Source organism: Streptomyces sp. 8K308, from assembly GCF_004348315.1.
Lineage (GTDB): Bacteria > Actinomycetota > Actinomycetes > Streptomycetales > Streptomycetaceae > Streptomyces.
Genome location: NZ_SMKC01000023.1, coordinates 1 through 40,742, shown reverse-complemented (window position 1 = coordinate 40,742; position 40,742 = coordinate 1). Strand labels below are relative to the sequence as shown.

Sequence of the window (40,742 nt, the reverse complement as noted above, 5' to 3'; positions counted from 1 at the left end):
GGTCAGTGGCGGGGCGGCGTGCGGTGGCTGCGCGGGGCCGTAGCCCGGGGCCGCAGGCCGGTATCCCGGCGGCACCGGGTCGAATGTCGGCGGCCCGGGCGGCAGCATGCGGGATACGTGGGCGCTGGGCGGCGCGGCGAGCAGCGGCGCGGTGACGCGCTCCCGGATGGTGGCGGCCACCGGGGCGGGGAGCCAGCCCGTCGCGTCCGGGCCGGCCGTCGGCGGCAGGCCGTCGCCGGTCAGCCGCCGCAGGATCTCCGCGGTCGACGGCCGCTCCCGCGGCTCCTTGGCCAGGCACGGCTCGACGATCGCGGACCGCAACGGCTCGGGGACGCCCGCGAGGTCGGGCTCTTCGTAGACGGTCCTGAAGTTCACCGCCTGCGGGCCGCCTTCTCCGAAGGGCGGGCTGCCCGACGCGACGAATGCCAGCAGCACGCCCAGGGAGAAGACGTCGCAGGCCGGGCCCACCTCCCGTCCCGTCAGCTGCTCGGGCGCCATGAAACCGGCGGTGCCGACGATCACCCCGGTGCCGGTCAGGCGGCTGCTGTCGGTGACCACCGAGATGCCGAAGTCGATGACCCGGGGGCCGTCCGCGCCGAGCAGCACGTTCGACGGTTTCAGGTCGCGGTGGACCACCCCCGAGCCGTGGATGGCCTCCAGCGCCTCGGTGACGCCCAGGCCCAGCACCCGGGCCGCGTGCTGCGGCCAGGGGCCGTGCGCGGTGACCGCCTCGTCGAGGGCGACGCCCGGCACGTAGGCCGTGGCCAGCCATGGCGGGTCGCCATCGGGGTCGGCGTCCACCACGGCGGCGGTGAAGGTGCCGCCGACGCGCCGGGCGGTCGTCACCTCCCGCGCGAACCGCCGCCGAAACCCCGGGTCTTCGGCCAGTTCCGGCCTGACGACCTTGACCGCGACCCACCGGCCGCCCACAGACCGTGCCAGGTAGACCTGGCCCATGCCGCCGGCGCCGAGCCGGGCGACGACCCGGTACCGGGCGACCTCCCGTGGGTCTCTCGGCCCCAGTTCCCGCACCCCGAACCTCCCGGTAGCGTTCACAGGGCCGCGCCACGGCCATTCGGGTGGGAGATGATCGCACAGGCGGACGATCGAGTGGGTGGCCGGTTCGGTCTCAGGGCGACACCCGGTGTCCGCGACGCCGCCCGCGGCGGGCGCCGCCCCGGCCCGCCGGTCAATGGCCGTAGGACTCGAAGATGTCTTCGAGTTCTTCCATGTCCTGCATCCATTGGTCGTAGTCGAACTCGGCCATGCCGTCGGTCGGTTCCGGCTCGGTGGTGCGCTCCTCGCCGAAGGCCGTGGTCGGCTCGTAGGCCTCCGTGGTGCCGGACGCCCAGGTGAGGTACAGGACGTCGCCGTCCAGCAGGAGGGTGGCCTCGGTGTCCATCTCCTCCTCCGCGTCCTGCGTCGAGCAGTTGCCGACCCGCATGGCGCCCTCCTCGGTCACCGAGCCGTCGCAGGTGCCCTCGACCCCGCCCGGGAGGGTGTAGGTGTAGATCACGTAGCCGCCCATGAACAGCAGGGCTCGCCTCGTGTCCCCCTCGCCGGTCGCCCAGTCGCCGTCGAGCGCGGCCGGGTCCGGCACCTCGCCAGCCGGCACCACCTCGGCGCCGCCCTCCCCGGCCCCCTGGCCGCTCTCGGCCTCCCGCGACGCCGACGGCGACACAGCTCCTCCGGCATTCGTCTCGCCGCCATCGCCGCCGCCGCACCCGGCGACCGCGAGAGCCGTCAGCACAGGCAGGAAGAACCACTTACACGTTCGCATGAGTCCCCCGTTGGTATGGCATGTCCGTGGGCACCAAACCTTAATGGTTTCGGAGGAGTTGTGGAGCCGCAGGCATCGCCGTCCCCGACAGCGGACTGAGGGGCACGTGGCGCACGAAACGGCGCGGCGGCGGCTCCCACCCGCCACTCCAGCGGAGGACTCGACCTGCGCGTCGAACCGCCCACCACTGTCGCGAGGTGGTCACGCCACCGTCTTGGCCTGGAAGACGGAGCCTGCGTTGGACAGCTCACGGAAGCCCCGGACGCCGTGGTAGCGGCCGTAACCGTTGGAGTTCACCCCGCCGAAGGGCAGGTTCTCAGCCCGGTGCGGCGTGACCGTTGACGGTGACGCCACCGGAGGTGGTGTTGTCCAGGACGTGGTCGATGAACCGCTGGTCGGAGCAGTGGATGACGAAGCCCGGGGGGCCTGCCGAGCGATTCGGAGTGACCTCGGCCTGTTCCCGCGCGCCACCTGGCGCTGCCTGGTCGCCGGCGAGCTGCGCGCCTCGACGATCCGAACCACCGCCGGCTACACCGACCCGGCAGGGCACGCCGGCCTGCGCGAGGCCGTCGCCCGGTACGTCGGCGTCTCCCGGTCCGTCCGTGCCTCGGCCGAGGATGTGTTGATCCACTCAGGGTGCCCAGCAGGCGCTGACCTCATCAGCCTGATCGAGCCGGGCGACCTGGTCGCCGTCGAGGAGCCCGGCTCTCCGGCGGCGCGGTCGCTCTTCCGCTCGCTGGGCGCCAGGGTCGTGGCGGTCCCCGTGGACGACGAGGGCCTGCTCGTGGACGCGCTCCCGGCCCCCGCCTGGTGTACGACCCCTTCGCACCAATTCCCGCTGGGCATGCCGATCACCGGCCCGGCGCACAGCGCTGCTGGCGTGGGCCGCGCGTCGCGGCGCCCTGATCGAGGACGACTACGACAGCGAGTTCCGCTACGCCGACCGCCCGCTGGCCCCTTTGCAGAGCCTCGACCGCACCGGCCGGGTGCTCTACGTGGGTACCTTCTCCAATACGCTGCTGCCAATGCTGCGGCTCGGCTTCCTCATCGCACCGGCCTCGCTGCGGCCGGCTATGCGCGCGGCCAAGCAGCTCACCGACTGGCATGGCGAACACGTCGGGCAGGCGGCCCTCACTCGCTTCATCGACTCCGGCGAACTGTCGCGGCACGTCCGGCGGGCCATCACGATGGCGCCCTGCTGAAAGGGGTCCCGCGACTGCTGGTCAGGGGTGTCACGGCGTCGGAGCCGCCCCGGGTCGCTCCGCTCACCGCGCTGAGCCCGCGGCGGTTCGGCGATGTCAACGGCGATCGCCAAGAGGGACTGTCGAGTAAGGTCGTTGGGGGTTCTGGCAGGGCCTCCCAACGCAGGCGATCCGAGTCTACTGTGGAGCCATGGGGACGAAGGACGAGTTACGGGAGTTCCTGTTCTCCCGCCGGGCGAATGTCGCACCGCGCCGGTGTGTACCAGGCGGCGCGCCGCCCGGGCGGCGCGGACCTCGGTGTGGCGGGTGCTGGGCCGCATGAGCTTACCGGCGGTCGTGCACGACGCGAGGCAGGATGTCGTCGCGGCCAACCTCATGGGTTGGGCTCTGGACAGGCCGTTGTCCGACACCGGGAAAGTCGGAGCCGTCGCCTGCCTGCTGGTCAGGCGCGCGTCGCGCCCGCGGGGGGCACAGGGCCCGGGCCGCGCGGCCGCCGTCTCGTCGAGTGTGGAGAGCGCGGCGTGAACTTACGACGACTCCTGGTTGCCGCACTCCTGTCGGTCTGCACGCTCACGCTCACCGGATGCTCGACATCCACGAGCGACACCGACCGTGACCAGCAGCCCGCGCCTTCGACGCCCGCCGAGACCTCCGAGTCCGCGACCGCTGGATCCGGGGTCGGCGACCAGCCGACCGAGGCGCCCACGACCCCGGCCGAGGATTCGGCCCAACACCCGTCGCTCACGGACTACTTCGACGAGGTGCCCGATGCCTCACCGATCCAGCTCGGAAGAGTCCGCGAGCAGACAGCGGCCTACACCTCCTACGACGTCAGCTACCGCAGTGACGGGCTCCGCATCACCGGCGTGCTCAACATTCCCACCGGTAGCGGCCCGTTCCCCGCAGTCGTGCTCGCCCATGGGTGGATCGACCGCGACGCCTACGTCACCGGGCAGGGCATGACCCGCGAGCGCGGTCACCTGTCCGAGAACGGATACGTCGCGCTGCACGTCGACTACCGCGCACACGCCGGTTCAGACGACGATCCTGAGCTGTTGGGCCAGCTGTACCGCGGGTACGCCGTCGACGTACTCGGCGGCGTCTCCGCGCTCCGGGCGTCCGATCTGCCCGTCGACGACGAGCAGATCGGCCTGATGGGGCGTTCCATGGGCGGCAGCGTGGTGCTCCAAGCACTCGAGATGGCGCCCGGACTTGTCGACGCCGGCATCGTCTACTCGGCACAGTCCTCGCTCGAGTCGGACAACTACCGGCAATGGGGCGAGCGTCCGGTCGACGGCTATGGCGCGGAGTACGCGAGCCGCCACGGCACACCCGACGAGAACCCGGCGGCCTGGCAGGACATGTCAACCCGCCCCTATTTCGACCGCATCACCGAACCCGTCCTGATGATCCACGGCACCCGCGACGAGCAGTGCCCGCCCGAGTGGGCTCGTGCGACGCACACCGCGCTCGCTCAGGCAGACGTCGACGTCCAGCTCAACTGGTACGACGACTATCACGCCTTCGGACCCCAATTCACCCAGTCCATGGAGGACACCGTCGCATTCCTCCAACGTCACCTGACCTGAACCCGCCTTCCTGACAGGCCCGTCGTCTCGTGACGACCCCAACCCGAGGTGCCGACACCATGTGGACACGACACATACGCCCCGCACCGCCGCCCGTCGCGCCGCGTCCGCGCAACCGGACCACGCTCCTCATCGCCGGGCTGACCACGCTGCTCGCCGTCAGCGGATGCACGTCGAGCAGCCCCGAGGCACCTCCCGCGCCGGAAGACCGACAGGGCGCCAGCGAGGTCTCCGACCAGACGCCGGCTCCCAGCCAGGACCCGAGCCCCGAGCAGGAACCGCCCCTCACCAGCGACGGCCGCCCGCAGGTCGCCTACCTGACCATCCCGGAACTTGACATCCGGAACCTGCGCGTCGAGCCCTATCAGGGACAGACCGACGACGCCCCAGGGACGGAGATCCAGGACCGCGGCATCGCGGCCAGCCCACACGGCCCGTCCGGAGGAGTCGGCCCCGGAGGCATCGGGAACTACCAGGTGACAGCGCACCGAAACTCAGCGGGCGGCCCGTTCCTCGCGATCCCCGACCTCCGGAACGGCGCGAGGATCGAAGTGGCCACCGACCAACGCACCTACGTCTACCAGGTGATCGAGACCAGGGAGACGTCGTTTCGTTCGGAGCGATCCCTGGCAGAGCAACGAGCCGCCGTTCCCGGACATCCGGGTCGCACGCCCAGCCAGGCAATGATCACCCTGTCGACGTGCGCCACCCAGGAGGACCACGCCGCCGGGAACTACTGGGCCGATGACCAGGGCAATCCAGAACACCGAATCGACAAGATCGGGATACTGATCAGCTCGCACCCAGCCTGAGCTTGGCGTTTAATGTCGCAGGTCACTTGACCTGCTGGGATCCCCGGGAATCAGCGTCACGTGACGCGGCCGTTCTCCACGCTTCGAGATGTCGAGTCATGAAGCACGTAAGGAACGGCCGCTGCGTGTGAGTCTGCCCGCCGATGTGCCCGGAAGTCAGGTGCTGGGCCTGTTGTCCCGTTTCCGGGTCGACTTCTACGACTGCCTGTACAGCCGTGCCGATGCGCTGTTCGAACTCACCGACGCGGTCTTGTGCACCGTTGGACCGGTGAAGACCCTGGTCGAGCTCTGTCTGGCGGTCGAGCACCGGCGGGGCACGGAGCGCTGTATGCCGCGTTGGACCGGGGCTGGCTGGAGCCGGCGCGGTTGCGCCGCGCGCTGGCCGGCCTGCCGCTGCCCAGGGCGGCTGATGGGCGGATCGTGCTGGCCGTGGATGTCAGCAACTGGCTGCGCCCGGATGCCCCGACCAGCGACCAGAGGCTGTTCTGCCACATCTACGGGCGTGGGGATCGCAAGACGGACCAACTCATGCCGGCTGGCCGTACTCTTCGTCGCAGCCCTGGAGACCGGCCGGACCTCGTGGGTCGCGCTGCTGGATGCCGTGCGCCTGGGGCCGGCGGACGACGCCATGTTCGTGACCGCCACCCACTACGCGAGATGTCGAGCGGTTGATGCAGGCCAGCAGTGGCGGGCGGGTGATCCGCGAATCCGGATCGTCATGGACTCAGGTTACGACGTCGCCTACCTCTCCCACGCACTGGCGGACCTGCCTGTCGTCCTGGTCGGACGCCTGCGCTCGGACCGCGTCATGCTCCGCGATCCCGGCCCCGCCCGCTGTGGCCGAGTCGATCAAGGAGCACCAAGCCCGCCGAGGATAAACGTCAAGCCGAGATGACGTTCGACGTTCTTGGACATGGGTGTGGTGGCCTTCGGGCTCGGGGGTGCGGGCGTAGGGTTTGACGGTGTTCAGGGCCAGGTTCAGGCGGCGGGCGCATTCGAGCAGGCCGACGCCTTTGCCGAGCAGGTCGTGGACGGCGTGCCAGCGTTCGCGGGTGGCCTGGGCGCGCTGGCCGTCGGGGCGGGGCGGGTTGACGGTGGCCCAGCAGGCGGAGTGGGCCCTGACCTCCTTGAGGGTGGCTTGGCACAGGTTGTTTCGGATGTGCCACCGGTCGCCGACCTGAGCCGCGTCGGGCAGCGCGCGGCGGACGGCCTCGCCGTAGGAGCCGGAACCATCCCGGCACACCACCTGAACACCGGGGTGCTCGCGCAACCACGTCTCCAGGGCGTCGGCCCTCCGGCCGGGGAGTACGTCGACGCGTTCGCCGGTCTCTGCGTCGATCAGGATGGTCGCGTAGCGGTGACGGCGGCGCAGGGCGAAGTCGTCCACGCCCAGGACGCGCGGCACCCGCCGCAGGGGCAGTGGCATGCGCGGCAGCGCCCGCAGGGCGGTGGAGCGGGAGGCCGGCGTGGCCAGGACGCGTAGCAGCCGGGACGCGGCCCGACCTGCTGACTCCTTGACGACAACACCGAGTTGGGCGGTGAGCTCCTTGATCCTCGCCACGCCCGCGTCGCCGCGCTTCTCGACGATGTCGGTGGTGTCGTAGAAGTGGGCCAGCTTCTGCCGCTCGGGGTGACGGGACATCGCGATGATTCGCTCCGCGCCCAGTCGTTTGGCGGCCAGAACGGCATCAGGTCGACTGTGCCGCCCCCGATGACCGCGACCGTCTTGCCGGGGCCGCCTCGGCGGCGACCGCCCCGTACCAGCCGGTGCCGAGAACGTCGGACGCGGCCAGCAGCGAGGGGATCAGCTCCGGGGCCGGCTGCCCGGGTGTGGCGACGAGGGCGCCGTCGGCGTGGGGGATGCGGGCCTTCTCGGCCTGAGTGCCGATCGTCTGCGCCACGAACTGTCGGTGCACCGCAGCCGGACTGTCCGGAGCGGCGGATCTCGCAGGTGTTGTCGGAGATGACGAACGACCCGACGACGAAGTCTCCTGGCTTGACGCTCCTCACCTCGGAGCTGACCTCCTCGACCAGTCCCACGTACTCGTGGCCCATGACCTGGTGGTCGGCGGGCTCGATCCCGCGGCGGGCCGTCCGTCCGCCTGGGGCACCTCGCGGCCGACCAGCTCCGCCTCCGTCGAACGGGTGCGCCGCCTCCCCGCTCAACCCCGTCCGGTGCGCGCTGCTCGCCAGGGTGTTGGCCGCCGACGACGACCTGCGCGCCCGGGTGACCGCGCGGGTCGTCCGACGACACTACGAGGGCCGGGCCGCCGTCGAGCCGCCGGGATGCCGCGCTGACGTGGCACAGGACCCACCGCACGTTCCAGGAGGGGCGGTTGGTCGACGAGCGGCGGGTCAGCTACCTCTGGCACCTGCTCCCCGAGGCCTGGCTGCTCGAGGAGTTGGCCGACGCCGGCCTGACCGCGCCCGCTGACCCCCCACCGGGCTGGGGGGTGTACGTCGTGACACGCGAGAACTCCGGATAGCCGGACGAACCGGCCGGGCCGGCTCGGCGCCTACCGCTCCTCCCGGAAGACCACGTGCCGGCGCGCCACCGGGTCGTACTTCCGCAGCTCCAGGCGGTCGGGGTCGTTCCTGCGGTTCTTGCGGGTCACGTAGGTGTAGCCGGTGCCTGCGGTCGAACGCAGCTTGATGATCGGGCGGATGTCATCGCGAGCCATAGGGGCTAGTATACGGAAACGAAAATCGATTTCATTAGGAGGGGGTCTCATGGCTGGAGCCGACTGCGGGCCGGGCGGTGGACGATGACCGCCGAGACGACCGACGGCAGGCTCCCCGTCACCGTCCTGTCCGGCTTTCTCGGCGCGGGCAAGACGACCCTGCTCAACCACGTGCTCGCCAACCGGGACGGTCTGCGGGTGGCCGTGATCGTCAACGACATGAGCGAGGTCAACATCGACGCCGCCCTGGTCCGGGACGGCGGCTCGCTCTCCCGCACCGACGAGCGGCTCGTGGAGATGACCAACGGCTGCATCTGCTGCACCCTGCGGGACGACCTCCTGGAGGAGGTGGACCGCCTGGCGCGCGCCGGACGCTTCGACTACCTGCTGATCGAGTCGAGCGGCATCTCCGAACCCATGCCCGTCGCGGCGACGTTCGCCTTCCCCAGGGACGATGGCGCGACCCTCGGTGACATCGCGCGTCTCGACACCATGGTCACCGTGGTGGACGCGGCGAACTTCCTGCCCGAGCTCGACCGCGGCGACCTGCTCGCCGAGCGGGGGCTCGACCAGTACGCGGACGACGAGCGGACCGTCAGCGATCTCCTGGTGGACCAGATCGAGTTCGCCGACGTCATCGTGGTCAACAAGGCCGACCTCGTCGCGCCGGACGAGGTGGCCAGGCTGGAGGCCGCGCTCCGGCGGCTCAACCCGCCGGCCCGCGTGCTGCGCTCGTTTCACGGCCGTCTTTCGCCCCGGGAGATCCTCGGTACGGGCAGCTTCAGCCTGGCCAGGGCGCAGGAGGCCCCGGGTTGGCTCGCCGAGCTCAACGGTGACCATGTCCCCGAGACCGAGGAGTACGGCATCTCCAGCCTGCTCTTCCGGGCTGGCCGTCCCTTCCACCCGCGCCGGCTGTGGCGCCTCGTGACCGAGGAGCTCGACAGCGGCCGGTTCGGCACCGTGCTCAGGTCCAAGGGCTTCTACTGGACGGCGACCCGGCCCGCCGTCACGGGGCTGTGGTCCCAGGCCGGTTCGGTCGCCAGGTTCGAACCCTCGGGCGTCCGCTCGCCGGGAGACTCCGGCGCGACCCAGGGCCAGGAACTCGTCTTCATCGGCACCGACCTGCGGAAGGACGAACTCCGCGCGGCGCTACGCGACTGCCTCCTTGACGACACCGAGTGGCGCGCCGGCCCGAACGCCTGGCATGCCTACGAGGACCCGTTCCCCGAGTGGGACGGCACCGACCTTCACCACGGTCACGGCTACCCGGGCGACCATCCGCCCGCGCCGGCGTCCGCCGGGAGCCGCCGTGTCCCCACCCTCCACCCCTGACCACCGTCCCACGAGAGGAAGACACCATGGCCGTACCGAAGCGACGCATGTCCCGCAGCAACACCCGGCACCGGCGCGCGCAGTGGAAGGCGAGCACGCCCGATCTGGTGCCCGTCACCATCGACGGCCGTCAGCACCTCGTGCCGCGCAACCTCGTCCGCGCGTACGAGCGCGGTCTCCTCACCCCGTAGCGATCGCCGGCCGACAGCAAGGAGGAACCATGTCCGCACACTGCCAACTCACCGGCCGATCACCGGGATTCGGCAACCACGTCTCGCACTCCCACCGCCGTACCAAACGCCGGTTCAACCCCAACATCCAGAGCAGGCGCTACTGGCTGCCCAGCGAGCACCGGTACGTCCGGCTGAGGTTGAGCGCCCAGGCCATCAAGACCGTGGACCGGATCGGGATCGAGGCCGCCGTCGCCCGTGTCCGCGGGGGACAGATCTGACAGGTCTGACGAGGAACGGAGAAGAGCACAGGCATGGCCAAGAAGAGCAAGATCGCCAAGAACGAGCAGCGCAAGGTCGTGGTCGCCCGGTACGCGGCTCGCCGAGCCGAGCTGAAGGAGATCGTCCGCCGTCCCGGCACCACGGCCGAGGAGCGGGAGGCCGCCCAACGGGAACTGCGGCGGCAACCGCGTGACGCCAGCGCCACACGCGTCCGCAACCGCGACAGCGTCGACGGACGGCCCCGCGGCCACCTGCGGGCCTTCGGGCTCTCGCGCATCAACCTGCGCACCATGGCGCACGCTGGACAGCTACCCGGAGTGACCAAGTCCAGCTGGTGATACAGGACAGGAGAAGGGACACCACCCCATGCCCAAGCAGCCCCGACGTGACAGGCCTCAACGCCCTCGCCCCAACCCGTTGATCGCGGCAGGTGTCACCTATATCGACTACAAGGACACCGATCTGCTGCGCAGGTTCATCTCCGACCGGGGCAAGATCCGCAGCCGCCGGGTCACCCGGCTGACCGTCCAGCAGCAGCGGGAGATGGCCACGGCCATCAAGAACGCCCGGGAGATGGCCCTGTTGCCCTACCCATCGGCGAGCAGCGCCCGCTGACGCGGACGCCGGAGCGGCCCTACCCGGTCGAGCCCGGCCCCGTCTGGTGCCCGTCCGGAAGACGTCGCCGGGTGGCGACCGGGATCTCGTCGTCACCCGGCTTGGCGCGCGTGCGCGCAACCGCCGCCTCCGACGCGTCGACACCACGCGGATGGCCCCTGTGCTCCACCCGCGCGGTACGCGCAGCCGGAGGTCGCCGGGGACCTGTCCGACGCGCTGTTCGCCCGGATGGTGCCGGCCTGCTCGCCCCGGGCGGGCGGCTGCGGGCCCTGGTCTCGGGGATGTGAGCCTTCCCGTCCTCGATGGCCCAGGCGTCGCTGAACGCCGACGAGCCGCTCGATGGTGCCGCTTCGTTACTGCGGCGTGCACACAGGAGGGTGACCCATGGTCGACCACCGCGTGATCGAGGAGCCGCCCGGCCTACCGCCCCCTCGTCGAAGGGCGACGCCTCAGCGCGTCGCCGTGGAGGGGGCTCTGCGCGCGTTGGACTCCTTCGTGTCGGCGCAGCGGCTGCGCGCCGAGGTGGTGGCCCGGGGCGCGCGCGTGGGGTTGACGACGGTCTACCGGGTCCTTCGGGAGCTGGAGGGATCGGGCCGTGTGGACGTGGTGAGGGACGAGGTGGGGGAGCGCCTGTACAGGCTCCGTCCCGCCGACGGTCACCGCCACTATCTGATCTGCCGCGGCTGTGATGTCAGTCGGCCGGTGGAATCCGAGGTGGTCGAGGCCTGGGCCGAGCGCGTCGGTGCGGACGCCGGATTCGCCGCGCTGGCGCACACCGTCCAGCTGACCGGTCTCTGCGGGCGCTGTCACGAGCCGCCCGGCCATGGCGGGCCGGCACGCGAACGGTGACCGGCCTGCGGGGAAAATCCCGCCGGCCACCAGGGCGCTGGCGCCGCTGGTGGCCGATCGGGGGTGGGTCAACGCCGACCGATGACGAGGAGCGCCGGGTGGACCAGGTAGTAGCCGGGCTCGTCGAGGATGTGGTCACGACCTCCCGGGGTGAGGAGGGCCTCCGCCCGCGCGATGTCGTCGTCGCTCATCCCCGCCTCGGTCCCCCGGGCACGTGCCGCCGCGAGCAACTCCGGCCACACGACCCCTTCCAGGTACGCCCGTGCCGCCGGATCCTCTTTTACGGGGGAGCTGATCCGTGGCAGGACGTGGAGCCGCACGTCCCGCAGCCCCGTGGCGAGCATCCAGTGCACGTGCCGCTCGTAGTGCGTCGGGCCGTCGCCCGGCAGACCCCAGTTGAGCTCCGACGCGGTGCGTAGCATACGCTCCAGGCGGGAGTGGCCGGGCAGGAACATCGACTGGTAGTAGTTGCTCGTGAAGAGCCCCAGCACGCCTTCGCGGGCCAGGGCTCCGGCCATTCGGGCGACGGCGTCGGCGGGGTCCTCGAAGTTGCCGGGCCACACCACGTCGCTGGCCCAGATCGCGTCGAAGGGTTCATCGGCGGGCTGCCGCGAGAGCAGGTCGAGCAGGTCGGCGGACCTGGTGCTCACCTGGGCGCCGACGCCCTCCTCCTCCGCGTGCCGCATCGCCAGCCCGAGTACGTTTGGGTCGCGGTCCACGCCGAGGACGCGGGCCTCCGGGCCGGCCGCGCGGGCGAGTGCGACCAGGCCGCCACCTCCTCCGGTGCCTGCGTCGAGGATCCGGGTCCGGCCTCGCAGGTCGAGCAGGCCGACCGCCTGCTCGACCACCGGGGCGAAGAAGGCGCGGTTGCTCTTCAGGTATGTGATCAGTCGTGCTTCATCGATGTCCACCATGCGAGCCATCCTCAATGGAACCGTTTTCGTTAGCTGGTCAGGCGGTTGTCAGAAGCTCGTCGAACCCTGACCTCTGGGTCACCCACGCCATGGGGCCCGCCACGTACTCCGTGTCGGTCAGCAGGCAGGATTCGAGCAGGGCGGGGAGCGCGTCGGTGTCGAGTCCAAGGGAGACGAACACCAGATGCTGTCCCCGGTCGCCGTGCTCGGGATGCCAGTCGACCAGGGCCGCCAGCTGCCGGTTCGCCGGGAGGGAGGCCCAGGCGTCCTCGGGAAGGGCCGCGGCCCAGGGGCCCAGGCCGTCGACGCACAGCGCCCCTCCGGCCGCCTCCCAGGACAGCATGGTGTCGGGTCGGTCGGCGAGCCAGAACCTGCCCCGGCTGCGGATGGCCGCGCAGGCCAGGTCCGGAAGCGCTGCGTACAGCCTGCCCGGGTGGAAGGGGCGTCGACTTCGCCAGACGAGAGTCGTCACGCCGTCGTGATCGCTCTCCTGGGGCAACAGGGCGGTGGCGGGATGGACCCGGGCGGCGGCGGCCGCGATGTCGAAGCCCGCGGTGACCACGCGGAGGAGGTCAGGGTCCATGGGGGTGATGAGCCGGGCTGTGCCGTGGAGTTGGGTGAGCAGCGCGTGGTCGGTCGGGTCCGCCGCCGCCTCTCCCTCCACCAAGGCCAGGACCGGCGGGTACTCGAGCTGTCGGGCGAAGGTGTCGCCCACCGTGCGCTGGTCGGCTCGTGCGGCGGCGAGGCCGACGTCGGCGAGGTCGTCGCCGTTGGCCAGGTAGGGCACGATCAACGCCGGATCGACGGCGGTGACGACGCCTACCAGGGACAGCCGGTCCGCGCCCCGCGTGCCGATCAGTTCCGCCATGGACTGCGGTTCGACCGAGTCCCACAGCTCGACGATGGCCAGGGCACACAACTCGCCGCTGTCCGCGAGCCGTTCCAACTCAGGCAGGAGGTCCTCGCGGAGGGCGCAGCAGGCGCAGTCGTTGACCAGGGGTGTCTCGCCGGTCTCGACGACGTGGGCCGGATCCCGGAGGACGCGCCTGACCGTGCCGTCGGTGGCGGTGGTCAGGTCGTGGTGTAGCGCGACGCTCCTGGGGACGGCGCGCAGCAGGGAGTCGACCACCGTTCGTCGGGCGTCCGCGTGGAGGCCGGCGACGATGACGACAGGGAGCATCAGCGCGCTCCTCGATCCTCGTAACGGCGCCTGAACCGCTCCACGCGGCCTGCCGTGTCCAGCACCCGAACCTTGCCGGTGTAGAAGGGGTGGCTCGCCGAGGAGATCTCGACGTCGATCACCGGGTAGACGTTGCCGTCCTCCCATTCGACGGTGGGGGCGTCCGCCCTGGAGACGAGGGTGGACCGGGTGAGGAAGGCGAAACCCGCGGCCTGGTCACGGAAGACCACGGGTCCGTAAGGGGGATGGATGTCCGATTTCACGTCAGGGCCCTTCTTTGTCTGCCAACGCCGCGCTGGTGGTGGCCGCTTACGCGTGTCGAGGTCGAGGCGGCGGGTGGTGCGATACTACAGCCAAATGGGAATCATTTTCATCTAGGGTGTCATGTCGTGAGGGTTCATGGGCGCCCTCGATGCTCGGCGACGTGGCCGCGTTGCTGGCGGACGTGCGCCGCCCGCGGCCCCGCATGGGTCGACCTCGCCTACAACGCCATGCAGCTCATCGCCGCCGGCCGCCCGTAGAGGTGCGGTCGCGGTACGCGCGGGTCGCCGCTTCCGGCAGGCGCTCGAGCGGGTCTTCTCGTTCTTGGGGCGGTCGGGCGCGCCTTCTTGGTGGATGCTGGGCGGGTCGGCGCAGTAGGCACGAAGGCTCGGGAGGAGGTTTTGCTCGAACCGAGGCACACGCGCGACCGCCCAGGGGACGCTGGCGCGTCCTGGGTCCGAATCGTCGAGACCCAGGACGCCTTGGAGTCAACCTGCGATCACTACGGCGTCTTCTTGGTCGGTCACGCGCAGGGCACGGGTAGCCATGACCGTCATGAGCAGGCCGCACGTGGTCAAGCCCGCGGCGACGAGGTAGATGGGCCGGGGACCAGCAGTCGAGTCGGCGATCAGGCCGCCGAACAGGCCGGCGCAGGCGGCCGCGACCTGGTATCCGGAGGCGTTGACGGCCATGGCCAGCGTCGGAGCTTCGGCGGCGGTCATCATCACGCGTGCTTGCATGCCAGGGATGATCGCGAAGCCGAGGAGGCCAATCGCCACGACTGCCACCACGGTGAGTGTCGTGGAGGTCGCGACGAACCAGCTGCCCACCAGGATTACGGCCAACAGACCGAGGAGGGCCGGTTGGAACAGCTGCGAGTCGCGGTCATAGAGCGCCCCGCCGACGAGGTTGCCGATCGTCGCGCCGATGCCATAGGCGAGGAGCAGGATCGGCAGCCGGGTGGTGGGATGTCCGCCCAGATCCGTGAGCAGCGGGGCAAGGTAGCTGAACACCATGAGCACCCCGACGTTGCCGACCGCGGTGATGGCCAGTGCCACCAGGACCGTGGCCCGTCGTAGCACCCGCAATTCCGAGACCGCCGAGGTCCGACTCTCCTCGCTTGGGGAGGTGAGCTGCCAGAACACCAGACCGAGGCCGATCAGGCACGCCACGGAAATCGCAGCGAACGTCGCGCGCCAGCCCCACTGACTGCCGATCTGGGTGCCGATGGGCGCACCGAGGATCACGGCCAGGTTCATCCCGAACGCCAGCCGGGCAACCATGGTCCCGGCTCGCTCGGGTGGCGCGGACTGCACCGCGATCACGATTGCTTGGGCGAAGAAGGTCGAGGTCACCAGCGCGGTGACCACCCGAGCCGCCAGAAGCAGGGAGAATCCGGGAGCCAGGGCGGAGACCGCGTTCCCAACCACCGCGACGGCCAGCAGGACCAGCATCAGCCGCTTCCGGTCGATCCCGGCAGTCACCGCGGTGAGCAGCGGGCCACCGATGACCATGCCGGCGGCGTACGCGGTGACCAGTAGCCCTGCGGTACCGACGGTGACCTCGAGGTCGGAGGCGACCTCGGGCAGGATTCCGGCCACCACGAACTCACCGGTGGTGATGCTGAAGACGCAGAACATGAGGATGACGAGCCGAGGCATGCCCCGAACGCTAAACTCTCACGTCGACGTGAGAGTCAAGTCGAACAGCGAAGGAACTCAGGTGAAGATCGGAGAGCTGGCAGACCGGACCGGAGTCAGCGTGCGAGCGCTGCGCTACTACGAGGAAAAGGGTGTCCTGCGGCCGGACCGAACCCCCAGCGGGTACAGGATCTTCGCCGACTCAGACATCCGCAGAGTGGCCCACATCCAGACCCTCCTCGCAGCGGGCCTCGGCATGGCCCTCATCGGCGAGATCCTGTCCTGCCTGTCCGGCGAGTCCCTACTACTAGACGACTGCCGCGAACGACTCGAAGCAGAGCGCCGCCGGATCACCGGCGACATCGACCAACTCGTCCACACCCGGTCACTGCTCGACGACCTGCTCGCGTCCACGCGAGCCCCGGCCGAACACCACCACGCCGTGTCATCCATCGCATACGACCGCCCCCGCCTGTCACGAACCTCCTAACCCGCAACAGCTAGAGGCCGCGGCACTGGCCCGACTTCGGGCCGCTCACCGTGTTGGTCGATCCGTTGTTCACCGGTGGCTGAGCGTTGTCGCCGCACGTCAGTGGGCCGCCGATCGTGTTTCCCGCGATCACGTGCCACCAGTGCGTCCCGGTCACCGCCACCGGGCCGGTGATCGTGTTCGGCGCGCAGCCCAGTACGGGGTTGCCGATGGTCACCGACGAGGTCCCGGACGACGTGACCGGGCCGGAGATCCGGCTGTCGCAGCTCACCACCGCCGCGGCGCCGTCGGCGCGCAGCGGACCGGCGATCACGGCACCGTCCACCTGGAGGGAGGCGCCGGCACCCACCGACACCGGGCCGGACACCGTCGTTCCGTCCAGGCAGGTCACGCCCTCGGTCACCGTCAGCGGCCCGGCGTGTCGGCCGGTGATCACCCGGTCGCATTCCGCGCCGGCGTACGTGTCGACCACGTCGACCATGGCCGTCACCGGACCGTGCTCGGTCGAGCCGTGGACCGTGAGCCGGCCGGCCGTGTCGGTGGCGTCGTCCGGTACCTGGTCCCATTCCACCGGGGCCGGCTCGGTCGACCCGTCGGCCGTGGTCAGCACGTCCACCGAGTCCGGCAGCGCCACCTCGTCGCCGACCTGGGTGGCCGTGTACACGGTGTCCTCGACCACGTGGGACGCGCGGCTCTCGGAGAAGACGTCGATCGACGCGTTCGGCTCCCAGGTGTGCGGCATGCCCGGTACGGGGGTGAACATGGACTGCCATCGCGCGGGCTCCCATGCCAGCACGCCCGCGCCCCGGTTGTCCGGGATGTCGTTGGCGAGCCGGAACACGCGCTGGAGGGCGTCCGCCTGCCCCTGAACGGTGCGCGGGTAGGTCGAGTTGGGCATTGGGGCACCGCCGCCACCCGACGCCGGGTACGAGGTCTCCGCGACCTCGATCCGGTACCCCGGGTGCGCCGCCGCCACCGCGTTGACGTTGCGCTCGTGGTGTTCCGGCGACCCGTGCCACTCCGGGTAGTACGAGTGGGCGAGCACGTCCGGGTCAGCGCCCTTGGCGTTGACCCGGTTCAGGTACTGGTCCCAGAACTCGAGCGCCTTGTCCCGCATGCCGTTGCCGATGGTGATGTGGGTCTCGACGTCGATGTCCTCGCCGTGGTCGGCCGAGACGTCGCGGACCGCGCGGATGCCCGCCGCGGACAGCGTCGTGAACCGGTCCCACGCCTCGTCGTAGAGCCGCTGCTCCTCCGGGTCCTCGGAGTTCCAGTACTCCCAGAGCAGGCCACCGCCGGGTTGCGACTGGTAGAGCTCCGGCTGGTCCCGGAAGTACGGGGGATCGGTGGTGCCGATCAACGCCGCCTCGCTGCCGTACAGGAAGCCGTTGGTGATCTCGTTGCCGATCGCCACCTTGTCCGGCGTGGTGCCCTGCTCGATCAACTGCTCGACGTAGTCGTAGGTGTAGTCGTACACCGCCTGGGTCAGGTCGTCGAACTCCAACTGGGCCCAGGCTCGCGGCTTCGGCTGCTTGGCGGGGTCGGCCCACGAGTCCGCGTAGTGGAAGTCGATCCCCAGGCCCATGTCCCGCTCGGCCTTGATCCACCGGGCGACCTCGAGTGACCGGTCCGGGCCCTGGTACGGGACGGGCAGTACGTCGCCCGACGACTCGTAGCGGGGTTCGTTGAAGACCCGCAGCCGGGTGTACTCGAAGCCCCGGTCCTGGAGGACGTCGAGCAGGTGGGGCCCCGCGCCCGGGTCCTCCTCCGTCGGGCTCACCCAGTACTCGCGCCCCTCGGCGACATCGTTGTCCACCCAGGAGGCGTCGGCGCCGAGGACCAGGTCGTCGCGCAGGTAGTTGTAGACGCTGAGTTCGCTGATCCCCGGCGTCGCGCCGGGCGAGGCTCCCGTGAACGTCACGCGCACGAACCGTGTCCCCGGCTGGGTGAAGAGGTCGACCGATCCGCGCGAGGGTTCGTGGTTGGTCGAGTGATCGGCGATGACGTTCCACCTGTCGCCGTCCGGGGAGGACTCGACCCGGTACTGGTAGACCGCCCCGGCGTCCGGGAGGACGACTTCGACCTTCCTGACGTTGTCGTAGGCGCCGCCCAGATCGAGCGTCAGCCACTGGGTGGCGGACGTGCCGTCCGCCACCCAGGCGGTCTGCTCGTCCTGGTCGATCGCCAGATCAGCGGTGGACGCCCCGCTGCTGACGTCGACGCCGGCCCAGGGCTTCTCGCTGATGTCGCTCTCGATCGGCGAGATCTCGGCCTCGCCGACGTACGCGGCGGCCGGGGCGGCCGGCCCGAGTGCCGCCATGCCGCACGCCGCCACGACCGCGGTGACGGCGCCGAGTGCCGTGCGGACGGGATGTCCTCGCGTCATTGCTCGCTCCTCGTCTCTGTGCCCCACCGTGCGCCCGCCGCGCGTCGGAACGGCGAACGAAACCGGCGATGGGATGCGCTCATGACAAAGCTCGACCTCGAAGGGCGGCCCGAGCCGCGCCGCCAGGCGGGGCGTGCGGCGAGTTTTCGGGACTGGCGTGTCGAACCGGTGGAGGGCGAACTCCCCGGGCGGCTGATGCGGCTCGTGTTGTCGCGTTGGAGAGCGGTGTCACTCCTTTGGTTTCCGTTGATTTTCGGGGACGGTACTGAGCTGTCCGGGCAGGCGGCTAGCCGTCAACTTCGCCAGGATCTCGCGGGCTTGAGGTAGTCCTGACCAGCGTCACGTTGCCGACCAGGGGGCATCACCGCAGGTGGCGACCGGCTGTCGTGGTGGCCTGAATCCATCGATCCAGGGCCGATCGGACCTCCCCAGGCGACGGGATCCAACGTGATCAAACGAATCGCCACACAAAGTCGGCGCACAGGTATTGCCGCCCCGACTGACCCGCCCCTAGCCTGCGTTGGCAGCAGCCCGCAGAACTCGGAGGCCGTCATCCGGCCCCTGGCCGCGGCCGGCTTCATCGTCCCCGGCCCTCACTTCCAGCACAACTTCAACGACATCTATAGCGGCAACACCTCCCGGGACGTCTCCGAGATCCTCACCCAGACCCTCGCGCCGAACCAGGGCGGCGGCCCGCTGGCCGGCCACATCAACACCCAGGCCGGCCTCGGCGTGTCCGGCCACTCCCTGGGTGGGATGACCACCCACGGCCTGGCCCGACAGCTGGAGCACCACCGCGATCCCCATGTCCTGCGTCGACATGGGAAACCCCAGCGGCATGGTCTCCGCCAAGTCCCTGTTCATGCACGGCGACCGCGACGAGACCACCGCCTACTCCTCCGCCCGTCAGGCGTACTCCGAGATGCCGGCGCCCAAGCCGTTCCTCACCTTCCGTGGCATCGGCCACTCCTCCTACTTCGGTGACTCCCGGACCGTCAACACCTTCGTGGACTGGATGCGCCGGGGCCTCTACGGCGACACCGCCGCACGCGACCGCCTCCCCGCCGACGCCCAGGGCTCCAACACCACCTGGGAGTTCGTCGGCGAGTCGACGGCCCGGCCGCCTACCGCCTGATCGCCCAGCACAGTGGCAAGGCGGCGGACATCAGCGAGATGTCCACCGCGGCCGGGGCGCGACTCATCCAGTGGACGGCAGGCAGCGGACTCAACCAGCGGTTCGAGTTCCTCGACTCGGGCGACGGCCACGTCCGCGTCAAAGCCCGCCACTCGGGCCTCGTGCTGCAGGCCGCCGGCGACCAGGGCGGCGCCGACATCACCCAGCAGCCCGACACCGGTGCCGCCAACCAGCAGTGGCGGATCGTCGACCAGGGCGACGGCACGGTCAGCCTGATCAACCGCGCCAGCGGCCTGGCCATGGACGTCTGGGAGTACTCCACCACCGACGGAGCCCGCGTCTCCCAGTGGACATACACCGGCGAGGCCAACCAACGCTTCACACGCCAACGCGTCTGACCGGCCGCGGTACTCGGCGCGGCGGATCGACACCCCGACTCCACCAAACCCGGGGCACATCAGCCAGCTGGGGCAAGCGTTCGTAGTCGCGGACGTTGCGGCGGGCGTGCATCAGCCAGCCGATGGTGCGCTCGACGCGCCAGCGCCGGGGCAGGACGACGAAGCCCTTCGTCCTGCGGGGGCGGGCGACGGTTCGCAGGGTGATCCAGAGACGGTCCTCGGCCCACGCGGTGAGCTGGCCGGCGTAGAAGCCTTTGTTCTATCGATCGTGGTGATCACCGGTTCGAGTGCGGCAACTCGGTTGGATGATCTCCAGCCGAAGCAGGCATGAGAACAGGGCCTCCTGCTCAGCTCGGGATTGCTGAAGTCCTTCGAGCGTCAGGAGGCCCTGTGCCGCAGTCTCGCGTTCCGTTGTCCTCGTCGTCCAACTCGGTTGTCCGGTCGTGTGATTGCCTCGCGCACGAGTACGGCAGTGCGGGGGATCGTGCGGACAGACGGCCGAGGTATCCGTCGGACATGACGGATGCGGAGTGGGCCTGGGGGCGGGGCTGTTGCCGGTGCCGGGATGGCTGGAGGGCAGGGGCGGGCAGCCGGAGGGCTACTGCCACCGGCAGATGATCGACGCGGTCGGCTACCTCGTGGCCGGAGGCAATCACGTGGCGGGCGATGCCGACCGATTTCCCAGCATGGGACCGCGTCTACGCCTTCTGGCGGCGATGGCGGGACAAGGGCTGGGCCCGCGAACTGCACGACCGACTTCGCGACCGGGTTCGCGACCGGGTCCGCGACCGGGTCCGCGAGGCCGGGGGACGGGACGCGGAGCCGACAGCCGGGGTCATCGATGCGCAGTCGGTGAAAGCGGCCGCGTCGGTGCCGGCCGCCACCCGGGGCTTCGACGCCGGCAAGAAGGTCGACGGCCGCAAGCGGCACATCGTCGTCGATACCCTCGGGCTATTGCTGACCGTGATGGTCACGGCAGCGTCGGCGTACTCGCCCTGGTCGGCGACGGTAGTCCAGGCCGTAGATCATCTGACAGGCTGGTATGGGCAGTTCCCGGCTTCGCCTGCGGCCCGGCCCACCACGTCCCACGATCTGAAGCAGGAACATCACGCCACGGCGATCGGGGAGGAGCCCGGAGTGTTGGAGAGGATCACCGCCCGCCGCGCCGCACTGGACGCGCTGGCCGACGAGCCCGCCGAGCTTGCGGGAAGTGATCGCAACCTGCAGGCTGCTATAGGAAGGTGGCAATGGTTTCGGACAGGAGCGAGCGGGTGGTGGTGCTGCGGCACCCCATCGAGCGGGTGTGGGCCACGCTGACCACCGCCGAAGGGCTGTCAGGATGGTTCGGCTCGGTGGCTGAGATTGATCTGCGCCCCGGTGGGCGGGCGTTCGATCACAGTCGTTGACCCGCCCTACCGCTTCGCCTTCAGATGGGCAATGGAGGGCTTGCCGCAAGACAGCGCACCCCAGACGTTTGTGGAGTTCACCCTGGAGCCTGTGACCGAGGGCACCCGGCTACGCCTGGTGGAGAGCGGGTTCGCCCAAGCCGCCGTCGAGATGGCTCGATCCGCACACAAGACCAACAGCCAGGGGTGGGACGCCGAACTCGCCGACCTTGGGACCTACCTCGATGCGGCCGCCTGACCCCGACCGGCAGGCCGTTGCGGTGTTCGCGGCGCTGACCGATCCGATCCGGAGAGCGCTGCTGGACGAGCTGGCTCGTGCTGGGCCGGCCACGGTGACCGAGTTGGCGCGGCGGCTGCCCATTAGTCGGCAGGCGGTGGCCAAGCACCTCGGCCAGCTCGCCGAAGCGGGCTTGATCAGCCCCGGCGAACCAACCGGCCGCCGTCACCCTTACCGGCTGGAACCTGCCTTGTCGGTGATGGTGGAGATGGTCTGCTTGGACACCTCCGCCCCGTACACCTCGGCAAGATGAGCCGATACCTCCCCGTGTGTGAGGCCCCTCACGGACAGGGAGAGCACCATCTCATCCGCGCGCCACTCAGGCGGCGCTGCCGCTTATTGACGATCTGCGGCTCGAAGCTGCCGGCGGTGTCGCGGGGCACCCTCACCTCCACCGGGCCGACGTCGGTCAGCACGGTCTTGGCCCGGGTGCCGTTGCGCTGTTGCCGTTGTTCTTCCCGACCGGATCGTGCTTCTCGTAGCCCACGTGTTCGGTGATCTCGCCCTCCAGTGCGGACTCCAGTACCCGCTTGGTCAGCTGCTGCAACAGCCCGCCCTCGCTCGTCAGCCGCAGCCCCTCGCTACGAGCGCGGTACCAGCGTCGCGACGAGCTGCTCGTCCGTCGTCGCGCTGGACACCACCTCGGTCGACTCCTGGAGGGGCGTCGACTCCACGGCGGTCTCAGTCATCACCAACCTCTTCCCTGATCATCAGATCCGCCGTTGATTAGACACTCCCGCTGCTCGCGTGTCGCCGTCCACCTCGACGTCGGCTCCGTCGACGCGAACGAGGGCCTGCTGGGCCTCGGCAAGGTCGCGGGTGGTCTCACCGGCATCCAGGGCAACCGCATCGCCCACGACGGCCCGGGGCCGCTCCGGAGACGGGTGGCCGCCGCCTGTTTCACCGCGGCGACGGCCGTGGGCCCCGTGCTCAGTCGGGCTGCGCTGCGCCCCGCCAGACCGTGAGGTCGACGGTCACATACGAGCTGGGTGAGTCGGCGGGCGCGTATCCCCGGACGGTGACCAAGCCGATGTCACCGGCTTCGGTGAGCACGCAGATCTCCGAGCCGCCAGGAGCGTTGTTCCTGGGGATGTTGCCTGTGAAACGAGTTACCGAACGGCACGTGTCGAGTGTGGCGGACTCCCCCTCTTCCAGGAGGACCATGCTCGTGCCCTCCACTCCGGCTCCCAGTCTGCCGTCGTGGCTGAAGCCGAAGTCGCCCTCGTAGTGGACGCCCTCCACCGCGTCCTCCGGCCTCGGCGGATCGTCGTGGAGCCAGACGAAGTGGCCGCCGGGAATGTCGACGCCCTCGTAGACGGCCGGGCCCGGGGCGCCCTCCGGCTCGGTGGTGGATTCGGCGGTGGGCTCGGGCGCTGTGGGTGACGGCGTCGCTTCCCCGGTCGCCTCACCGTCATCGCTCTGCTCCGTCGTGGCCCCATCCCCGTTCAGCAGCGTGACGCCGATGACGCCCCCGACCAGCGCCACGCACAGCGCGGCGACGGACGCCAGCAGCACCGCCTGTCGTCCACCCCTGCGGCGCCGCGGCTCGGTGGTCGGCACCGTGGTGGGCGCGGGCCCGCTCGTGGGGTACGGCCCCGGAGGGTACGGGGTCGGCGCGGGCTGTGCCGCCGGGGCGGTGTCCCGCGCCGTGCGGTGGTTGTCGATCTCGGCGGCCACGGCGGGCGGCAGCCACTCGCCGGTGGGTGGCGGGTGATCGGCGGCCAGCCGCTGGCAGCTGGCTATGACCTCGGCGGGGGAGGGCCGTTGGGTCGGGTCCTTGGCCAGGCAACGGAGCGTCAGCTCCCGCAGGCCGTCCGGGAGGCCCGACAGGTCCGGCTCCTCGTGCACGACCCGGTACAGCACGGCCGGGGACGAGCCTTCCCCGAACGGTGGGCCGCCGCCGGTGACGTAGGCCGCGATGAGGCCAAGCGCGAAGACATCCAAGGCGGGCGTGCTCGGCATGCTCATCGCCTGCTCCGGCGCCATGAACGCGGGGGTTCCCGCGGTGACGCCGCTACGGGTCAGCGACGTGGCGTCGGCGGCCCGGGCGATACCGAAGTCGATCACCCGCGGACCGTCCGCGGCCAACAGCACGTTGGACGGCTTGAGATCCCGGTGAATCACGCCCGCTCGATGGATCGCCTGCAACGCCTCCGCGATGCCGGCCAGCACCCACGCCGTCGTCGGCACCGGCAACGGACCGTGGGACCTGACGACGGTGTGCAGCGAGGGACCGGCCACATAGGCGGTGGCGAGCCAGGGCCGCGGTCCCTCCGTGTCGCTGTCCACCACCGGAGCGGTGTACAGGCCCTGCACCCGCTCCGCGGCCCGCACCTCCTGCTGGAACCGCCGCCGAAACTCGGGGTCGGCGGCCAGTTCAGGACGGATCGCCTTGATGGCGACCGCCCGGCCACCGGGTGTGCGCGCCAGGTACACCTTCCCCATACCGCCCTCGCCGAGCCGATGGGTGAGCCGGTAACGGGCGATCGTGGACGGGTCGTCAACCGCCAGAGGAACAAGCACGACTTCAGCCTAGCGACCGGCGTGTCCGTCGAGGACGTCGTCCATACAGCCGGTGCGGCGGTGTGATGGTCGTATCCGTGGGTGTGCGATTCCGTGACCGTTGTTCCGGGGGCGGTTCAGCGCGACCGCTGGCACATAGGCCTGCTCGCCCGCGAAGCCGCCCGCAACGTGTTCGGCCCAGGCGCCCTGGAGCCGCATCTGACAGGGGTGGGCGCGGTGTTCCTGGTCTGGCCCACGCTCGACGATCTGGACGCCGCGCGGGAGGCCGTGGGGGTCATCGCCAGGCACGCGCGCCGGCTGGTGTTCCTGTCCTCCGCGGCCGTGCGGGACGGGGCAGCCGAGCAGGGTGACGTCATTGGCCGTGCCCACGCCGAGATCGAGCGGGCCATCGAGCGGTCCGGCATGGCGTGGACCTTCGTGCGGCCACACGCGTTCGCCGCGAACGTGCTCCACTGGGCACCTGCCATCCGCTCGGGCGAACCGGTGCGCGTCCCCTTCGCGGAGATACCCGACGTGCCCATCGACGAGCGGGACATCGCCACCGTCGTGGTACGCGCCCTCACCGAGGACGGGCACGCCGGGGCGCGTTACGAGGTGACCGGTCCCGAGCGACTGACGCCGGTGCAACAGCTGCGCATCATCGGCGAGGCCGTCGGCCGCGAGCCGCGCTGGGAGGAGACGCCGCCGGACGAGTGGGAGCGCCAGATGCGGGACCTGGCCATGAGCGACGAGGATGTGGCGGGTCTGCGGCAGGCATACGAGGACCTGCGGTCCGCTCCCGCTCCGGTCACCGACACCGTGCGGCGGCTCACCGGCCGACCGGCACGCACCTTCCGGGAGTGGGTCGGCGACCACGCGGGCGACCTGATGGGCCCGCTGCCGCGGGTCCGCCGCGGTGACAGTGGGCTCGTCCTCGTCAGCACCTGGACGCTGCCCGACGCGGAACGCCAGCGCGCCGCCGCGGACGCCGCGATGGACGCCTGGCGGGACGCACCGTGGCCCGCGGGCATGCTCTCCCACAGCGTGCTGCTCGGTACCGACGGCCGTACGGTGCTGCACTACCCGCAGTGGACCGGCGACGACGCCTTCGCCTCGTTCCAGCGCACCGACCCTCCCACCCGCGTCGAGAGCATCGATGAGGCGGTACCCGGCATCGTGCGGAACGGCGTCACCCGATACCGGCTGCATCGCAGCGCGGTGTTCCCCAGGCCCGTAACGCCCGGAGTCATCGCGCTGGAGTCCTTCCGGGTCGACTCCGGGGACGCCGGGCGGAAGCTCGTGGACTCGCTGCTCGCGCGGCACCCCGCCATCACCGGCGACGGCGAACCGCCCAGCGGTGCGGGGGCCGAGCACTTCCACATCGCGGTGGACGGCGGCCAGGTGATCAACTACGCCGAGTTCGCCGACGAGGCCGCGTACCAGCGGGTCGTGGATGCCCGGCCACGTGCGCGCGCTCACGCGGAGACCACCCCCGAGTCCGCACGCTACGTGCCGTACCGGACAGCCGTCGCCCGGTAGTCGAGGGGGGAGAAAACCATGGACACAAGAGTGGCGACACCGCCTCGGGCCGAGGCCGGATGGCGGGAGTGGTCGGGGCTGGCCGTGCTGGTCCTGCCCACCCTTCTGATCTCCCTCGACATGTCCGTTCCGCACCTGGCGGTGCCGGACCTGAGCGCGGACCTCAGGCCATCGAGCACGCAGTTGCTGTGGATCGTCGACATCTACGGATTCCTCATCGCCGGACTGCTCAAGGCATGCAGGTGAGGAAGGTCGCAGGCGCGGGCGGCCGTGGTCCACTCGGTGAGCTTGGTGTCGTTGCGGCGGCGGGAGTGAGGAGTCCGGCGAACTCCTTGACCAGGCGGGCGAGGTCGGTCATCTCGGGGCAGGCGACGGTAAGCTCCCGCAGGAGCTGGCTGTCCTTGTCCCGCAGGTTGTCAGGGCGGGTGAGGATGACGGGCGAGACGGCGGGGCGGCCTCGAACTCGACCGGGTTGCGGCCAACGCCGGCCTCACCCTCCCCTACCAAACGGCCGCACCGAGGGCGTCAACACGCGAACCAAGCGGATCATGAGGCAGTGCACGGCCGAGCCCGGTTCGTCCTGCTCCGCCACCGCGTCCTCCTCCAGTGATCAGCACCCGGCGCTACCACCGATTACGGGCACAGCCGCTCGCTTTACGGTCTCCTGACCGACGTCGAACGGGCCGGGACGTGTCGGGTTGACGCCGGGCATGTCTGAGGCGGGTCGCAGCGGTTGAAGGCCGACGGCGACCGCCGTCCTTTTCGCCGACCCTGTGGGGTATGCGGGGGCAGCGGACGCCAGGATCAGGAAAGTGCCTGGTCAGAGGGGTATGCCGGGTAGGCTGTAAATCTGCCGGCTCAGCCTACCCAGGTTCGAACCCTGGCGCCGCCACAGTGAAGAGACAGCCTCTGACCAGCAGAGGCGCCGGGGCGGAGGCTGTTTTGCTGCCCCCGAACGCCGCTCGCGAGCAGGAACACGGCCTTTGTTGCCCTCTGTCTCGCGCCTTTCCCGCCCTTGGTTCAGTCCCCTCTTCCCCATGTTGTCCCCCAGGGGAAGAGGTCCTGCGGCTACCTCTCGGCGTCGTCCCACTCGCGCATCGCGGCCTCGATGCGCTGGTCGCAGCGCGCTCCTCGTTCCGCGCGAGGATCTTGGCGCAGGTCGTACGGCCTGTGGGCGAGCATCGACGCGGCCTCTCGTCGGTCAGCACGGCGTCCCTGGCCTTCGCCCAGACCTTGCCGTAGCCGCTCTCCTGTCCTCGACGGGTCCGAAGCGCGTCGTTCGTTCCGGCCTCGTGCACAGCGGGTACATGACGCACATGAGCGTCGAGTCGCTGCCGCGCGAGTACCACATGATCTCCCGTCAGCGCACCATCGCGTCCGTGGCCGCGGGAGCGTGGCTCCTCCTGATCACGGGCGGGCTGTGGGCCGGCGGGGACGACGTCTCCGCGGCGGCCCGGCTGATCGGGACCGTCCTGGCCCCGGTGCTCTTCGCCTGGCTGACGGTCGCCCTGCGCCGGTCCGGGACGTACGTCGACCTGGACGGCGTCCGGGTGCGCGGCGTGCTGCTGACCCGGCGACTGCGCTGGGCGGAACTGCACGACATCCGCGTCGAGTCGAACACCGAGGCCTCACCGCTGTTCGGCCAGCCGGCCACCCTCGCCTACGCGTACCGTCGGGACGGTCGCCGGATCCAGCTGCTGTACTTCGACGAGAACCAGCCGGTCTTCCAGCGCGAGGTCGAGCTGGTGCGGAACGTCTGGCAGGAACTGCGCGGGCCTGACTGGGCGCCGTCGCCGGAGGCTCGGGCCGCCGACGCCCGGCGCCGGGACCGCCGGCTGCTGATCGGCACGCTCGGGCCGGTGGCCGTCTTCCTGCCGTTCGTCGTCCTTCTCCTCGTGCGCTGACCGGCCCCGGCGCCGTAGGCGGTCCCGCTGGCCTCGATCTCCGCGGTGTGCTCGATCGCCCAGCCGGCGGCCTCGTCTCCGAGCAGACCGTCGACGAGCTCACGACCCAGCTCGTCGACGCGTACGGCACGGTGGACGGCCTGGTGGACAACGGCGGCGTCGTCCTGGCCAAGCCGCTGCTTGAGCAGACGGTCGAGGACGTCGACCGGGTGATGCACGTCAACACCATGTCCTGCCTGGTCACCGCCAAGCGCGTGGTTCCGGAGACGGTGAGGGCCGGCGGCGGCTCCGCCGTCAACGTGTCCTCGGTCGGCGCACTCGTCGCGCTCCCCGACATTGGCGTTTACCGCGCCTCGAAGGCCGCCGTTCGTCGGCCTCACCCGCTCACTCGCGATGGAGTACGCGTGTGCCGTGGCGCAGGCGGCCTCGATGTCGCCTCTACAGAGGCGGGCGATGGTGGCGCGGGTGAGGAACGGGGCCCTGGGCCCCGTTGTGGCGTTGCATCCCTTCACGCGGCGGGCCCCGGCCGAGTGGGAGGTGAGCCTGCGCAGTCCGCCGCCTGGCCTGACGGCCGGCTGGTGTCGAGTTTCAGGAGTTCGACCCGCCCGAGCGGGTTGCCCGGGGAGCGGTCCCGGCGCCACGGTGATCACCGCCCGCGAGTACGCGAATGGTCACAGGGAGTCGTTCGGCCTGAGGGAACGCACGCGTGGTAGCTGACCGAAGACCTGGCGGATCCCGCTGAACCCCCCTCTCGCGGGGGCGTAAGACCGGTGGGCGGCATGATGAGCGTGTGGATTTCGAGCCGTACCGTGGTGAGTTGGTGGCGTTCTGCTACCGGATGCTGGGATCGGTGCACGAGGCCGAGGATCTAGTGCAGGAGACGCTGCTGCGTGCCTGGAAGGCCCGTGACCGGTACGACCCGGCGCGCGCGTCGGTGCGGACCTGGCTGTACCGGATCGCGACCAATGTGTGCCTGACCGCGTTGGAGGGGCGCAGGCGGCGTCCACTGCCGTCCGGGTTGGGGGTGCCGAGCGACGATCCCGGGGCGCCGCTGGTGCCGGCGCTCGATGTGCCCTGGCTGGAGCCGTTCCCCGACGCGCGGTTCGATGCGGAGATCAGGGCCGATCTGCGGCTCGCGTGGGTGGCGGCGGTGCAGGTCCTGCCGGCGCGGCAGCGGGCGGTGCTGGTGCTGCGCGAGGTGCTGGCGTTCACCGCCGCCGAGGTCGCCGAGCAGTTGGGGACGACGGTCGCGGCGGTCAACAGCGCGCTGCAGCGGGCCCGTGCCGCCCTCGCCGACGTGGGCGACGCCGGTGCGGTCACCGAGCCGGACGATCCCGAGGTGCGGGCGGTGATCGGGCGGTACATGCGGGCGTTCGAGGCGGCGGATGTGCCCGCGCTGGTGCGGCTGCTGGCCGACGACGCGGTGCTGGAGATGCCGCCGGTGCCGCTGTGGTACCGGGGCAGCCGGGACTACGGCCGGTTCCTGGAGCGCGTGTTCGGGATGCGTGGCACGGGCTGGGGCATGAGGGAGCTCACCGCAGGCGGGCAGCCCGCGCTCGCCGCGTACGCGCCGAAGCCCGGCGGCGGGGGCCGCCTGCACACGGTGCAGGTCTTCACCGTCGCCGACGGCCGCATCGCGCGCAATGTCGTGTTCGCCGATCCGCGCGTGTTCGACGCCTTCGAGCTGCCGGGCGAGCTTTCCGCCGACGAGTTCCGCCGGGAGCGATGAGTCGGGGCGGTGCGGCCGGTACGTACCGGTGAGCACCGAACCGAAGGGAGCCTCATCGTGAGCGTCATCGTCATCGAGTTCATCACCCTGGACGGGATCGTGTCCGACCCGGACGGGTCCGCCGGGTCGTCGCGGGGTGGCTGGGCATTCCGGTACGGCCCGGAGGCGGTCGCCGGGGACAAGTTCCGGCTCGGCCGCACGCTGGACGAGGGCGTACTGCTGCTCGGGCGCGCCACCTGGCAGCTGTTCTCGCGGCTGTGGCCGGGCCGCGACGACCCGTTCGCCGCGCGGATGAACGCCGTGCCGAAGCTGGTCGCCTCCCGCACCCTGACTCACGCCGACACGTCGGCGTGGGCGAACTCCCAGCTCCTTGACGGCGACCTGGTCGACGCCGTCAAGCATGAGCGGCGGGACGTGGTCATCACCGGCAGCCTGAGCGTCGTGGACCGGCTGAGGGCCGCGGACATGATCGACGAGTACCGGCTGCTGACCTTCCCCACCGTCCTCGGCACCGGCCGGCGGCTCTTCCCAACCGACGGCCCCCACGCCGAGCTGGAGTGCCTGGCCGCCGAGCAGGCCGGTGCCGCCGTCCTCACCCGCTACCGGAGGACCGCCCGATGACCGCCGAGGGCTGCGCCGCCACACGGTCGGCCGCGACCTGGTCGCTGAACGAACGAGGCTGAGGAGCCGCCCCTCGGATCGTCCGCGTCGGCACCGGCGAGGGACGCCGGCCCGCCCGAGCGTTGCGAAGCGACCAGCCACCGACGCTGGCCAGTCGACGCGACTCGTTGGCTGACGGGGCCGACTGCTGCTTCGAACGGCGCTCAGACCCGCATGGCCGATCGCGCGCAGCGTGCCCTCGTGACTAGGCACGGTTAAATCGCGACCGGCCGTACGTGGGGAACTCCAACGGCTCTGATCAACATCTCGGGGTCGCCGAGCGTGACGGCTCACGGAGTGAGCAAGTGGGCGTCATGGCCGCTTGAGGTGCTGTTCGAGGGTCGTCAGGATGTCGTTGACGGGGCCGAAGGTGATCATGGCGGTTGTTCCGCCCGCGATCTCGCCGCGCAGGGGGGTGAGGGCGTGGTGTGCTTGTGTGGCGAGTGAGGCGTCGTGGAGCAGGATCGCGGTGTGTGCGTTGACGGTCCAGAGTGTGTCGTACAGGTGGTCAGCAGGGGGTGTGGGCAGGGTGGCGGCGGCGTGGCGGGCCGCTGCAAGGTTGCCGTGGGCGAGGTCGAGGAGGGGCTGGGCCCAGGGGCGGTAGGGGCCCCAGTCGAGGTCGGGGTTGGTTGGCGCGGGGCGCCGGTGGCGCATGCGGAGTGAGAGGAGTGCGAGCGCGAAGATGCCGGCTTCCACTCCGGGCATGCCAGCGCCGGCGAGGTCGGTGGCCACGGTGCGATAGGCGTAAGCGACCTCGGCCGGGTCGTTGGATCGTTCTGCCAGGCACATGGTCCGGAAAGCGGTGGTGAGAACGTGAACGAGTGGGGTCTCGTGGAGGGTGGCGAGCCGCTCCGCCGCCACGACGTGGCGTTGCGCGGCCTGGCTGTCGCCGCGGGCCGCGTGGACCTGGATCTTGATCAGATGGCCGAGGATCTCGAACATCGGGAGATCATGCCGGGCGGAGAGATCGATGAGCTCGCCGGCGATGGCGTCGCGTTCACCGGTGCGCCCGGGGCGCTGGAAGGACTGCACGAATCGCGCGTTGAGCGCGAGTACCAGCACGTTGGGGTCGCGCAGGTCTCGGGCAAGTCGCTCGGCTTCGGTCGCCGCCTCGGCGGCCCAGCGGTCTCGGGTTCCGCGATGCTCGAGCCCGATGGTGGCGAGCAGACGTGCTCGAAGCGGGGGTGGAGCCCCTGGCCCGAGCCGGTGCAGAGTGCGTCGAGTGGTCGCGACCAGGGCCTCGGACCGTCCGGGATCGTCGGCGCGCGTCCAGATGGTGGGGACGTCGTACGCCGCGATCACGCGAGCGGTGCGATCGGGGTCTCCAGCCCGTTCGGCTTCCGCGGCTGCCGCGGCGCGTTGCTCTTGGGCAAGTGCCAGGTTGGTGCCGCCTGTAAACGCGGCGACCCTGGCCACGGTGGTCATCGAGCGCAGCCGGGTGTAGGTCCCCGTCGCTTCTGTGCGCGTGAGCAGGCGCAGCCGGTTCTCGCCCCCCGGCGCGGGCGTGAGGTGTGCAGCGTGCCGGAGGATGTCACGTTCGAGATGGTCGAGACTGTCCGCCGATTCCAGTGCGAACTGTTCCAGCAGCCTGGCTCGCGCGTCACGCAGTGAGGCCAGCGCCTCGACCTGACGGCCAGCTTGGTAGAGAGCATGGGCAAGCAGGCCCCAGGCATGCTCCCGCCACGGGTGTGCGGCTGCGAACGCCTCCAGCTCCGGGACCAGGGGCGCACCGCGTCCGAGGTCGAGCATCGCCCGCGCACGCAGCTCGACGGCTTGACGGTGCAGTTCTGCCAGGCGGGCACGCTCTGCTGTCACCCAGGACGAGGCGTCGAGGTCTGCGTACGGCTCGCCCTGCCACCAGGAGAGCGCTTCGCTCAGCGCACGGGCAGTCTCGCCGCTGGGTTCGTCGCGCACGGCCGCGAGGGCGTCCTCGAAACGATGGGCGTCGATGTGCGCCCGTGGAACCCGTAGGGCGTATCCGGTACCGACGGTGGCGATGACGTGCGACCGGGTTCGCGGGAGACGATCCGGTTCAAGGGCGCGGCGCAGCTCGGCGATGAAGGTGCGGACCGTCCCGGCCGCTGAGAGCGGCGGGTCCTCCCAGAGATCATCGACCAGCACCGACAGCGGCACGGCCCGGCCGCCTGCCGCGACCAGCCGTCCCAGAAGCTCGCGGCGACGCTGGCTGCCAACCGCTACAGGGCGGCCCTCGGTGTCCCTGACCTCGATCGGTCCGAGCACCTTGACGAGGATCTCCATGCCCTCATTGTCGTTCTCATCGTCGTCGGCTTCAGGCTGCCGCTACTGATCCACTGCTAACCCGGCTGACCCATCCTCCCTGTTGTTCACGCATCCACCCATGAGCGTCAGTAGCTCACATGTTCGACAAGGGGATCGGCAACGATGGGCATCACCATTCCGGGGTTCGAGACCAGGCCGATCGGCGTGGCCGACGGCATCGAGCTGAACGCGGCGGTCGGCGGAGAGGGGCCGGCCATCGTGCTGCTCCACGGCTTTCCCCAGACCCACCTGATGTGGCGGCATGTCGCTCCCATCCTGGCCGAGCACCACACCGTGATCTGCCCCGATCTTCGCGGCTACGGGGCCAGCAGCAAGCCCGAAGCGGTCACCGAGGACACCTACTCGAAGCGGACGATGGCCGCGGACATCGTCGGCCTGGCTGAAGCACTCGGGTTCGACCGGTTCGCGCTGGTCGGGCACGACCGTGGCGCGCATGTTGCGTTCCGGGCCGGCCTGGACCACCCGGACCGGATCAGCCACCTGGGAATCCTGGACATCGTTCCCACTTTGGACACCTGGAACGTCCTCCACGGGGTCAGCGCGGCGGTGGCCTTCCACCTGTTTCTGATGGCCCAGCCGCCCGGTCTGCCCGAGCAGATGATCGCCAACAGCGCCGAGGCATTCTTCGGCCACTTCCTCGACACCTGGTCCACGAGCCCGCAAGCGATCCCGGCGCCCGTGCGCGCCGAGTACCTTCGCGCATGCCGGAACGCCGTTGCGTCGATCGTCGCCGACTGTCGCGCCACCGCCACCATTGATATCGCACATGACCAAGCCGACCTCGACGCCGGCAACCGGCTCACGATGCCGGTGATGGTCGTCCAGCAGGACTGGGGCCAGCAGCTGGGGTTCGATGCCACCGCGACCTGGCGGCCGTGGGCCACAGACCTTCAGCACTTCACCACCCAGGCGGGCCACTTCATGGCCGAGGAGGCCCCAGAGGACATCGCCACGCTGATCCTGAACCTGGTGAAGCGGTGATAGCCCTGGACGGACCGGTGCCGACCGAACTCACCGGAGACCCTGACGCGCTCGGCGCGAGGGGGCCGCAGGGACCCATTCCAACCAACGGATCACCGACGAGCTGGCCGCCCTCTGCTACGTGATCAACCGCCGCACCGTCACCAGACACCTCACGCTTGTGGGACTGAGCAAGCGACGATTCCTTGACGCAAACGGCGAGAACAACCGCAAGCCGCGCACGATCATCGCCCGCTGGCCCGGCCCCATGGCCCACCTCGACATGAAGAAGGTCGGCCGGATCCCCGATGGCGGTGGCTGGCGTATCCACGGCCGCGACAGCGACGCAGAGCGAGCCGTCGACCGTGCCAAGACCGCAGGCGCGAGACGCGGCTACGGCTACTCGGCGCCTGCTACCAATCCGGCGGCTTCGCCCGCATCGTGGGTAACCAAACCCGTCACCAGAAGACCAAGCCCTGCACACCCCGACACAACGGGAGATGGAGCGCTAAGGGCAAGGTCAGGCCAGCGGTCACGACGGAGGCAGACAAGTCGTCCGGTGCGTAGCGATCATCAGCTTGCCCTCGTCGTGACCAAGGTTCTGGCGGTCTAGCGGTGTTCCGGGCCGACCTTCCGGGAGTTTCAGGATGCATCGCGGGCGCTGCTGGCGTCCGGTTACCTGGAGCTCCTAACCCCGGTCTCCAGTGTGTGTTTGAACAGGCCGAGTCCGTGATCCATCGCGGCAGCTATCGAGGTGGCGAGATCGTCAGGTTGCACGTCGTGGATCCACACGAAGCGGCTGTGGCCTGCGCCATGAGCGAAGACCTGCATGGACGCATTGTTATGCGTGGGCCGCAGGGTGTCGCCGACGACGGAGTACGCCAGTCGGCGTGCCTCGTTGTCCAATGCGACCAGCCGCTCGCGTGCCACGGTTCCATCGGCGAAGGTGACGACCCTGACCGTCGGCTCATCAAGCCGGGTGGCGGTCACGAAGCCCGGCGCCATCCGGAGGGGCGCACTGGCGAATTCGCCGATAACCGCCCATACGTCCGAGGGATCGGCCTCGATGAGGATCTCCTTGAGCACGGAAGCCATACCTGTCTCCTGTTGCGATCGACTCTTGCGTGGAGAAATCTGCCATCCGGTGCCGGACCGGACCGGTTCGCCCTACGCGGCGACGACGCAGAACTGGTTGCCGTCAGTGTCGGCCAGCACGACCCAGCCGTCTTCGTCGAACCGCTGCACCTCGGTGGCGCCCAGCGCCCGAATCCGGTCGACCTCGCCAGTCAGGTCATCGGTGAATAGGTCCAGATGCAGCCGGTTCTTGCCTACCTTGGGCTCGGGGACGATCTGAAGCGACAGGCCCACGCCGCGCTTGGCCGGGTCTTCCAGATAGGCGGTGCTGTCGTCCGAGGACGCGACCTCGTACCCGGTGACCGCCTTCCAGAAGGCGATGCCGCCCGCCAGGTCATCCGTGTCGATACAGATATTACCGATGCCGATACGCAATGCAGTCTCCCAGAATCTAACCAATGTAAGCGATACGCTAGTTAGATACACCGGCCATTGTCAATAGCCGGTTACAGTCGAGGGGTGGCCCATGACCCTGCTGCCGGCGCTCAGCCGGACGACGACTCCGCCGGCCTCGCCCCCATGCCGCTGCGCCGGATCGAGGAGTTCATCAACACCCGTCGCCGGGACGGCGACGACATCGGCACACCACCGCGGTTGGCCGACTGGCTGCACGCGCGCGAACTCCTGCCCGACGACGTCTCGGTCAGCGCCGCCGAACGCGACCGGGCCGAGGCGGTGCGCGAGGGACTGCGCGCACTGATCGCCGACAACAACGCAAAGCCCGTCTCCAGCCCGCGGCCGGACGGCCTTAATCCCGAGGCTCGGACCGCACTGGCCCAAGTAGCCCGTGATCTCCCGGTGATGCTGGACACCACCACCCGTCCGCCCAGGCTGGTGCCCTGCACCCGAGCATCGGCGGACGCCGCACTGGCCACGCTCCTGGCCATCGTCGCCGACGCCGTTGCGGCCGGTACGTGGACCCGGCTCAAGGCATGCCGCGAACCGAGCTGCCGTTGGGCCTTCTACGACCACTCCCGCAACCGGCGCAGGACCTGGTGCTCCATGGAGACTTGCGGGAACCGCGCCAAGGCCCGCGCCTCCCACCACCGCAAAGCCACCGCACACTCCTGAACAAGATCAAGGACGGCGACAGACCGCGATGTCAAGATCTCGAGCAGCGTGCCCCGCCCGCCAGATTGATCTTTAAGCGGGTGTGCTGCGTGATCAGATACGTGACGTGCTGCTGCCGCATCTGGCGGCCGTCGCCATCGAAGATGTCCAAGTCGTCGGCTCTGGAGTGCGGATTACCGCCTCGGCTGTGGCGGAAGCCGCGCGGTGCCCGGGGTGCGGGACGAACTCGCGACGTGTCCACGACCGTTACCGCCGTCAGCTCGCCGATGTCGCAGTCGGCGGGCGGCCAGTGATGATACGCCTGGCGGTTCGCCGGTTCCGGTGCGAGGCGTCGGCGTGCCCGCGCCGGACCTTTGCCGAGCAGGTCACGGGACTGACCTTCCGCTATGGCCGGCGAAGCCAGCTCCAGGAGACGATGCTGGTAGCGATCGGCCGCGTTCTGGCCGGGCGGGCCGGCGCCCGTCTGGCGGACATGCTTCACTGCACGGTCAGCCCGAACACGCTGCTGCGCCGCGTACGGGCCCTGACGGCCGAGCCACCGGAGAAGTGTCCCAGGGTGCTGGGCGTGGACGACTTCGCCCTCAAGCGGGGCCACGTCTACGGCACCGTGCTCATCGACATCGAGACCGGCCGTCCCGTGGACGTGCTGCCGGACCGCACCGCAGAGACTTTCACCGCCTGGCTGAAGCAGCATCCGGGAGCGGAGATCGTCTGCCGGGACCGGGCCAGCGCCTACGCGGAGGCTGTCCGCACCGCCGCTCCCCACGCGATCCAGATCGCGGACCGCTTCCACCTCTGGCTCAACCTGTGCAAAACAGTCGAGAAGTGCGTCGTCGCCCACCGCCGCTGTCTCACCTCACCCGAGGATGAGGCCCAGGGCGAGGTGATGGAGCCGCCCACCGGGTCACCGGGGATCGAGGGCAAGCGGGCGGCGAACACCCGCCGCCACTTCGCGGCGGTGCACGAGATGTACGACAAGGGCGTCACCATCCAGGTGATCGCGAAGGCGCTGCGCATGGACCGCAAGACGGTCCGCAAGTACGCCCACGCGGCCACCGTCGAGGAACTGCTGGCGCCACCACTCCAGCGTCGGCGGATGCTGCAACCCTGGGCCGAGTACCTCACCATGCGCTGGCAGGAGGGCTGCACCGACAGCGGACGACTGTTCCGCGAGCTCCAGCAACGCGGCTACCGCGGCAGCAGCCGCAGCGTCCGACGCTGGCTGGAACCCCTGCGATCCGCCGAGGCCCCGATACCCAAGCAGTCCGATGCACCCACCGTCCGACAGGTCGTCGGCTGGCTCACCCGCCACCCCGACGACCTCACCTCCGGCCCACGGCTCAGACTCAAGCGTATTCTGACCCGTTGCCCCGAACTCGCCGATCTCCGCATGCACATACAGGGCTTCGCCAGGATGATGAAGCATCTCGACGGCCACCTGCTGCCGCGGTGGATCAAGGCGGCCGAGGGCAGTGAACTGCCACCCCTGCACGGCTTCGCTCGCAACCTCAACAAGGACTTCGACGCCGTGACCGCCGGCCTGACCCTGCCCTACTCCAGCGGCATGGTGGAGGGCCACGTGAATCGGGTCAAATTTCTCAAACGCCAAGGCTACGGACGAGCCAGCTTCGACCTCCTCCGACGCCGCATCCTGCTCACTCCGTGAGCCGTCACGCTCGGTCATCCCGATATGTTGATCAGAGCCGCTCCAACTGGCCGTCGTTGTCTGCGGAAGATGGATGGTGGGGAGCCGGTCGACGTACGCGGCGGCCACGGGGGCTATGAGCACGGTGTGTCGGTAGCGGCGACCTCGGCCGGACAGGCGAACGTGTCGATGCAACTGCTGACCGGCAGCCGGGATCTCGAAGCGGTCGAAGCGGCGGGTGGGCGGGCACACGCGTCCGTGCAGGGCAGGCGGGCGGTGTCCTGCTGCATGAGACGGGGCCACCGCGAGGCACGGCTCGCCAAGTCTCCGGCTCGCTACCGGGAACAGATGGCCAGCGATCGCTTGGAGGACGCAGTCTGCGACGGGAGGAAGCGGAACTTGAACTCGGGAGCTGAAGACCGCCCTCGCCGGGCATCAACGGCGCTTCACCACTCGAAGTCCAACTGGCTTGCGGAGCAGTGCGCCCGCCTGCGGGAGGAGATCCGCGGACCGGAGGAAGCGCTCCGGGAGGCGGAGCGTGCGGGTTGCCGCTCAGCGGCGTTGCGACGAGCTAGAGGCCGAACTGGTCATCGCACAGGATGCAGCCGAGCGCGAGGAACCGGAGCAGTGCGCCAGGGAGGAGGGATTGCGGTTGGCCATGGCCGCCGAGGAGATGGCGGAGCGCCTTCAGGCGACGGAAGAGGGAGGCCATCGGTTGAAGCCTCCACCGGCACCGCGGAGCGGCCCGTCCACCAGGGATGGCAGGACACGGGCGGCCCGCCGCAGCCGTCGGCGGGCCGCCCCCGGGTCAATCTCCCGGATGCCGGACCGTCAAGCTCCGTGTCTCACGACGTGAAGTTGACGTCGGAGCAGATGAAGTAGGTCTGGTCCAGGTGCGAGGCCTGCCAGATCGTGTAGACCACGTGGTGTCCGGTGCGTCCCGGGGCATTCACGTTGTTGATGACGTAGTGCTGCTGGTTGGGGTAGCTGCCGGTCTGCCTCACCAGTTCCAGGTCGTCCCAGCCCAGCGGCTCGCGGGTGGGGTCGTATCCCTGCTGGGTCACGTAGACCTGGATGTAGTCGGCGCCGTGGCTGGCCTGGTCGTACAGGTCGATGGTGAAGGTGTTGCGGACGTTCGTCGTCCGCCAGGCGCCCACCTCGTCGAGCGAGCTGGCCAGGCCGCCCTGGGCGTCACCGGCGCTGCACAGGTTCCCGTTCGAGATGTTCTGCTGGAACTGGCCCCGGAGGTTCTCCCGGAACAGGCTCATCCAGTTCCACATGGTGTTCGGGTTCCTCTGGAACGCCTGCCAACACATGGGTTCCTGCTGCTGCATGGCCGGGTTCAGGTGGTCGTTACCCCAGCGCTCCCAGCAGCCGTAGCTGCGGGATGCCGGTGAGATGACCGAGCCGTGCGCCTGGGCGGTGTTGGCCCACGGGAACAGCAACAGGCCGAGCATCGCTGCGAGGAGCGGTGCCAGGACTCGCAGCGTCCATCTGCGGGGCTGGGCGGGTGTGTGTGTCTGCATGTGTGCGTTCTCCGTCTTCCGGAAGGTGTGTGGGGTGGAGATCCGGAGTGGGAGCGCTCCCAATTTTGCTGACACATTACCCGCTGAAACGGCGGCGAAACGTTCCGCGCCGCGCAGTCGCGGCGTTGGCTCAATGTCGGCGCATCGGGTTCATGGATCCGTTGCAGTTGCGGCAGGTCCGCGAAGCGTGCTCGGGTGGCGTTGGCTCCGGGGCCACACTCACCGGTGGCGCGACGCCGTCCACGAAGCCTTCCTCGTTGCGGCAGTAGTCCTCACCGCAGGTGAGAGCAGTCGGAACCAGGGTTCCGCGGGATGGTGATCACGTCGTCGAGCCGGTCGTGCACAGCGAGCAGGTCGGTGATCCGCTGGTCGATGCGGAGGCGCTCGGCCACCAGCTGGTCCAGGAGCGCCGGGGGCGCTTCACCCGAGCCCACACACGGCAGCACCTGGCGGACCACTCTGCTCGGGAGGCCCGCGGCATACAGCTGTTAGATCAGTCGGACTCGGCCGACGGCGGTGTCGGGGTAATGGCGCTGGCCGCCGGGCGGAAGGCGTGGAGCAGATCCTGTTCCTCGTAGTGGCGCAGCGCCCGGACGCTCGCTCCCGCCTTCTCGGCGACCTCACCGATGCGCACCGGTCCTCCTCTGTCCGGGCGGCCCGCCCAACTTGCACCTGACGCCAACGTCAGCTTTTAGCGCAGTGGGCCTCGGCGCTCGCCGAACATTCACCCCACCGATCTCACGAACGGCCGGTTCAGGCCGCGTGGAAAGGCAGAACGTCATGCGCGCAGTCCGGTATCAGGAGTACGGCGGTGTGGAGACCCTCGTGGTCGAGCAGGTGCCGGACCCCCGTCCCGGACCCGGCGAGATCCGCGTCCGCGTCGCGGCGGCCGGCGTCAATTCCGTCGACTGGAAGGTGCGTGCGGTGCGCGAGGTGCTCCCCGTGGACCCGCCCGCGATTCCCGGGCGTGAGGCCGTCGTCTTCCGGTTCCCTACAGCGAGACCACGCCCGACCAGATCAGCGAGGTCAACGAACTGGGGTACGCGGACATTGAGTTCACCACCGACACCAACGGCTGGCAGGGCGCCGAGGGCGGCATGACCGTGACCACGCGGTACGCGGGGCACTGGACGCCCTGTGTCCGGGATGATCCTGCAGATGCACACCGGGGACCCCGAGGGCCGCACCGAGGTGATCGACGCCCAGGCCCTGCCACGGATCCTCGACGCGACCACCGCCCACGGTTACCGCGTCACCGACCTCCGCACCCTCCTCACGCCCGCGGCCCACCCGATGTCGACCACCGCCAGCCCGAACTGACGCGGCGCGCGCGTCCGACACGCTTCCTGGACGACCCCTGCGCGCAACGGTGGGACGACCGCGCCGGCAGGCACACCTACGGCCGGGTCAGGAAGCCCGGTACATCGTCGCGCTCATCGTGCCGCCGACGGGGTCGAACGCGTTCATTCCGGCGGTGTCCGCACCCTCCAGCCAGAAGTTGACGTCGCACTCCCCGCAACCGTTCGAGCCGGCGAGGTGCACCGAGCGCCCGCCGTCGCTGACGCTCTCCAACACGAAGTCGTAGGAGCAGCCGAGGATGTCTCCCGTGAAACGGCTGCCGTCATAGGTGATCTGGTCGGAGCTCGACTCCCAGGTGCCCACCATGTCTCCGCTGACCTGCCCGTTCAGTCCGTCGTCCTCGGGAGGCTCGCCGCCTCCGCCTCCGCCCGAGGAGCCGCCGGATGAGCCGCCCGAGGAGCCGCCGGATGAGCCGTCCGACGAGCCGCTGGATGAGCCGCCCGACGAGCCGTCTGAGGAGCCACCGGATGAGCCGCCCGAGGAGCCGCCCGACGTGCCGTCGGTCGAGCCGCCGGACGACGAACCGCCGTCGGAGGAGTCTCCGGACGTGTCACCCTGACCGTCGGACGAGTCGTCGTCCGAGAAACCGTCGTCCGGGGAGTCGTCGGTCGGGCCCTCGGACGGGCCCTTGGACAGGTCCCCGCCCGAGCCCTCCTCAGACTGTCCCGGCGAGTCGTCTCCTGAGCCGTTCTCGGGCGTGCCCTCGGAGTGCGAGGCACCGCCCTCGGCATCGGTACGTCGGCCGTCGCCGGTGTCCAGCAGGCCGAGCGTCACCGCGAGCACCGTCGCCACCGTTCCCACCACCGCGCCCGCCACGATCACGGCGTTGCGGCGGCGGCCTCGCGTGTCCCTGCTCGGGGGCCGTCCCTTCGGTGGCGTGCCGGGGCGCGGGACGGCGCGCAGGTGCACGGTGTCCGTGGTGCCGGCGGGCGGTGCCGGCGGTGGCGTGTCGGCCGCCCGCTCCCGCACGGGCCCCGTGACGGTGCGCAGCTGCATCGTGTCCGACGCGGTGG

At 70.1% G+C, this 40,742-nt stretch carries 40 protein-coding genes, 1 tRNA gene and 11 pseudogenes; 30 read left to right on the top strand and 22 right to left on the bottom strand.

What is annotated here, in order from left to right:
* The 3 genes from E1265_RS06130 to E1265_RS36875 form a co-directional block, all read right to left on the bottom strand.
* Positions 1-1,032 (bottom strand): serine/threonine-protein kinase (locus E1265_RS06130; RefSeq protein ID WP_279571406.1); only part of this gene is annotated, 1,032 nt, incomplete at its 3' end.
* Positions 1,033-1,189: 157 nt separating this feature from the next.
* Positions 1,190-1,681: a hypothetical protein gene (locus E1265_RS06125; RefSeq protein WP_132929183.1), complete on the bottom strand. Its 492-nt coding sequence runs from the start codon at positions 1,679-1,681 to the stop codon at positions 1,190-1,192.
* Positions 1,682-1,981: 300 nt separating this feature from the next.
* Positions 1,982-2,134 (bottom strand): hypothetical protein, encoded by a 153-nt coding sequence (locus tag E1265_RS36875; RefSeq protein WP_165953656.1) that lies wholly within the window; start codon positions 2,132-2,134, stop codon positions 1,982-1,984.
* Positions 2,135-2,739: 605 nt separating this feature from the next.
* Between E1265_RS36875 and E1265_RS38680 the strand changes: the two genes are divergently transcribed.
* The 4 genes and pseudogenes from E1265_RS38680 to E1265_RS40640 all read left to right on the top strand — a co-directional run.
* Positions 2,740-2,982 carry a hypothetical protein gene (locus tag E1265_RS38680; protein ID WP_243740567.1) on the top strand — a complete coding sequence of 81 codons (243 nt, stop codon included), beginning with the start codon at positions 2,740-2,742 and terminating at the stop codon, positions 2,980-2,982.
* Between the two features lie 521 nt (positions 2,983-3,503).
* Positions 3,504-4,571 carry a prolyl oligopeptidase family serine peptidase gene (locus tag E1265_RS38675; protein ID WP_165953662.1) on the top strand — a complete coding sequence of 356 codons (1,068 nt, stop codon included), beginning with the start codon at positions 3,504-3,506 and terminating at the stop codon, positions 4,569-4,571.
* Positions 4,572-4,630: 59 nt separating this feature from the next.
* Positions 4,631-5,383, top strand: coding sequence for a sortase (locus tag E1265_RS06110; protein ID WP_132929181.1), 753 nt, complete (start codon positions 4,631-4,633; stop codon positions 5,381-5,383).
* A gap of 163 nt (positions 5,384-5,546) precedes the next feature.
* Positions 5,547-6,218 (top strand): annotated as a pseudogene (locus E1265_RS40640) (transposase); the annotation flags it as partial.
* Positions 6,219-6,314: 96 nt separating this feature from the next.
* On the opposite strand, the pseudogene E1265_RS06100 reads toward E1265_RS40640, so the two are convergent.
* Positions 6,315-6,926: pseudogene (locus E1265_RS06100) on the bottom strand (transposase); the annotation flags it as partial.
* A pseudogene (locus E1265_RS37875) lies at positions 6,909-7,468 on the bottom strand (alcohol dehydrogenase catalytic domain-containing protein); the annotation flags it as partial. The pseudogenes E1265_RS37875 and E1265_RS06100, both read right to left, overlap by 18 nt.
* A gap of 251 nt (positions 7,469-7,719) precedes the next feature.
* Here E1265_RS37875 and E1265_RS36865 point away from each other — a divergent pair.
* A complete protein-coding gene (locus tag E1265_RS36865) occupies positions 7,720-7,869 on the top strand; it encodes a hypothetical protein (protein ID WP_165953661.1) in 150 nt (49 codons plus the stop codon).
* Between the two features lie 30 nt (positions 7,870-7,899).
* Here the strand turns inward: E1265_RS36865 and rpmG are convergent, their stop codons facing one another.
* Entirely contained in the window at positions 7,900-8,064 is a 165-nt protein-coding gene (gene rpmG, locus E1265_RS06095; RefSeq protein WP_132929180.1) for a 50S ribosomal protein L33, read from the bottom strand.
* 84 nt (positions 8,065-8,148) lie between these two features.
* Here rpmG and E1265_RS06090 point away from each other — a divergent pair, with 84 nt between their 5' ends.
* From E1265_RS06090 to E1265_RS06065, 6 genes are all read left to right on the top strand, one after another.
* Positions 8,149-9,396: a GTP-binding protein gene (locus tag E1265_RS06090; RefSeq protein WP_132929179.1), complete on the top strand. Its 1,248-nt coding sequence runs from the start codon at positions 8,149-8,151 to the stop codon at positions 9,394-9,396.
* 26 nt (positions 9,397-9,422) lie between these two features.
* Positions 9,423-9,587, top strand: coding sequence for a 50S ribosomal protein L32 (rpmF, locus tag E1265_RS06085; protein ID WP_132929178.1), 165 nt, complete (start codon positions 9,423-9,425; stop codon positions 9,585-9,587).
* Between the two features lie 29 nt (positions 9,588-9,616).
* Complete coding sequence (gene rpmB / locus E1265_RS06080) at positions 9,617-9,847, top strand: 50S ribosomal protein L28 (RefSeq protein WP_132929177.1); 231 nt, start codon at positions 9,617-9,619, stop codon at positions 9,845-9,847.
* Between the two features lie 33 nt (positions 9,848-9,880).
* Positions 9,881-10,186: a 30S ribosomal protein S14 gene (gene rpsN, locus E1265_RS06075; RefSeq protein ID WP_132929176.1), complete on the top strand. Its 306-nt coding sequence runs from the start codon at positions 9,881-9,883 to the stop codon at positions 10,184-10,186.
* 28 nt (positions 10,187-10,214) lie between these two features.
* Entirely contained in the window at positions 10,215-10,463 is a 249-nt protein-coding gene (rpsR, locus tag E1265_RS06070) for a 30S ribosomal protein S18 (protein ID WP_132929175.1), read from the top strand.
* A 384-nt stretch (positions 10,464-10,847) separates the two neighbouring features.
* Positions 10,848-11,312, top strand: a complete 465-nt coding sequence (locus tag E1265_RS06065; RefSeq protein WP_132929174.1) for a transcriptional repressor — start codon at positions 10,848-10,850, stop codon at positions 11,310-11,312.
* A gap of 68 nt (positions 11,313-11,380) precedes the next feature.
* On the opposite strand, the gene E1265_RS06060 is transcribed toward E1265_RS06065, so the two are convergent.
* The 4 genes from E1265_RS06060 to E1265_RS06045 all read right to left on the bottom strand — a co-directional run bounded on the left by E1265_RS06060 (position 11,381) and on the right by E1265_RS06045 (position 15,328).
* Complete coding sequence (locus E1265_RS06060; RefSeq protein WP_132929173.1) at positions 11,381-12,226, bottom strand: class I SAM-dependent methyltransferase; 846 nt, start codon at positions 12,224-12,226, stop codon at positions 11,381-11,383.
* 37 nt (positions 12,227-12,263) lie between these two features.
* A complete protein-coding gene (locus E1265_RS06055; RefSeq protein WP_132929172.1) occupies positions 12,264-13,406 on the bottom strand; it encodes a GTP-binding protein in 1,143 nt (380 codons plus the stop codon).
* Complete coding sequence (locus tag E1265_RS06050) at positions 13,406-13,669, bottom strand: type B 50S ribosomal protein L31 (protein ID WP_132929171.1); 264 nt, start codon at positions 13,667-13,669, stop codon at positions 13,406-13,408. The genes E1265_RS06055 and E1265_RS06050 overlap by 1 nt, the downstream gene beginning before the upstream one ends.
* Positions 13,670-14,155: 486 nt before the next feature.
* A complete protein-coding gene (locus E1265_RS06045; RefSeq protein ID WP_132929170.1) occupies positions 14,156-15,328 on the bottom strand; it encodes an MFS transporter in 1,173 nt (390 codons plus the stop codon).
* A gap of 61 nt (positions 15,329-15,389) precedes the next feature.
* On the opposite strand from E1265_RS06045, the gene E1265_RS06040 reads away from it, so the two are divergent.
* Positions 15,390-15,797 carry a MerR family transcriptional regulator gene (locus E1265_RS06040; protein WP_132929169.1) on the top strand — a complete coding sequence of 136 codons (408 nt, stop codon included), beginning with the start codon at positions 15,390-15,392 and terminating at the stop codon, positions 15,795-15,797.
* A gap of 10 nt (positions 15,798-15,807) precedes the next feature.
* Here E1265_RS06040 and E1265_RS06035 read toward each other — a convergent pair whose 3' ends face one another.
* Complete coding sequence (locus tag E1265_RS06035; protein WP_132929168.1) at positions 15,808-18,183, bottom strand: glycosyl hydrolase 53 family protein; 2,376 nt, start codon at positions 18,181-18,183, stop codon at positions 15,808-15,810.
* 510 nt (positions 18,184-18,693) lie between these two features.
* On the bottom strand, positions 18,694-19,005 hold the full coding sequence (locus E1265_RS37870; RefSeq protein ID WP_207930967.1) for a hypothetical protein: 312 nt from the start codon (positions 19,003-19,005) through the stop codon (positions 18,694-18,696).
* On the opposite strand from E1265_RS37870, the gene E1265_RS38665 reads away from it, so the two are divergent.
* Both E1265_RS38665 and E1265_RS06025 read left to right on the top strand, forming a co-directional pair.
* The gene (locus E1265_RS38665; RefSeq protein ID WP_243740565.1) at positions 19,004-19,318 is read left to right on the top strand and encodes a hypothetical protein; all 315 of its coding nucleotides are present in this window, start codon (positions 19,004-19,006) and stop codon (positions 19,316-19,318) included. The two genes, E1265_RS37870 and E1265_RS38665, sit on opposite strands and share 2 nt — an antisense overlap.
* 38 nt (positions 19,319-19,356) lie before the next feature.
* Complete coding sequence (locus tag E1265_RS06025; RefSeq protein ID WP_243740564.1) at positions 19,357-19,716, top strand: RICIN domain-containing protein; 360 nt, start codon at positions 19,357-19,359, stop codon at positions 19,714-19,716.
* Here the strand turns inward: E1265_RS06025 and E1265_RS06020 are convergent.
* A pseudogene (locus E1265_RS06020) lies at positions 19,697-19,885 on the bottom strand (IS5/IS1182 family transposase); the annotation flags it as partial. The gene E1265_RS06025 and the pseudogene E1265_RS06020 sit on opposite strands and share 20 nt — an antisense overlap.
* Positions 19,886-20,232: 347 nt before the next feature.
* Here E1265_RS06020 and E1265_RS40635 point away from each other — a divergent pair.
* The 3 genes and pseudogenes from E1265_RS40635 to E1265_RS06005 all read left to right on the top strand — a co-directional run.
* Positions 20,233-20,700 (top strand): annotated as a pseudogene (locus E1265_RS40635) (transposase); the annotation flags it as partial.
* 453 nt (positions 20,701-21,153) lie between these two features.
* Positions 21,154-21,360 carry an SRPBCC domain-containing protein gene (locus tag E1265_RS40210; RefSeq protein ID WP_279571405.1) on the top strand — a complete coding sequence of 69 codons (207 nt, stop codon included), beginning with the start codon at positions 21,154-21,156 and terminating at the stop codon, positions 21,358-21,360.
* Entirely contained in the window at positions 21,347-21,652 is a 306-nt protein-coding gene (locus E1265_RS06005; RefSeq protein WP_132929166.1) for a metalloregulator ArsR/SmtB family transcription factor, read from the top strand. Before E1265_RS40210 ends, E1265_RS06005 begins: the two co-directional genes overlap by 14 nt.
* On the opposite strand, the pseudogene E1265_RS06000 reads toward E1265_RS06005, so the two are convergent.
* Positions 21,589-22,088 (bottom strand): annotated as a pseudogene (locus E1265_RS06000) (transposase); the annotation flags it as partial. The gene E1265_RS06005 and the pseudogene E1265_RS06000 overlap by 64 nt on opposite strands.
* A 33-nt stretch (positions 22,089-22,121) precedes the next feature.
* Here E1265_RS06000 and E1265_RS05995 point away from each other — a divergent pair.
* Positions 22,122-22,364 (top strand): hypothetical protein, encoded by a 243-nt coding sequence (locus E1265_RS05995; RefSeq protein WP_132929165.1) that lies wholly within the window; start codon positions 22,122-22,124, stop codon positions 22,362-22,364.
* Here the strand turns inward: E1265_RS05995 and E1265_RS05990 are convergent.
* Entirely contained in the window at positions 22,330-23,922 is a 1,593-nt protein-coding gene (locus E1265_RS05990; protein ID WP_243740563.1) for a serine/threonine-protein kinase, read from the bottom strand. The genes E1265_RS05995 and E1265_RS05990 overlap by 35 nt on opposite strands.
* A 93-nt stretch (positions 23,923-24,015) precedes the next feature.
* Here E1265_RS05990 and E1265_RS05985 point away from each other — a divergent pair, with 93 nt between their 5' ends.
* The 6 genes and pseudogenes from E1265_RS05985 to E1265_RS05960 all read left to right on the top strand — a co-directional run bounded on the left by E1265_RS05985 (position 24,016) and on the right by E1265_RS05960 (position 29,694).
* Positions 24,016-25,440, top strand: a complete 1,425-nt coding sequence (locus E1265_RS05985; RefSeq protein WP_165953660.1) for an NmrA family NAD(P)-binding protein — start codon at positions 24,016-24,018, stop codon at positions 25,438-25,440.
* 18 nt (positions 25,441-25,458) lie between these two features.
* Positions 25,459-25,665 (top strand): annotated as a pseudogene (locus tag E1265_RS05980) (MFS transporter); the annotation flags it as partial.
* A gap of 562 nt (positions 25,666-26,227) precedes the next feature.
* Positions 26,228-26,332, top strand: a tRNA-Tyr gene (locus E1265_RS36860).
* A gap of 415 nt (positions 26,333-26,747) precedes the next feature.
* Positions 26,748-27,344, top strand: a complete 597-nt coding sequence (locus E1265_RS05975; RefSeq protein ID WP_165953659.1) for a PH domain-containing protein — start codon at positions 26,748-26,750, stop codon at positions 27,342-27,344.
* Positions 27,345-28,122: 778 nt separating this feature from the next.
* Positions 28,123-29,073, top strand: a pseudogene (locus tag E1265_RS05965) (RNA polymerase subunit sigma-70); the annotation flags it as partial.
* A 57-nt stretch (positions 29,074-29,130) separates the two neighbouring features.
* Positions 29,131-29,694: a dihydrofolate reductase family protein gene (locus E1265_RS05960; RefSeq protein WP_132929161.1), complete on the top strand. Its 564-nt coding sequence runs from the start codon at positions 29,131-29,133 to the stop codon at positions 29,692-29,694.
* 351 nt (positions 29,695-30,045) lie between these two features.
* Here E1265_RS05960 and E1265_RS05955 read toward each other — a convergent pair whose 3' ends face one another.
* Positions 30,046-31,992, bottom strand: a complete 1,947-nt coding sequence (locus E1265_RS05955) for an AfsR/SARP family transcriptional regulator (RefSeq protein WP_132929160.1) — start codon at positions 31,990-31,992, stop codon at positions 30,046-30,048.
* A 144-nt stretch (positions 31,993-32,136) separates the two neighbouring features.
* On the opposite strand from E1265_RS05955, the gene E1265_RS05950 reads away from it, so the two are divergent.
* Both E1265_RS05950 and E1265_RS38655 read left to right on the top strand, forming a co-directional pair.
* A complete protein-coding gene (locus tag E1265_RS05950) occupies positions 32,137-33,015 on the top strand; it encodes an alpha/beta hydrolase (RefSeq protein WP_132929159.1) in 879 nt (292 codons plus the stop codon).
* 88 nt (positions 33,016-33,103) lie between these two features.
* Positions 33,104-33,495 (top strand): annotated as a pseudogene (locus E1265_RS38655) (IS481 family transposase); the annotation flags it as partial.
* 174 nt (positions 33,496-33,669) lie between these two features.
* Here E1265_RS38655 and E1265_RS05940 read toward each other — a convergent pair.
* Positions 33,670-34,089 (bottom strand): SRPBCC family protein, encoded by a 420-nt coding sequence (locus tag E1265_RS05940; RefSeq protein ID WP_132929158.1) that lies wholly within the window; start codon positions 34,087-34,089, stop codon positions 33,670-33,672.
* A 72-nt stretch (positions 34,090-34,161) separates the two neighbouring features.
* On the bottom strand, positions 34,162-34,503 hold the full coding sequence (locus E1265_RS05935; protein WP_132929157.1) for a VOC family protein: 342 nt from the start codon (positions 34,501-34,503) through the stop codon (positions 34,162-34,164).
* A gap of 84 nt (positions 34,504-34,587) precedes the next feature.
* On the opposite strand from E1265_RS05935, the gene E1265_RS38650 reads away from it, so the two are divergent.
* On the top strand, positions 34,588-35,199 hold the full coding sequence (locus E1265_RS38650; RefSeq protein ID WP_243740562.1) for a CGNR zinc finger domain-containing protein: 612 nt from the start codon (positions 34,588-34,590) through the stop codon (positions 35,197-35,199).
* A 106-nt stretch (positions 35,200-35,305) separates the two neighbouring features.
* Positions 35,306-36,865 (top strand): ISL3 family transposase, encoded by a 1,560-nt coding sequence (locus E1265_RS05925; protein ID WP_243740561.1) that lies wholly within the window; start codon positions 35,306-35,308, stop codon positions 36,863-36,865.
* Positions 36,866-37,689: 824 nt separating this feature from the next.
* On the opposite strand, the gene E1265_RS05920 is transcribed toward E1265_RS05925, so the two are convergent.
* From E1265_RS05920 to E1265_RS40625, 3 genes are all read right to left on the bottom strand, one after another.
* Positions 37,690-38,370 (bottom strand): lytic polysaccharide monooxygenase, encoded by a 681-nt coding sequence (locus E1265_RS05920; RefSeq protein ID WP_132929156.1) that lies wholly within the window; start codon positions 38,368-38,370, stop codon positions 37,690-37,692.
* A 272-nt stretch (positions 38,371-38,642) separates the two neighbouring features.
* Complete coding sequence (locus tag E1265_RS40630; RefSeq protein ID WP_347877161.1) at positions 38,643-38,804, bottom strand: hypothetical protein; 162 nt, start codon at positions 38,802-38,804, stop codon at positions 38,643-38,645.
* A 59-nt stretch (positions 38,805-38,863) separates the two neighbouring features.
* Positions 38,864-39,004, bottom strand: coding sequence for a MerR family DNA-binding transcriptional regulator (locus tag E1265_RS40625; protein WP_347877160.1), 141 nt, complete (start codon positions 39,002-39,004; stop codon positions 38,864-38,866).
* A gap of 146 nt (positions 39,005-39,150) precedes the next feature.
* Between E1265_RS40625 and E1265_RS38645 the strand changes: the two are divergent.
* A pseudogene (locus E1265_RS38645) lies at positions 39,151-39,348 on the top strand (NADP-dependent oxidoreductase); the annotation flags it as partial.
* Positions 39,349-39,528: 180 nt separating this feature from the next.
* Positions 39,529-39,690: a hypothetical protein gene (locus E1265_RS36855; RefSeq protein WP_165953657.1), complete on the top strand. Its 162-nt coding sequence runs from the start codon at positions 39,529-39,531 to the stop codon at positions 39,688-39,690.
* Between the two features lie 87 nt (positions 39,691-39,777).
* Here E1265_RS36855 and E1265_RS36850 read toward each other — a convergent pair.
* Positions 39,778-40,742: pseudogene (locus tag E1265_RS36850) on the bottom strand (hypothetical protein); the annotation flags it as partial.

Coding starts and splice junctions, on each gene's coding strand:
- E1265_RS06045 (WP_132929170.1), bottom strand. CDS start 15,328: ATGCCTCGGCTCGTCATCCTCATGTTCTGCGTCTTCAGCATCACCACC.
- E1265_RS37870 (WP_207930967.1), bottom strand. CDS start 19,005: ATGTCGACGCAGGACATGGGGATCGCGGTGGTGCTCCAGCTGTCGGGC.
- E1265_RS06110 (WP_132929181.1), top strand. CDS start 4,631: ATGTGGACACGACACATACGCCCCGCACCGCCGCCCGTCGCGCCGCGT.
- E1265_RS05920 (WP_132929156.1), bottom strand. CDS start 38,370: ATGCAGACACACACACCCGCCCAGCCCCGCAGATGGACGCTGCGAGTC.
- E1265_RS06005 (WP_132929166.1), top strand. CDS start 21,347: ATGCGGCCGCCTGACCCCGACCGGCAGGCCGTTGCGGTGTTCGCGGCG.
- E1265_RS36855 (WP_165953657.1), top strand. CDS start 39,529: ATGCACACCGGGGACCCCGAGGGCCGCACCGAGGTGATCGACGCCCAG.
- rpsN (WP_132929176.1), top strand. CDS start 9,881: ATGGCCAAGAAGAGCAAGATCGCCAAGAACGAGCAGCGCAAGGTCGTG.
- E1265_RS38665 (WP_243740565.1), top strand. CDS start 19,004: ATGGGAAACCCCAGCGGCATGGTCTCCGCCAAGTCCCTGTTCATGCAC.
- E1265_RS06065 (WP_132929174.1), top strand. CDS start 10,848: ATGGTCGACCACCGCGTGATCGAGGAGCCGCCCGGCCTACCGCCCCCT.
- rpmB (WP_132929177.1), top strand. CDS start 9,617: ATGTCCGCACACTGCCAACTCACCGGCCGATCACCGGGATTCGGCAAC.
- E1265_RS06090 (WP_132929179.1), top strand. CDS start 8,149: ATGACCGCCGAGACGACCGACGGCAGGCTCCCCGTCACCGTCCTGTCC.
- E1265_RS05940 (WP_132929158.1), bottom strand. CDS start 34,089: ATGGCTTCCGTGCTCAAGGAGATCCTCATCGAGGCCGATCCCTCGGAC.
- rpsR (WP_132929175.1), top strand. CDS start 10,215: ATGCCCAAGCAGCCCCGACGTGACAGGCCTCAACGCCCTCGCCCCAAC.
- E1265_RS05975 (WP_165953659.1), top strand. CDS start 26,748: ATGACGCACATGAGCGTCGAGTCGCTGCCGCGCGAGTACCACATGATC.
- E1265_RS06055 (WP_132929172.1), bottom strand. CDS start 13,406: ATGCTCCCTGTCGTCATCGTCGCCGGCCTCCACGCGGACGCCCGACGA.
- rpmG (WP_132929180.1), bottom strand. CDS start 8,064: ATGGCTCGCGATGACATCCGCCCGATCATCAAGCTGCGTTCGACCGCA.
- E1265_RS05955 (WP_132929160.1), bottom strand. CDS start 31,992: ATGGAGATCCTCGTCAAGGTGCTCGGACCGATCGAGGTCAGGGACACC.
- rpmF (WP_132929178.1), top strand. CDS start 9,423: ATGGCCGTACCGAAGCGACGCATGTCCCGCAGCAACACCCGGCACCGG.
- E1265_RS06025 (WP_243740564.1), top strand. CDS start 19,357: ATGTCCACCGCGGCCGGGGCGCGACTCATCCAGTGGACGGCAGGCAGC.
- E1265_RS05950 (WP_132929159.1), top strand. CDS start 32,137: ATGGGCATCACCATTCCGGGGTTCGAGACCAGGCCGATCGGCGTGGCC.
- E1265_RS06035 (WP_132929168.1), bottom strand. CDS start 18,183: ATGACGCGAGGACATCCCGTCCGCACGGCACTCGGCGCCGTCACCGCG.
- E1265_RS06060 (WP_132929173.1), bottom strand. CDS start 12,226: ATGGTGGACATCGATGAAGCACGACTGATCACATACCTGAAGAGCAAC.
- E1265_RS40210 (WP_279571405.1), top strand. CDS start 21,154: ATGGAGGGCTTGCCGCAAGACAGCGCACCCCAGACGTTTGTGGAGTTC.